This is a genomic window from Varibaculum cambriense DSM 15806 (genome assembly GCF_000420065.1).
GTDB lineage: Bacteria > Actinomycetota > Actinomycetes > Actinomycetales > Actinomycetaceae > Varibaculum > Varibaculum cambriense.
In genome coordinates this window covers 55,822-113,492 of sequence record NZ_ATUF01000002.1, presented here as the reverse complement: position 1 = coordinate 113,492, position 57,671 = coordinate 55,822, and the positions used below count along the sequence as shown (strand labels likewise).

The following is a 57,671-nucleotide window of genomic DNA, read 5'->3' as shown; positions in this document are numbered from 1 at the left end:
ACGGTCAGGCAGAAACTGTTGGGAAACCAGGGAGGCGGAAACCGAGGCAAACACGATGAAAACAAAGTCCTCGGCGCTGAGGGTACCGAGTATTACTTCGAGCGCAAAACAAGCACCAGCCAGGGGAGCATTAAAGGTAGCGGCAATCCCGGCAGCAGCTCCGCAAGCACACAGGAACATCAGCCGTTGTTTACTTAAGCCCAACCGGGTTCCGATCCCAGAAGAAATCGCGGCACCAATCATCACAATCGGTCCTTCTCTGCCCGCATTTCCCCCTCCTCCCAAGGTCAGAGAAGCGGCAAAAAGTTTCACTAGGGCGGTACGTCCGGGAATCCTCCCGCCTTTGCGGCGGACGGCGAACATAACTTCCGGAACGGCATGCCCGCGACTGTCAGGGGTGAAATATTCCACTACCGGTCCATACAGCAGGGCAGAAAGCACGGGAACCGCAATGATAAACGCCGGTGCTAAACCGAGGAATCCGTGGGGAGCGCCTGCGTGGACAGGATAATCGCTATAACCGGTTACCAGGTAACTCCAACCTGCTATTAGGTAATAAAAACCTACTGCTACCAGCCCCACTATCGCTCCGATAATGATTGCTAGGACAGTTAATCCCGCGCGAGAGGTCGCAAAAGAATTGGCACGTCCGGAAGGTTTTTTACCCATGGTTTCAGTTTGGCGCGCGGAGCAGGGTTGGCGCAAGTAACTAGCCGATAAATCCATCTCGCCCTTAAAAACTCAAAATATGACTAAACTGGCTGGGTGGCAAAAATAATCGATCGGATAAACAACCCGGCAGATTTACAGAAGCTCTCTAGTCTGGAGCTGGCGGATCTGGCCGGTGAGATTCGGTCATTCCTGGTCGAGAACGTGGCAAAAACCGGGGGGCATATGGGGCCCAATCTGGGGGTAGTGGAACTAACTATCGCCCTGCACCGTATGTTTTCTTCCCCTACTGACACCATTATTTTTGATACCGGGCATCAGGCCTATGTTCATAAGATCCTGACGGGACGCAAAAATTTTGCGAATCTTCGTACGGCGCAGGGACTCTCCGGTTATCCTTCCCGCGCAGAATCAGTACACGATGTGGTAGAAAACTCCCATGCTTCGACCGCGTTATCTTGGGCGCAGGGGGTAGCGGAAGCTAAAGCTTTAAAAGGAGATCGTTCCTATACGGTAGCAGTCATCGGAGATGGTGCCATGACCGGGGGAATGACTTGGGAAGCTTTAAATAACATCTCTGAACGTCCCGATCTGCGCCTCATTATTGTGGTTAACGACAACGGGCGTTCCTATGAGCCCACTATCGGGGGATTAGCCCATCACTTGGATGCACTGCGTACTTCTCCTACCTATGAACGGGCATTACGTTGGGGAAAGCAGCATCTGAAGTCTCGTGGTAAACCCGGTGAGCTCACCTATGATGCGCTGCATGGGATAAAACGGGGGGTGGCCGATATGGTTTCTCCCGAACAAGTAATGTTTTCCGACCTCGGAATTAAATACACTGGACCAGTCGACGGGCATGACATTGTAGCTACCGAGTTCCAGCTTGCCCGAGCGAAAGAATTCACCGGCCCCATCATTGTGCATGTCATCACCGAGAAGGGACGCGGATATACGCCTGCGGAAGAAAATGATGCGGATCATTTCCATACCGTAGGTCCGATTCATCCCGAAACTGGTTTGCCGGTAAAGAAGGAACGCTTCGGCTGGACATCCGTTTTTGCGGAAGAGATTGTGCAACTGGCAAAGCGTAACTCCAAGATTGTGGGAATATCGGCGGCGATGATGGAGCCAGTCGGGTTAAAGCCGTTGCGCGCTCAGTTCCCACAGCGAGTATTTGATGTGGGAATCGCGGAACAACACGCGATGACTATGGCTGCCGGTCTTTCCTATGCCGGGTGTCACCCGGTTATTGCTCTTTACGCTACCTTCCTAAACCGCGCTTTCGATCAGCTGTTAATGGATGCTGCCCTACATCAACAGGGGATAACCGTGGTTCTAGATCGCGCTGGTATCACCGGAGCTGATGGAGCCAGTCATAACGGGATGTGGGATCTGGCAATCGCGTCCATGATTCCCGGAATTCGAGTGGCCGCGCCGCGGGACGCTAGCACCTTACGCAAGTTATTAGGGCAGGCAGTTTCGATCGAAGACGGTCCCACTATCGTGCGCTATCCCAAAGGCAGCGTGCCCCCCGATATTAAGGCAGAAACAACCGCAGACGGCCTCGAGGTTTTATTCCACAGTTCCGGGAAAGGCAAAAATGTTCTGATAGTGGCGGTGGGAGCCATGGCCGGGCAGGCGATCGCCCTGTCTAAAGAACTTGCCGCGCGCGGGAAGGCAGTCAAATGTGTTGATCCCGGATGGGTAATACCGATTTCTCCCGCGCTTCTAGCGCAGGTAGCCGCCGCAGATTTAGTAGTCACTATTGAGGACGGGGAAGTAACCAATGGGGTAGGATCATTGCTGCGTACCACTTGCGCGGCAAAAAATTGTTTCACCCCGATTAAATCTTTTGGTATTCCTCAGGCGTTTTTACCCACGGATTCGCGCGATAACTTGCTGGAAAGCTCGCATATGACGCCTACGACGATGCTGAAGGAACTAGCGGACCTGCTTGACTAAAAGGTCGCTCTCTTGAGCAGCGTTTTGCTAACAATGTTCAAGGTTGTAACTAACCTGCACTTTTGTTGCAAAAATATTCTTTTTCTGAATCTTCACAGGACAACAACTTAGGCTGAAAATAGCGAGGAATAGAAAAGGGAGGGGACATGAGCGGCGAAGACTATCGAGTAGATCTGCTGGTGGAAGCAGCACGCATGTATTACGAGAATTCTTTGACGCATGCTCAGATTGGTAAAAAGCTTGGTTTTAGCCGCTGGACAGCCTCGCGTTTAATTCAAGAAGCCCGTGACCGGGGAATAGTGCGGATAACTATCGAGGCTCCTCGCGCTGAACACTACCAGCTGGAGCAGGGCTTAAAAGAATATTTTGATATAGATAAAGTGATAGTGGTTCCGCAAGAAACCGGGGAAAACGCTACTTTTCGGGCAGTGGCGCGAGCTGCAGCCCGGCATTTGCAGTCCTTGCGTCCGCAGCCGCGCACCCTGGCGGTTTCCTGGGGGAAGACGATTGCCCGGGTAGCGCGGGAACTACCTGACCAGTGGGCAAGTGGCACTACCGTGATTCAAACCAACGGCGGACCTAGCTACACTCAAGATAATTTTGTATCCGAATCTATCCGTACCATCGCCGAAAAAGCCGGAGGGTTTGGACGGGTACTACCAGCGCCAGCTCTGGTAGGAGACAGCCGAATTGCCTCTGCTTTGCGGCGGGATTTTTCTATCAAGGCCACTTTGGAAGCAGCGGCAAATGCAGATGTAATCTGTTTTTCGCCGGGAAAATTAGAGGCAGATTCAGTTTTGGTGCGCTCCGGTTATGTTTCTGAGGACGACCTACAAAAACTTTTCGACCGCGGGGTAGTGGGGGATTTGCTGTGCCGATTTGTAAACGAGCAAGGTCAACCGGCAGATACGGAACTAGATAAATGCACCATAGGTATTAGCCTAAAATCCCTTCGGAACGCGCGCATGAAAGTGGCAGTATCCTCCGGTGTTGGGAAAACCGCTACCACTATGGCCGCTCTCAGAGGTGGATATGTTGACACCCTAATAGTGGATTCTGGTCTGGCACAGTCACTATTGAAACCAGCTGAAACACCAACCGAAAAATGATGCAGGAATATCTTATTTCCAACACCTTGGGGAGAAACAAAATGGCAAAAATTGTAATGCTGGGATCGGGAATCATGGCAACTGCTCTTTCCTTTCCCTCCAGCGAAAACGGTCATGAGGTACGCCTGGTAGGCACCCATTTGGATCGGGATATTATCGACTCGATTAAAGCCAAGGGCATCCATCCTGACCTGGGGTTAAAGGTTAACGATGGGGTTAAGGTGTATCAGTTAGAGGACGCGGAAGAAGCCTTCGCAGATGCAGATGTAGTCATGTGCGGGGTTAACAGCTTTGGGATCGAATGGGCCGGGGAGCAGCTGGCCGGATTGCTGAAACCGGGGCAAGACGTGCTGTGTATTACCAAAGGGATGCGCGCCGACGAAGACGGCACCATGCATGTATTGCCGGAGGTGCTCAAGAAAGCGGTAGGCCCGGAGCTCGCCTCGCAAGTTTCCTGGTCAGCCATTGTAGGGCCTTCTATCGCTGGAGAACTCGCGGTGCATCACGACACCTGCGTGGTCTTCTGCGGAGAAGATCAAGAAGTATTAACCAAACTGGCCGATATGTTCCGCACTGATTATTACCATGTATGGACTTCCACCGACTTCATTGGACATGAAACTGGAGCGGCAACCAAGAATATTTATGCGTTTGCTGCCGGATTCGGTGATGGCTTGTTGGATAAAGAAGGTAAAACCGATGCTAAATATGTGCGCTTCAACTATGGAGCTGCCGTATTTGCGCAAGGCCAAAAGGAGCTACGCCAATTTGTACAGCTGCTCGGAGGAGAGGCAGTAACCGCTGATGGCCTGGGCGGAGTTGGCGATATGTTCGTAACCTCTATGGGGGGACGCAACGTAAAAGCCGGCCGCTACGTCGGCTCGGGAGTGCCCTTCTCCGAAGTGCGCGATTCCCTAATGAAAGGGGTTACCCTGGAGGGCGTGGCCGCGATCCAGGTAATCGGGGCAGCACTCAAGCCGCTGACGGAGCGGGGAGTAATCAAAGAGGACGACTTCCCTCTGTGCCGCTACCTGTACTCGGTAGTAGCTGAAGATGCGCCCCTAGAAATGCCCTGGTCGCTCTTCTTTGGAGGAGAACGCTAAGGGAAATCGTTGACTAGTTTTCTGGCTGGTGAAGACGGCTTTAGGCGGTTTTCGCCAGCCAGAACTATGTAGTAAAGAATAACTGGCTATACAAACGAACCCCTATTGTTCGCCTAGCGAGAGCGGGTGAAATAGTGAGGATAGACAACCTTTTAGATGCAGCTTTGCGACCCTATTTACGCTTAGAATAGAAGGAAGTCGACTAATGAAATAGTGAAAGATAAGGATCTAGAGTTGAGTAATTTTAATCAGCAAAGTGGCGGACGCGAACCCCAATGGCGCAAGCGGCGTTCACAAGCCGGCGGCGGGCAAGGTTCCGGTAATCAACGCAACTACTCAGATTCTTCAGGGGAGCGGCAGGGTGATCGTGACGGTTACCGCCGGCGCTCAAACTCCGAGGGCGGCTACCGTAAGGACAACCGTCGGGGCGGTAGATGGCAAGATCGACGCGGGCGTAATCCTCGAAATGATCGTAATGATCGTCGTGGCTCTTACCGGGGTGAGGACGGCTCCTACCGGGCAGACCGAGACGATAACCGGGGAGGACGCCGCAACTATCGTGATGACCGCGGGGAATCTCGCGGGTTTGGCGAGCGTTCCGGGCGCTCCTCCTATCGCGGGGGAGAGCGAAATGAGGCAGGTTCCCGCCGCGGCTTCAACCGGGGTGGCAAGCGCTTTGATCGTGATAACCGTCGGGATAATCGCCGAGATGAACGCCGGGAGCGGCAAGCGCAGGCACCTCGCTCAGGAAAGCATTCTTTCGGGGTGCGTGATTCCCGCTACCGTGCCAAAGAATGGCGCCATGATAACGAACCGCAGATTCCTCCGGCAGTAAAAGCTTCTGACCTTGATAGAGAATCTCGGACAGCCTTATCTTCGCTAGATCCGGACAATGCCGAAAAAGTAGCGCGCCATCTGGTGATGGCAGGGTCACTGCTAGATGTAGATGCTGAAGAAGCCTATTTGCATGCCAAGGCGGCAGTTAGCCGGGCAGGTCGCATCGGAACGGTGCGGGAAGCCTGCGCGCTGGCGGCCTATGCCAGTGGCAAGTACAGTGAAGCGCTACGGGAAGTACGTGCGGCGCGCCGCTTAGATGGGACTGACAGTTTGCGGGCTATTGAAGCAGATTGCGAACGCGGACTGGGTAAACCCGAGAAAGCTCTAGAGATTATTTCCGAAACCGACACATCAGCTTATAGTCTTTCTGACCTGGTAGAACTAGTGATAGTGCAGGCGGGAGCGCGTCACGACCTAGGGGAGTCCGATGCAGCCCTCCTGGTGCTTAACCGGTTCTTAGAAAAACAACAACTGGAAGAGCCAGTACTGCTGGCACGAATTCTTTCCTACAAGGCCGATCTTTTGCGCGAGATGGGAAGAGAAGAAGAAGCCGAGGAAGTTGCCGAGCAAACCCCAGAGGTTCCCGATACGGTGGCCATTGTAGATCTGGAAGAAGTGCTCGAGGCTGATAACCCCTACGTGCCCTCTGACCTACACGGTAGTCGTAAACCTCTAGTGGAGACCGCCGATGTGCTCCTCATCGATTTAGATGGGGTTTGCTATGCCGGCACCCGCGATATTCCCAATGCGGCTGCCGGTTTAGCAGCCGCTCGGGAAACCGGTATAAAGTTCCAGTTCGTAACCAATAACGCCTCCCGTACCCCGCAGCAGGTGGCGGAAAAGCTGCAGGGGCATCAGATTGCTGCCGCCGCGGAAGAAGTAATGACGGCGGCCATGGATGCGGTAGAGATTCTCACCCAGAAAATCGAACCCGCCTCCAAAGTGTTGGTGATCGGCACGCAGGCACTGCGCGATACCGTGGCGGAAGCCGGATTTGAGGTAGTTAGCAATGCCAGCGACCAGCCGGTAGCGGTAATCCAAGGCTATGGAGCTGAGGTGGGCTGGGCGCAGCTTTCCGAGGCTGCCTACGCGATTAACGCGGGAGCTCTGTTTATGGCTACCAACCTGGATGCCACTTTGCCCACCGAAAAGGGTTTCGCGCTAGGAAACGGTTCCTTGGTGGCAGCAGTAGAACATGCCACGGGACAAAAACCGTTCGCCGGTGGAAAACCTTTTGCCGGGATTTATCGGAAAGCCGCGTCTCATGCGGGCGGCAGTAAACCATTGGTGGTAGGAGATCGTCTTGATACTGATATTGCGGGAGCAGTTGCGGCCGATATGCTCAGTTTCCACGTTCTCACCGGGGTTTCTGATGCCAAAGCCGTGGCATTAGCCTATCCCGACCGCCGTCCCTCCTATCTAGGCTTGGATCTTACTGACCTAAACCGAGTGCATCCCGGGCCTGTGCATCAACCCACCGGGGCTTGGACTAGCGGAGAATCTGCCGGTTTTATGGTGGCCGAAGACGGGCGGGTAATGCGAGAAGAGGAACCGGTTGATAACGGCGCCGTCCTCAGCTTGGAGGATTATCGGGCATTAGTAGCTGCCGTGTGGGATGCGCGTGACCAGGGAGTTTTCGTCCATTTGCCTGATATCGAGGTAGTGCGCGAGGTCGAAACCTCGGAACCTAATGCCTCTGAAGAGGACGATCCTTCGGTAGCGGAAGAACCTGTAACTTCTCCCGAAGCGGACACCGAAAATTCGGGTTCCTCCTCCGCGGAAGCTGAAGCTGATCCGCAGGAAGAAGTAGCACCAGAATCTGCGGAGCAAGCAACGGAAGCGGACACAGCTGCGAGCGAACCGGCACCGGCAGCAGTGGAGGAAACTGCGGAAGTAGCTGAGGCAGCAGCGGTAGCTAGCAGCGATGAGGAAGCGGACGGGGAAGACCTGCAGCTAGAGCTACTGCTGCCTGGTGAGGTTGACAGTGAGCATGAACAGTAGCCTTTCTAACGCTCCCGAGGATCTGGAGCTGGCAGCTCGCAAATCCGATATCGACCAACTTTTAAACAGTTGGCCGACTGAAGGCACGAATATCTATCCGCAGGTTACCTTAAGTGATCTGGAGACGGTGGCTAATAAGTTATCTGCCGCTTTGGATTCTCTAAACGCCCAGATAGAAAGAAAATAATCGTGGGCAGGCTGCGGCGACTAGATCGCGAACTGGTACGTCGACACTTGGCAACTTCCCGTGCCCACGCGGCTCGGCTCATCACTGCTGGCCGAGTGAGCGTGGATGGGCGGATCATGCCTAAGCCGGCTTCCCAGATTGATCCTGCCCAAGCGGTGGTAGTAGCTGACAGCCCGGATGAGGAATATGCTTCTCGCGGTGGCTACAAGCTGGCCGGCGCCCTCGATATTTTGGGAAAGGACGCCCCGGTTATTAAAGGTAAACGTTGTCTGGATGCCGGGGCATCTACCGGCGGGTTCACCGATGTGTTACTGCGGCGGGGAGCGCAAAGCGTAATCGCGGTAGATGTGGGTTATGGGCAGCTGCGTTGGAGCCTGCAGCAAGACCCGCGGGTGGAAGTGCATGATCGTACCAATATCCGTTATCTGGATCCGCAAGAAATTGGGGAACCCGCGCAGTTAATAGTGGGGGATTTGTCTTTTATCTCCCTAAAGCTAGTGATACCGGCCCTGGTTAGAGCCTCTACCGCAGATGCGGAATACCTGCTGATGGTCAAACCTCAATTTGAAATCGGTCGAGAAGACTTGGGAGCCGGAGGGGTGGTTCGTGACCCTGCGGATCATTTCCACACGGTCCTCGCAGTGATCGCGGCAGCGAAGGAAAACGGGTTAGGATTAAAACAGGTGGCGGCTTCGCCGTTACCCGGGCCGGCAGGAAATGTAGAGTACTTTGTATACCTGGGGCGGGGAGCAGCTATGCCCCCCGACGAAGAAACACGGGAGTTGGTACGCTGCGCGATTGCGAACGGTCCCGCGGGGCAAGAAAAAACGGAAAAGTAGACCAAAAAGAGGGAGAAGCACATGGGTGAGCGGCACGTGATGGTAATCCGGCACCTTTCGCGCCCTGATCTGGAAAAAACCGCTGATAATATTGCCCAAGAGTTACGCAGTCACGGGATAACCCCGGTAGATGAAACTTATTCCGGCGCCGTGGAAATCGTAATCGCCCTGGGCGGAGACGGCACCTTACTAGGAGCGGCTCGCTACGCCCGTGCCCAAGCGGTACCGCTAATCGGAATTAATCTGGGGCATACCGGGTTTTTGACCGAGGTAGAGCCCGATCGAATTTCCGAAGTTATTGATCATATTGTGGCCGGTTCCTATACCGTACAGTCACGAATGACCGTGGATGTGACGGTTACTTTGCCAGATGGCAGGGAAATAACCGATTGGGCACTTAACGAGGCGGCAATTTTATCTACTGATCGCGCCCACCCTTCTCACCTAGGTTTAGGGATTGATCAACGCGGCATTACCACCTATGGTGCCGATGGCTTGATTGTGGCTACTCCCTCCGGTTCTACCGCCTACAGCTTTTCCGCAGGCGGTCCCATTGTTTGGCCAGACGTAGAGGCAGTAGTGGTTTCTCCCCTAGGGGCGCACGGTTTATTTACCCGTCCCTTGGTAGTATCCCCCGAATCCACTATGGAAATCTCAGTACTGCCGGATCAGCGCACGCCCATGCAGCTTTGGCTGGATGGTTTGCGTTGTCATGAAGTACCGCCAGCATCCTCCATGCGTGCTACCAAAGGCAAAGCTCCAGTAATGTTGGCTCAGATTTTGGATACGCCTTTCTCCGGACGCCTGGTTCATAAATTCCAATTGCCAGTTAAAGGCTGGCGTTCGCTGGGATAAATAATGATTGACCAGCTTACTATCAATAATTTGGGGGTAATTCCGCAAGCGGAACTTAACTTTTCCCCCGGTTTTACGGCGCTTACCGGGGAGACCGGAGCGGGTAAGACCATGGTTTTATCTTCTATTGGTTTGCTGCTCGGCAAAAAGGCTGACCCTGCCCTGGTGCGTTATGGAGAAAAAGAACTGGCGGTAGAGGGAATTTTTGTTTCCGATAGCTCCTCGACGGCAGCGCTGGTACTTACCGAGGCCGGCGGGTTAGTGGAGGACGGAGAGATTATTTTAGCTCGCAAGGTTCCTGCCCGCGGACGTTCGCGGTGTCACGGCGGCGGACGCACTATTCCCAGCGGAGTGCTATCTCAGATCGGAAGCGAACTGGTTACAGTACATGGACAGGCTGAACAGCTCAGATTACGTAGCGGGGCACGGCAGCTAGCTTTACTAGATTCTTATGGGGATGCGGCGCATCAAGAAATGGTTAGTGAATTTGGAGCCACTTATGCGGCGTGGCGGGATTTACAAACCCAGTTAGAACAGTGGGAAAACCAGCGACAAACCCGAGAAATAGAAGTGTCTCGCCTAAAAGAAGGCGTGGAGCTGCAGGAAAAACTGCAACCGGAGCCGGGAGAAGAAGACGAACTGCTCCGTAAAATTGAGCGACTGGGGAATGTAGAAGAACTCCGGGAAGCGGCTCAGGCTGCCTATAACTATCTCGGTGGGGATAGCGTTGACACTGCCGGCGGGGCAGCCTCCCTAGTGAGTGCGGCTATCCAAGCTTTAGAAAAGGGTGCCCAAAGCGATGAAGAACTATCCGAGTTAGCTCGCGGCCTCCGGGATGCCTCCTCAATCATTCTAGATATCTCCGCTGAGGCCGGAGCCTATCTTTCTACTTTGGAGGCGGATCCTGCGCAGTTAGATCAGTCCCAGAGTCGTCTGGCAGAGTTACGGCATGCCTATCGTCCTTGGGCTAAAGATTTAGATAGCTGGTTAACCTGGGCAGATACGGCGAGAGCAAGAATTATTAAGCTGTCCGGGCCGCAAAACCAGGGTACTTTGCTGGAAGAAGAACTGATCAAAACCGCCTCTCAGCTACAAACGTTGGGAAAGAAAATATCTCGTGCGCGTCTCGCCCTCGCAAAAAGTTTGCAAAAGGAAGTTTCGGGAGAGCTCGCTGCCCTACAGATGCCGGATGCCGGATTCGATATTGAGTTAGCAGCGCTACCTGAACCCAACTCTCATGGCTTTGACCAGGTGACTTTTGGATTGCGGGCGGGCAGGAAAGCGAAAATTCGTCCCTTGGGGCAAGGAGCTTCCGGGGGGGAACTCTCCCGGATCATGTTGGCTTTGGAAGTCACCTTGGCTGCAAAGTCTCTAGCTAAAGGGACTCCAACTTTTATTTTTGATGAAGTTGACGCCGGGATTGGTGGGGCGACTGCGCTTGCGGTGGGGCAACGCCTGGCTAGGTTGGCAAAACATGCGCAAGTGATAGTGGTAACGCATCTCCCACAAGTAGCGGCTTGGGCAGATAAACAACTGGTAGTGTCGAAAAACCATGATACTGCCCAGGTCAGAGAAGTCGCAGGTAGTGAGCGAGAACGTGAAATTGCGCGGATGCTGGCCGGTAAAGCGGACTCGAAATCTGCCCTAGACCACGCTCGGGAGCTGATTAACGCCTGTAGCGTGGGGTAATGTTAACCCGTGGGACTTTTTAGACGGAGCAAAACGAAAGCAGCAGAACCAGCCTCCAGCTGCCGGGTGCGGGTAGATAAGAAGACCAAGCATCTGACCCAGCGGCTCCAAGCCGGTGAAATCGCGGTTATTAATCATGCGGATATTGACCGGATTGCCGCAGAGACCCTGGTAGCAGCGGCACCTAGCGCGGTGCTTAACGCCGCTAAGTCAACTACTGGGCGTTACCCCAATATGGGGCCTTCTATTATTGTCGATGCCGGGATTACCTTGATCGATGATCTGGGTAGCGGGATTATGAACCTGAAAGAAGGTAGCACCGTCACTATAGAAGGCAACGCGGTCTACCAAAAGGGCGAGTTGCTGGCCGAGGGAGTGTTGCAGACTCCGGGAACTATCGCTATCGACCTAGAAGAGGCACGCAAAGGAGTCTCCACCCAGATAGAAGCTTTCGCCGCTAATACCATGGAGTATTTGCGCCGGGAACGCGATCTCCTTCTCGATGGGGTAGGGGTTCCTAAAGTTAAAACAAAGTTCGCAGGTAAACATGCCTTGATCGTGGTGCGCGGCTACCATTATCAAGAAGACTTACGTTCTTTGCGACCCTATATTCGTGAATATAAACCGGTGCTAGTGGGGGTAGATGGAGGAGCCGACGCCATCCTGGAACAGGGATATACCCCAGATATGATTATTGGAGATATGGATTCTGTCTCTGACCAGGCACTACGATGTGGAGCGGAAATTGTGGTGCATGCCTATCGCAATGGTAAAGCTCCCGGCACGGAACGGTTGAAAAAGGAGGGAATCCCTCACGTACTTTTCCCCGCGACCGGCACCTCCGAGGACGTCGCCATGCTGCTGGCCGACGATAAAGGTGCGGAAATGATCGTGGCGTTGGGAACCCATGCGACTTTGGTGGAATTCTTGGATAAAGGACGTTCCGGAATGGCCTCTACTTTCCTAACCCGCTTGCGAGTGGGGTCAAAACTGGTAGATGCGAAAGGAGTGTCGCAGCTCTACCAGCCGCGGGTATCTACTTGGCAGACTGTACTGCTCGCCCTAGTCGGGGTGGGGGCAGTAGCAATTTCGCTAGCAGTTACCCCCGTGGGGCAGACTTTCTATGGGATTGCCGGTATTTATTTGAATGATCTGATTGACTTTTTCCGTCAACTATTCGGGGTTGCTCCCTCACTAAAGGGCTAACCAAGGCAGGAGAGAAATGATTGATTTTCGCTATCACTTAGTATCGTTGATGGCCGTGCTGGTCGCGCTCACTATGGGGGTGGTGCTGGGGGCTGGACCCTTACAGGGCAAAATCTCCGATACCCTATCTGGGCAAGTCACGGCGCTATCGAAGCAGCAAGCGGAGCTGCGGGAAGCCAATGAAGATTTGGTCAAACAGGCAAATAACTCCAATGAATATATCGGGGTTTTAGCTCGCAAGGTAACTCCGGGCACTATGACTGGCAAGAAGGTAGCGGTAGTGAGAATGCCCGGGGTAACGGATGAGGCCGTGAACGGCATAAACGGGCAGCTAAAGATCGCGGGTGCCGCTGTCACCAACACGGTTACCTTGAAGGATTCGTGGTTCAATGAAGATTCCCAATCCTATCGGGATAACTTAGCCTCAACTCTAGCCAGCAAACTGGGAGATAAAGTCGACGCGAAAGTTTCTAGCCAACAAGTATTAGCAACCGCTTTAGGGACGGGTCTGACCAGTACTGATAAAGAAATGCAATCTCTGGTAACAAACCTTTCGGCGGGAGATACCCCCTTAGTTTCCGCTTCTGCAGTTACTGATCCGGCGCAATTGATAGTGGTCGTTACTCCGGTTAGTAATGAAAAAGAGGGGCAGGCTCCAGTACTTAAACCAGATTTAGAGTTCGTGAAGGGGATCAATCTGGCTCTGCCTAAAGGGACGGCTGTGGTCGGCAGCGCCAAGAACGAAGGTGACTATTTAGCGCAGATTCGTGCCGAAAAGCTCGAGATGACCACCGTTGATGCCATCGGGTCAGTGATGAGTAATGTGTCCACCCCCTTTGCTCTGTTAGCTGATGAAGCTGGAAATAATCAGGCCTACGGTACCGAGCATTACGCTACCCAGCTTATTCCCCCAATTCCACAGGCTTCTCCGGAGGGACAGTAGTGGCACGCGCAATCGGGGGAGTTCTATCTGCCGGAGCCGGATTTTTCTTAGCAAGAAAATACTTGCTGCACCACCTGTCCCCCCAGGTTTCCCGGCGCTATCAACGGCAAAATTTCCAGGGGCGAACGGTCTCGCTTACGGGAGGGATAAAAGTTGCCGCTGCCTGCTTGGCAAGTGGAGCTTCGCTAGCGGGTGATCGCGCCGCGCGAGTAGGAACGGTGCTCCCGGTAGCTGCCGGAGCTGTCCTAGGCTATTTGGATGATACTCGCGCGGAACTTCCCGTTCAGGACGCGGACACTGCGGTTGCGTCGCAGTCAACCGTTTCGGGATCTTCCCCCGAAACCACGGAAACAAAAAAGGAAAAACCGACGGTACCCAAGGGTTTCCATGGGCACTTACACGCGCTTTCGCAAGGAAAAGTTACTACCGGAGCCCTGAAAATAGTGGGGATCGGAACCGGTGCCGCCCTGGGAGCGCTGGGAATCGGGCGTTCACGGGGAACCGGGCTAGGAACCTGGGTACTGGACACCATGCTGATTGCTGGCAGCGCTAACTTGGCGAACCTATTCGACCTGCGCCCGGGACGCTGCTTGAAAGTGGGAGCCTTGGCAGCTTTACCATTGATTCCCGGAAATGGGACGGCGACTCCTTTAGCGGGCGGAGCCCTAGCCGCCAGTGCGCTAGCTTTACCTGCTGACTTAGGGGAGCGAGAAATGCTGGGGGATACCGGTGCCAATGCCCTGGGGGCATTGCTGGGCTCAGCTTGGGCGCAAAAGACTGGCACCGGCGGGAAGATTATCGGCGTCCTTGGGATAGTAACCCTTACTGCCGCTAGTGAAAAGATCTCATTTTCGCAGGTAATTGCGGATACTCCGGGCCTGCGCACTGTTGACCAACTAGGACGTCGGCGGTGAAGAAGCCCCGGGCAAAGAAGCAGCTACCCGCTCTAGCTTCGGCAGTGGGGCTGATCTCCGTCCTCACCTTACTGTCGCGAATTTTTGGTTTTGGTCGCTGGCTCACCCAGTCAGCTTGGGTGGGTACCGGCGCCTTCGCGAACGCCTACTCCACCGCCAACCAGTTACCGACCGTTTTGTTTGAAGTGGTTGCCGGGGGAGCGCTCGCAGGCGTCACCATCCCCATCTTGGCCGGCCCCATAGCAGACCGGATGCATAAAGATGTACAGCGGGTATCGTCAGCCCTGATTACTTGGGCTTTAGTATTGCTTACTCCGGTAGGGTTGGCGGTGTTTTTACTGGCACCTTGGATAGGGCAGGTAATGCCGTGTCCCCAGGGGGTTGACCCGCAGCTGCAAGCCCATTTGATCAGCGTGTTTTTGCAAATGTTCGCGCTACAAGTGCCGCTTTATGGATTGTGCGTCGTGGGTACGGGTATTTTGCAGGCGCACGAAAAGTTTTTATTGCCCGCCCTAGGGCCGCTGCTTAACTCCCTGGTAGTTATCAGTACCTATGCAGTTTTTGGTTATCTGACTCCCTCGGTTTCTGATCCTGCGAAAGTGGCTCATAACGCTATCTTGGTCCTGGGCTGGGGGACTACCGCGGGGGTAGCGGCTATGAGCCTGCCCCTGTTCATCCCTATCTACCGCCTGGGTATTCGCTGGCGTCCCACTTTGCATTTAGGGCAGGGACGAGGACGAAAAGCGATGCGGCTAGCGGGCGCGGGAGTAGGCTCTCTAATCGCCCAGCAGATCTCCGTGCTGGTGATTATTTTGGTGACTCGTACCTATGGTGCGGAAGGGTCTTTGCCGATTTATCAATATTCCCAATCGGTCTATATGCTTCCCTACGCGGTATTAGCGGTACCGATCGCGACCGCGATGTTTCCGCGGCTATCTTCACTTTTACATCAGGGTGGAAAAGCAGCTTTCAATCCCGAATGTGCTGCGTCTACCCGTTTAGTCACTATCGTGGGGTTGTTCGGATCAGCGTTGCTGGTCACCCTGGCGCGCCCGGTGACCGACATTTTCACCCGCATCAATCCGGTGCCAGGGATGATATGGGCGCTAGTAGCGATGGCGCCGGGAATCGTGGGCTATGGGCTGGTCTATCACGTTTCCCGGGTGCTTTATGCCCTGGGAGGGGCGCGTCAAGCGGTGGTGGCCTCCTCTGCCGGTTGGCTAACGGTGGCGGTACTTTCCTGGGGATTGGGAGCCACCCTCCCCGAAATAGTTTCTAACCGGGCAAATGGAATCTTGCTAGCTCTGGGGTTGGCGCAATCGGTTGGTATGACTCTGGGAGCTGTAGGGCTAATAATCGGTTTGCGGCAGTTAGCAGGCAGGCAAGCAGTTAGCGGCGTGGGGGCGGCAGCTTTGAAAGCCTTCCTAATGGCACTGCTGGCGGCGGCTGCCGGTTGGTGGCTATCCGGATGGTTGATGACGCTATGGCCGGGGGTCATAGGAACTTTTGTGGCCGCCGCGATTGCGACGCTGAGCAGCGCGCTAATAATGAGTCCGCTGCTGATCCCGCAGCTACAAAAACGAAAACAAGGTTCTGCCCTGGGAACGGGATCTTCAGATTTTGAGGACGGAGCTAACTCAGATAATTCAAGCGGGGAATAGCTAGGATCTAGATTGTGAGCAAGGGGACCAGCATGGAATTGCGCGATGAGGCTTTTAACTACCCAGTAGAAGATCATCAATTGATCTACCAGGGAAATGTTTTTGATTTTGTAACCGATAAGGTGCAGCTGCACGCCGATGAGCCTGCTGCCAAGCGTGACTATCTCGCCCACCCCGGAGCAGTGGCGATTGCGGCGGTGCGTCCGGTAGTCGGCGCGGATCCGTCCTCACGAGAGATCGCCGATTGGGAGATTTTATTAGTTCGTCAATACCGGCATCCGGTGCGCGCTTTCCTCTGGGAAGTTCCGGCGGGTCTGTTGGATCATGCCGGGGAAGATCGGGTGAGCGCAGCTAAACGCGAACTCTGGGAAGAGGCCAATCTTAAGGCGGAAAATTGGCGGGTACTAGTAGATTTTTTCACTTCCCCGGGGGGAAGTAGTGAGCATCTGCGGGTATTCCTGGCAAGAGGGATTTGTGAGGCCACCGGTAAGCCTTTTGAAGCCTGCGAGGAAGAACGGGATATGAAAACTGCCTGGTTTTCTTTGGAACAGGCGCGGGAAGCCCTATTTTCCGGCAGCTTGCACAACCCGTCAGCAATGGCCTCTATCTTGGCGGTGATCGCGGCGTTGCGTCAGGGGTGGGGAGGCTTGCGAGAAGCAGACGCGCCCTTCCACCCAGATCCCCTAAATATCCCCGGCTAACCGGAGAAATCCGCTAAACGCGAACAAGCGGAAAACTGCTAACTTTCCTGGGCAAGACGCATTATTTCTCGCGTTTACATCTAGCTTGCTTGTTTCCCATGCCACACTTGTCTAACACTAGTTATTTTTGCAAGACACGTGTTTCTAAAATGCGTTAAACTGTTTAAAGTCTATTGGCAAGGAGGGAAGCGTGAGCGAAACGGAACCGACCCGGCAAACAGTTTTAGACTTAATTGTCGAAAAAGGGCCGGTCACCGCAGCCCATCTGGCAAAGATTTTAGATCTGACAACTGCAGCGGTGCGTCGTCACATTACCGCTTTAGAGTCTGCGCAGATGATCGCAGTTTATGAGACCTGCGGCCACACCAAGCGGGGGCGAGGCAGGCCGGCTCGGCACTATGTGGCGACCGGAAAAGGACGCGAAGGGCTCAGCGAAGACTACTCCAAACTGGCCAGTCGCGCCTTAGGGTTCATAGAACAGTTGGCGGGGTCAGATGGGATTGATACTTTCGCCGCGGCCCATTCTCGCGATATTGAAAGGCGCTATGCTCCCTTGATTAAAGAGGCTGGGGTAGATCCGCGGGCTCGGGCGCGCGCGCTCGCCGATGCTTTAACTGCCGATGGATATGCCGCTACTGTGCGAGAGGTGGGCAATGGCGGTTTTGCAGTACAGCTTTGCCAGGGAAATTGCCCGGTACAGGAAGTAGCCGGCGAATTCCCGCAACTTTGTGAAGCGGAAACTCAAGCTTTTTCACGTCTTCTTGACGTGCATGTCCAACGGTTGGCGACTTTGGCGGATGGGGAGCATGTGTGCACCACCTCGGTGCCGGTAGCGTTACCTACCCCCCAAATTCTCCGTAAACCGGTGAACGTGGCAGACTAGGGCAGGAAGAAACAACAAAAGAGGGATAAAAACACAAATGACATCATCACCGCCGGTGATTGCCACAAAAGAGGAAAAAGAGGCTGCTGACCAGCAGGTAATCGACTCGATTGGCACTCAGTATGAGTATGGATGGCACGACTCGGATGCAGCGGGGCAAAGCGCTCGGCGAGGCCTTGATGAGGGCGTAGTGCGCTTTATTTCTGCAGAGAAGAACGAGCCCGAATGGATGCTAAAGCGTCGCTTGAAGGCACTGCAGATTTTCGAGCGCAAACCGATGCCCAACTGGGGGCCGGATTTATCAGATCTGGATATGGATCAGATTAAATATTTCGTGCGTTCCACCGACCGGGTGGCTGACTCTTGGGAAGACCTGCCTGAGGACATCAAGAAAACCTATGACCGGCTGGGGATTCCCGAGGCCGAACGCGAAAGCCTAGTTTCCGGGGTGGCCGCGCAATATGAATCGGAAGTGGTCTACAACCAAATCCGGGGTGACTTGGAAAAACAAGGGGTGGTGTTTTTAGATACTGACACCGCGCTGCGCAAACACGAGGACCTGTTTAAACGTTTCTTCGGTAAAGCAGTCCCTGCCGGCGATAACAAGTTTGCTGCTCTCAATACCGCCGTGTGGTCGGGGGGATCTTTCATTTACGTACCCAAAGGGGTGCACGTAGAGATTCCCCTACAAGCCTATTTCCGGATCAATACCGAGAACATGGGACAGTTTGAACGCACCCTAATCATCGCTGACGAGGGCTCTTACGTTCACTATGTAGAAGGTTGCACCGCGCCGATTTATAAATCGGATTCTCTACACTCGGCAATTGTGGAGATTTTCTGCCTCAAAGATGCGCGGGTGCGCTACACCACTATTCAGAACTGGTCTACTAACGTCTATAACCTGGTAACCCAGCGCGCGATCTGTGAAGAGGGCGCCACTATGGAATGGGTCGATGGCAATATGGGGTCAAAAACTAATATGAAGTACCCCTCGGTTTACTTGACCGGTAAAAACGCTCGGGGGGAAGCACTGTCAGTGGCTTTCTCGGGAGAAGGGCAAAACCAGGACACCGGGGCGAAAATGCTGCACCTGGCGCCTAATACCTCCTCCTCGATCGTTTCTAAGTCCATTTCGCGTAATGGGGGTCGTTCCTCCTACCGCGGTCTGGTACAGATCGCGCCGGAGGCTAAACACTCCAAAGCCTCGGTGGTGTGCGATGCGCTGCTAGTCGACCAGATTTCCCGTACGGATACCTATCCTTACGTCGACATTCAGACCGATGATGTAGAGATGGGGCATGAGGCTACGGTTTCTAAAGTTAGTGCCGACCAACTCTTTTATCTGATGAGTCGGGGACTTAGCGAAACGGAAGCCATGGCGATGATTGTGCGCGGCTTTATCGAGCCGATCGCACGGGAGCTGCCGATGGAATACGCTCTCGAACTTAATCGCCTGATTGAACTACAAATGGAAGGATCGGTGGGGTAATGGCCGAAATGGAAAAGCAGACAGGCCATAAAGTAGTCGCGGCTCCCTCAAGGGCGGATCGTCCCACCTCGTTCCACCTCGCCGATATCCCTCTGCCTACCGGACGCGAGGAAGATTGGCGATTCACCCCCCTCGAACGGATCAAAATGCTGCTCGCGGATACTTTAGAGGGGGAGGCTCCCCGAGTTGAAGTTGCCGGGCAGGTGGTGAGCGGAACTAAGCGGGTAGAGCTGGGCGCGTCCTCCTATGTGGAAATAGCTGCTGACAGTGATATCCACGGAAAAGTGGGAGCGCCCGGAGACCGCGCTGCCGTGGTGGAGTGGAACAATCACCGCGACCTGGTAAACGTAGTAATCTCGGAAGAATTGACCGAGCCGGTACGGATTAAAGTGATCGGGGAAAACCAGCAGCCGGCAGCTCAACATATCTGCATCGATGTGAAACCGGATGCGAAAGCCCTGGTTATCCTGGAGCACACTGGGGAGGCCCAGCTGAATCAGGGGATAGAGATTGATGTCGAATCCGGAGCGCAGCTAGAATTTGTTTCTATTCAAGAATGGGATAGAACGGCAGTTCACGCCAGTAACCACCGCATGAGCGTCGAAAAAGATGCCAAGCTAAAGCATATTGCGATTACCCTGGGCGGCGACCTGGTGCGGATTTGCCCCGATATCGAACTAGATAAACCAGGCGGGGAAGTTGAACTCTTCGGTGTCTACTTCACTGACACTGAACAGCATCAAGAACATCGTCTATTCGTCAACCACAGCGCCGAAAACTGCCGCTCTGATGTGCACTATAAAGGAGCATTGCAAGGTCAGCAGGCACACGCGGTTTGGATTGGGGACGTGCTGATTGGTAAGAAAGCCTTCAACACTGATTCCTATGAACAAAACCGCAACCTGGTGTTAAACCAGGGCGCCAAAGCCGATTCGGTACCTAACCTAGAGATTGAAAACGGTGAGATTGCGGGGGCAGGACATGCTTCGGCAACCGGACGTTTTGACGAAGAGCAACTGTTCTACCTGCTATCTCGAGGGATTCCGGAAGATATTGCCCGCAAAATGGTGGTGCATGGATTCTTCGCGGAAGTCATTCGCCAAATTGGAATCGAGAAGATTGAAGAGCGTCTCTTAGAGGCGGTTGACTCCCGGTTAGAAAAAGGGCCGGATCCGCTATGAGCCTCGAAAAAGTTTGCGACCTCAGCGCTCTCGGTCCCGCGCAGGCTCTGCGCGCCGAAGTAACTGACGCGCGGGGAAAAAAGATCCCGATCGCAGTGGTGCGCGATGAAGATGGCGGCTGGCATGCCATCGATGCCCTCTGCACTCACGGAGACGTAGCTTTAGACGAGGGCGACGTAGAAGGATGCGCGATCGAATGCTGGGGTCACGGTGCCCAGTTTGATCTCAACACCGGACAGCCGACTATGCCGGCCACCGAGCCAGTTAACTGTTATCAGCTTGAAATTAAAGGACAGGCGGTTTATGTTGACGCCTGCAGCCGCAGTAAAGGAAAAGAATAAATGGGGAAACTAGAAGTTAAAGACCTGAAAGTTTCGGTAGAAACTCCCGAAGGGATAAAACATATTCTTAAGGGTGCTTCCCTAACGGTGAATTCGGGGGAAAAGCACGCGATCATGGGACCGAATGGTTCGGGTAAATCTACTCTGTCCTATTCGATCGCCGGTCACCCCGGTTACCATATCGAGGGCGGAGAAGTTCTCCTGGACGGGGTAAATATCCTGGAATCTTCCCCGGATGATCGGGCGCGTGCCGGCTTGTTCCTGGCGATGCAATACCCGGTAGAGGTTCCCGGCGTCACCGTCTCTAACTTCTTGCGTACTGCCCGCACCGCGGTTGATGGTCAAGCTCCGCCGGTGCGCACCTGGGTAAAAGAGCTTAAAGAAGCCATGGAAGACCTGCGGGTAGACCCCCAGTTCGCTAACCGCGACCTCAACGCGGGATTTTCGGGCGGGGAAAAGAAGCGGCTAGAGATCTTGCAGATGCAGATTTTGCACCCCAAGTTCGCCATTTTGGATGAAACTGACTCTGGCCTGGATATTGATGCTTTGCGCACCGTGTCTGCCGGAGTTAATCATGCCCATGAAAAACTAGGTTGCGGCCTGCTGGTAATCACCCACTATTCGCGGATCTTGAACTACATTAAACCGGACTTCGTACACGTATTCGCCGATGGAAAGATTGTAGATTCCGGAGGCAGCGAACTGGCTGACAAACTGGAAGTGGAAGGGTACGACTCCTACCTGTAATCTCCCTTTTTTGTAGCAATACCTGCTGGTTTCTGAGAGGAAAAAGCTAATGGATTCGCCATTTACCGATAGGGAACTGACGCGCCTGCGCGCCGATTTTCCGATTCTTTCTCGCCGGGGGCGAGGAGGAAAACCGATCGTGTATTTAGATGCGGCGGCGACCTCGCAAAAACCGCGTTCCGTTATTCAGGCCGAAAGCTCTTTCTACGAAAACTCGAATGGGGCAGTCCATCGCGGTACCCATCTGCTGGCCGATGAATCTAGCCAGTATTTCGAGGACGCGCGCTTAAAACTGGCTGGTTTTGTGGGGGCTTCCCCGGATGAAATCGTGTGGACCAAGAATGCCACCGAAGCGCTAAATCTGCTGGCCTACGCCCTGTCTAATCCCGGGATCACCGGCGGGGCACCCCTGGTGGGTGAGGGCGATCGGGTAGTTACTACCCGGGCGGAACATCACGCCAACCTGGTGCCCTGGCAATTGCTGAGCCAACGCACCGGATGCGAGTTCGCCTATCTGGATTTAGATCCGCAAGGGCGGATTGATCTGGAGACTCTGGACGCGATTACTGCCAATACCAAGGTGGTGGCGGTAACTCATGCCTCAAACGTTTCAGGAGCGATCACAGATATAACGCCGATTATCCAGGCAGCTCACGCGGTGGGGGCGTGGGTAGTGTTAGATACCTGTCAGTCCAGTGCCCATATGCCACTAGATGTTAAAGCCCTAGAAGTGGATTTCGCTTGCTTTTCCGGGCATAAAATGGCGGGGCCTACCGGTATTGGTGCCCTCTATGGTCGCCGAGAATTGCTAGACCAATTGCCGCCTTTCTTGGCAGGCGGTTCCATGATCGCTGACGTGACCATGGACAAAACCACTTTCCAACCTGTCCCGGAGCGTTTCGAGGCGGGCTCGCAACCGGTAGCCCAGATTCATGCCTGGGCGGTGGCGCTCGATTACTTACAGGAAGTGGGAATGGAGCGGATTCGTAGCCACGAATTGGCTTTGACCCAGTACCTCCTGGAAGGGTTAGCCACCGTAAAAGGTCTGCGGCTTTTAGGGCCGGCTGATTACCGGGAACGGGTCGGGCTGGCGGCTTTCGATTTCGCGGGGATTCATCCCCATGACGTAGGTCAAGTCCTAGATGCCGAGGACGTAGCAATTCGGGTGGGTCATCATTGCGCCCTCCCGTTGCACGCCCACTATGGTTTGCGAGCCTCTTGTCGAGCCTCGCTATCCCTGACTTCTTCCCGCGAAGATATTGACCGCTTAATCGCGGGTCTAGAAGTAGTGCGTAGTTTCTTTTTAAGGGGGAAGTAATGGTTTCGGCTCTTGACCAGCTTTATCAGCAGGTGATTATGGATCACGCCGCCGAAAAGCACGGCAGTGGTCAGGTAGAACCTTCGGATACCTCGTCCCACCAAGTTAATCCTACTTGCGGGGATGAGGTGACTTTAGAGGTGGCTTTAGAGGGGGATACTTTATCCGGTCTTGCCTGGCAGGGGCAGGGCTGTTCGATCTCTCAAGCCTCCCTGTCAATGATGAATGACCTAGTGGCAGGGAAATCTCTTGCTGAAATCGAGCAGCTTTGGAAAGACTTTGATCAAATGATGCATTCGCGCGGGCAAGAAGTGCCTGACGAAATACTAGATCCTCTGGAAGATGCTGCCAGCCTACAGGGAACCTCAAAGTTTCCGAACCGGGTCAAATGCGCCCTTTTAGGCTGGATGGCACTGAGAGAATCAATAGCCAAAACGCAAGCGAGGCAAGAAAATGAGTGAAGAACGTCCTTGGGAAAATACCGCTGAGGTGCCGCAGCGCTTTCAAGAAGTGGCAGCCGGTAATGAAAATGCCGGCCCCTATCAGCCATCTAAAGTACATCAGCACGCCGAACACGGGGGTGCAGACAATCTGCCAGCAGCTAACCGCGCAGACCAGTCTGCAGAATCTACTCCTGTGAATCCAAGTGAAAATCCGAGGTCTGGCGGAGAGTCTGTCGCGGTTCCTCCTGCGGGGGCGCTGCCCACTGAAGAGGACGTACTGGAAGCCTTAAAAGATGTAATCGACCCGGAACTCGGGATTAATATTGTAGATTTGGGATTGATTTACGGGGTAGAGATTCAAACCGACGGGACAGTAATCGTCGAGATGACACTGACTTCCGCAGCCTGTCCGCTTACCGATATGTTGGAAGAACAAACCCAATGGGTTTTGGGCTCAATGGCTAGCCGCGTCCAAATTAACTGGGTGTGGATGCCCCCGTGGGGACCGGATCGGATTACCGAGGAAGGACGCGAGCAGCTGCGCGCTCTCGGCTTCAACGTTTAATGGGATAAAATAGGCTTGCAGATAATCTAGCAAGGGGAAATCCATGGTGCGTGGAGTCTGGTCTGAGGTCGGGAAACTAGAAAAAGTATTGGTACACCGCCCCGGGAGAGAAATTGACCGCCTGACTCCCTCTAATCGCGAGGAACTACTCTTCGACGATATTTTGTGGCTAGAAAAAGCTCACGAAGATCACGATACCTTTAGCGCTACGCTTGCTTCCCAAGGTGCCGAGGTCGTGTATCTGCAAGATCTCTTAGCCCAGACTTTAGACTTGGAGCCAGCACGAAAATCGCTATTGGAACAGACTATTGATGATCGGTATTTTGGGGTGGCGCTTAGCGAGCCGCTCAGAGAATATCTGGCCGCGCAGGATAGTCAAAAGCTAGCTCAAATCTTGATTAGCGGGCTGACTCGCGCAGAAATCGAGGCCGAACTAGGGTCATTATTTTCCGCAGTCTTGGCGCGAGTCGACCGGGAAGATTTTGTTTTGGGGCCGCTCCCTAATCACCTGTTCACTCGGGATACTTCTGCCTGGATCGGCAAGGGAGTCATGCTCTCGGCCATGAAAAAAACTGCCCGCCGCCGCGAAACCCTAAATCTACAGGCCGTCTATCATTTCCACCCAGATTTTAGCGATAATCTCACCCAGTATGGCGCGGGGATAGCCGATAGCCCAGCCTCCAGCGAAGGTGGGGATGTGGAAATCCTGTCTCCCACCTCGGTGCTGGTCGGAATGGGCGAGCGCACCAGTCCCGCAGGCTTCGAGCGTTTAGCTTCCCGGCTATTGCTGGATCCGTCCTCGTCAATAGAAATGGTTACCGGGCTGCTAATGCCGATGGAACGCGCGCAAATGCACCTGGACACGGTGCTAACTATGGTTAATCGAGATACTTTTTATAAGTACAAGAAACTGGGGATGTTGCCGAGCGTTATTGCCCGTCGCGGACAGGGCGAGAAAATCTCCTGGCGGGAATATCCCGCAGAGGAGATGCATCAGGTCTTAGCCCAGGCCAGTGGAGTATCATCGGTAAATATTTTGCAGACTCCCCAATCTGATAGTGGAGCTGAACGCGGACAATGGAACGATGCCTGTAATCTGCTGTCATTGAGCGAGAATGTGGTCACTTCCTATGATCGCAACTGGCAAACTATAGAGTATTTGCGTTCACAAGGGATAAAGGTATTGGAAGTGCCCAGTGCGGAGCTCGGACGCGGACGCGGGGGACCGCGGTGCATGACTTGTCCCCTCGAGCGTCAAGCCATTGATAATTAGCTTTAACCCCCAGTAAGGCAGGGGAAAGAAATAAATAGAAAGGTTAAACTGTGGCATTACTATCTGGTCGCCATTTTCTAAAAGAACTTGATTTTACCGCCGAGGAGTGGCGGTACTTGCTGGATTTGGCGGCGGAGCTAAAAGCAGCCAAACATGCAGGAAGCGAGCAGCCTTATCTAAAAGGGAAAAATATCGCCCTGATTTTTGAAAAAACTTCTACTCGCACGCGGTGCTCTTTTGAAGTAGCTGCTTACGACCAGGGCGCGCATGTAACTTTCCTAGACCCGGTGGCTTCCCAAATTGGGCATAAGGAATCTATGGCAGACACCGCGCAAGTACTGGGACGTTTCTATGACGGGATTGAGTTTCGAGGACGCCGCCAGGAGGACGTAGAAACTTTGGCGCGCCTATCGGGGGTGCCGGTTTGGAACGGTCTCACTGATGAGTGGCATCCTACCCAAATGCTTTGTGACCAGCTCACTATGATGGAGCATTCCGGGCGAGACTTGCGTGATATTTCTTTTGCCTACCTGGGGGATGCCCGCAATAATATGTCGAATTCGCTGCTGATTTCCGGGGCGATGATGGGCATGGACGTGCGGATTATCGGGCCTAAGCCGCTGTGGAATGAACAGTGCTGGATAGATAAAGCCCATGAAATTGCGGCTCAAACCGGCGCTAAAATCACCCATACCGATGATCCGGCAGCCGGGGTTAAAGATGCCGACTTCTTGTATACCGATGTTTGGGTTTCGATGGGAGAGCCGAAAGAAGTCTGGGATGAGCGGATTAAGCTGCTATTGCCCTATCAGGTGAATGCGCAGCTAATGGAGGCGGCGGGGCCGCAGGCAAAATTCTTGCACTGCCTACCCGCTTTCCATGACCGTGCCACCACCGTGGGGGAAGACATCTACCAAAAAACAGGTCTTGAGGCTCTGGAAGTTACCGATGAGGTTTTCTGTGGGGAACGTTCAGTAGTGTTTGACCAAGCAGAAAACCGGATGCACACCATTAAAGCCGTGATGGTAGCTACTTTGGGAACGCTGACTGATTAGGATTGCAACCTGCTAAATAGCAGGAGGCTCCCGGCCATTAGCCGGGAGCCTCCCAGCATATATAGCCCGAATTCTCGGTGCGAAACTGGCTATCCGAGAAGGGGCAATAGGTCACCGATCCCGTCGAAAACGGCTTTCGGCCTAAACGGGAACTTCTGGATATCTTCCCGGGCAGTAGAACCCGAAAGTACCAAATAAGAATCCATGCCGCTTTCTACCCCGGCGTGAATATCGGTATCCATCCGGTCACCGACCATGGCCGCATCTTCGGAGTGGGCTCCCAGCTTATTAAGACCAGCTCGGAACATTATCGGATTCGGTTTGCCCACGAAATAGGGTTTACGACCGGTAGCCTTGGTAATCATGGCCGCTACGGATCCTACTGCAGGGAGCGTGCCATCCTCAGAAGGGCCGGTAGTATCCGGGTTGGTACAAATAAACTTGGCACCCTTTTCAATCAGGCGGATAGCTTTAGTAATATTGACGAAATCGTAGAAGCGGGTTTCCCCCAGGACTACATATTCCGGATCGCTTTCGGTCATTACATAACCTGCCTCGTGGATTGCGGTGGTCAATCCGGCTTCCCCAATAACGAATGCGGTCGACTTGGGGGACTGGCTATTTAAGAATTCGGCAGTAGCGTTAGCCGAAGTCCAGATGCGGTCTTCGGGAACCTCTAACCCTGATGATGCCAGCCGTGCCGAGAGATCGCGGTTGGTAAAAATAGAGTTATTGGTCAATACCAGGAAGGGAATATTCTTTTCCTTGAGAGTTTCGATAAACTCATTCGCGCCCGGCAAAGCTAGCGATTCGTGTACCAGCACGCCATCCATATCGCTCATCCAAGCTTTGGGTTTACGCAAGTTACTAATATCAGTCATACCCTCATCCTAGCGGGGGAGTAGCGACATTGCTTATCTCTAAAGTCCTGTTAGCCGCATATTTCACACCGCGCAGCCCTTATTGCTTGACTGGGCATGCAGGTTTGTGTTTGTTCCGTCAGATGCTGGCTCTCGATCAGCATAGAGTTCCGCTCGCCGGGTACTAGCTAGTTTGCGCGCATGTCTAATACTTGCGCGGCGGTAGCGGCGTCAATTACTAGGCGATTAGCGTAACCGTGTTCCAGGGCGACCCGGATAATCGCGACTTTGGCGCCCCCTCCGGCAACCATTATTTTTTCGGGAATCCGCCGCAGATGCGCCAGGGTAATCGCCATTGTACGGTCATTTAGCTCCGACAAACACACCCGGCCGTGAGTGTCGATGAAGCGGGAGCAAATATCGCCGACTGCTTTCTGCTCTAAAATCAGTTTCACATCCCGCGAGAGGGTAGGCAGGGACAAAAGATAAGAACTTTTGGCCGCATCCCCCACGGTGAAGACGGCTATCCGAGATTCTCGTCCGCGTTTTAAAGCCGCCGCTACCTGCTGCTCTTTCATCATCGCCTGTTTGGCTTCGGCGCTTTGAAACACGGTGGGTGCTCCCAATAGGTGCGCCTGAGCGTTAAAAGCTTCAGCAAAACGATTGACGGCCTCGATCTCGCTTTGTCCGCGCGCAAACCCGCCCACTCCTCCGCGCAGCTGCACGATCTGAACCTTCTTGCGCGGCTGGGCGGTGAGATTCTTAGAGATCTCTTCAATGGTGCGTGACCAGGAAACCCCCACGGTGTCACCATCCTTAACCACCTTTTCCACCATTCGGGCGCCGGCTTCCCCCAGGGCTTTGCGAACTTCGCTATCGGCGGGAGCGCTGGGAAAAACCACCACCGCTTCCTCCAGGCCAAAACGCGTCATTAAAGCTTTAGCGGTTGAAGAATCCGCTAGGCGGGGGTCATTAACGGTGATTTTTACGTATCCTTTGGCGCGGGCATAACGCAGCAGCTTAGAAACCGTAGGGCGCGAAACCCCCAGCCGCGCCGCCACCTCATTTTGGGGAAGACCCCCATAGTAGGCTTTGGCGGCATCAATAGCCTGAATATCTTTGCGGCTCAGATTTACGGGCATGACTTTTCCCTTTTGTTACAGCACCTTTGCTAAAGAACCATTGTAATCATCCCAGTTGTCCTAGCGAAGTAGCTTCGCCGAGATCGCGGTATGTTTACTGCACTTTAGGGTTAGTAATGAAAATATGCTGCGATTAAGACCTGAAAGCAACCGACTTTCCGCACTGTCAGGGTACTAGGATTTAGCTAGGAGTCAGCACCGGAGGATAAGGGATCTAATGCAATGGAAATAGTAAGCTTTTCTTGAATCTTCGGGGCATAGCTAGCAACTAGCGCCGCCAAGAGCCAAGAAATACTGATGGAATCCCACCCCGGAATAAGTGCCCGGTAACGATCCTCAGGTATTTTCGCGCTGCCGTCTTGCGTAAGGGTAAAATCGCGCGGGCTATCAGAGGTTACGGAAATTCCGCAGGAGTTAATGAAGGCTTTCGCTTCCCTAGTAGCTTGCGAAGCTGACCGGGTATCTGCGGTGACGGATAAAATAGCGGTGGTGGTCGCAGGAATGAATTCGCACTCCATCCATTGAGCAGCTGCCTGGTAGCTGCTGAAATTCGGAGCCAGCTGGGAGAAATCTGCGCTGGTAGTGGGATCAAACTGAAAAATAACTTCTGAAATCTGGAGGTGGTAAAGCTTTTCAGTAGCTTTCCAAAATGCCTCCAGCATCTGAGATATAGCAGCTGGTGAATCCGTAAAGCTGGGAGCAATAAAATATGCGGTCGCTGCAATATGCTGCTGTCCGGGTTTTACAGTAGCTTCTGCAACCTGCCAGATTTCTCCATGGTCATATCGGAGTGGAAAGTCCGCGATGAAAGTGTGCTGCCAGGCGTAGATAGCATTAACTAGCGGTTCGCTATCCTCTCTAATCTCCGGTAGGGGGCTATCTGGCTTTCCCAGTAGGGAAATATAGAAGCCACAAAACATGGTTATTCTTCACCTCCACCTACTCTGCCGGAGCTGCAACCCGCTCCGACCTACTCCTATCCTCGAAAATACGGGAAAGCGCCGGGGCAGGGAATAGCCGTATCGGTTTTAACTACTGGCAGCACCTGGGTAGAATCCACACCGTGATTAATGCGCAAGATATGGAAGTGCGGATCGGGCAGCGGCTCTTGGTCTCCCGCACCAATTTGCGGATTGATAAAGGAATGCGCATTGGCCTAGTCGGGCGCAATGGTGCTGGTAAAACCACTACTATGCGCCTAATCGCGGCGCTAGTTGCTCTCGGTAAACATCGCTCCAGCGGCTCTCTTAGCGAGGACGAAGCTCAAGAACTAATCGACAATATCGATTTTCAAGGCAAAGTTACTTCCTCCGGGTCAGTAGGGTATCTGTCACAGGACCCGGCGGTCGGGGTAAAGCAAAAGGACGGGATTTCCCGGATCATGGCGGTGCGGGATTTGGATCGCACGTTGCGGGCAATCGAGAACGCTCAAGAAAAAATGTCTACCACCAGTGGGGAAACCCAGGCCAAGGCGATAGAAAGATACGCCCGCCTAGATGAAGAGTTCACTCGGCTAGGCGGGTATGCTGCCCGCTCGGAAGCTATGCAGATCGCTCATAACTTAGGGCTTGACCAAGACGCACTAACTCAGCCACTCGCCACGCTTTCGGGAGGGCAGCGCCGCCGGGTAGAACTGGCGCGGGTACTGTTTTCCCAGCCAGACGTACTGCTTTTAGATGAGCCCACCAACCACTTAGATCATGATTCCATTATTTGGCTCCGCGATTTCCTGCGCACCTATGCCGGCGGCTTCGTAATGGTTACCCACTCCACGGCGCTGCTACAAGACACTGTAAACCAGGTTTGGTACCTGGATGCCTCCCGGGCAGTGATTGACCAATACAAACTGGGTTGGGATGCCTACCTGAAGCAACGCGCCCAAGATGAGGCGCGGCGGCGTAGGGAGCGTCAAAACGCTTTAGCGAAAGCACAGGCATTGCGCGAGCAAGGTGAAAAAATGCGAGCGAAAGCCACTAAGGCAGTCGCGGCGCAACAAATGCTACGCCGAGCCGAAGAACTGGTAAAAGAGGCCGGGAGTGAAACCAAGGCCGAAAAAGTTGCCCGCCTGCGTTTTCCCACTCCGCTAGCTTGCGGCAAAGTGCCACTGAACGCGCGCGGCCTCGCGAAATCTTATGGCAGCCTAGAGGTATTTTCCGGCCTTGATTTATCAATCGATCGCGGCAGCAAAGTGGTGGTTTTAGGGGAAAACGGTGCCGGGAAGACTACGCTGCTGCGGCTACTAAACGGGATCGAGGAGCTAGATGCGGGGGAAGTCGTTCCCGGTCACGGCCTGAAACTGGGCTATTACGCGCAAGAACACGAAACCCTAGATCCTGCCCGCACGGTTTATGAAAATATGACCGCGGCGGCTCCCGACCTAGATGAAACCCACGTACGTAACATTTTGGGACAGTTCTTATTTTCGGGTGAGGACGCTTTCAAACCCGCCAGCGTGCTGTCGGGGGGAGAAAAAACCCGGCTAGCACTGGCCACCCTGGTGGTAAGCGGCGCCAATGTGCTGCTGCTAGATGAGCCTACTAATAACCTAGATCCGGCCTCTCGGGAAGAAATCTTGCACGCCCTCGACCAGTACGAGGGGGCAGTAGTGTTGGTAACCCACGATCCGGGGGCTGTGCAGGCGCTCAATCCGCAGCGGGTACTGTTGCTGCCGGATGGGGATGAAGATTTATGGAGCGATGACTACCTAGATTTAGTCGAGCTGACGTAGCTAGGTGCCGGTCTTGTTCAGTGCTTTGCTGTCGGTAGTGGGTAATCCGGGGCTAATCAAAAGTAGCGCTATCTACCTCGCTAAAAGGCACTACTTTAGTGGGGAAAGAGCGATAAGCCAGGTACTGCTGCAAAAAGTCGGTATGTTCATCGCAGGTCAGCCAGGTTTTATGTACGGGGCGGGGAATCTTAGGGTTACGCCATAGCACCGCTTTGGTTGCCGGGTTCTCGCATCCGCGCGCCGAACAAATATTGTCTTCTGGTCCTTTAGCTAAAGCCATACCTCTCCTTGTCCTTAGTTTTCATTCTAGAGGCATAGCTAGGATAGAGCTATGAACTACGTATTAACGCTGGTGCGGCATGCCCAGGCTGGTTACGGTCGAGGGGACCACGGCCGTCCTTTGACCCCGGCCGGGGTGCAGCAGGCGCGGGAGTTAGGCGCGCTTCTGGTAAAAGAAGGCGTTGAAGTAACGCTGATTTTGCATTCTACGGCGGATCGCGCCACTCAAACTGCTCAGCAGCTTGGGCGGGCTTACCCGGATGCGCAGCTACTGGCAGAGGACGAGCTGTATCATTGCTCTCCGGAACGGTTACTGCGGCTAGTAAGCGAGTACGCTCCTGCCGGCGGTAAAGCCATTTTGGTGGTGGGGCATGAGCCGATTATTTCTATGACTGCCCAGCTTTTGGCTCCGGAAAACGCTGGCGTGCCTTATGGGGTGTCCACCGCTACCGCTATTGCTTTTAAAGTTCCAGGTTTTAATGCTCTTAGCGGTGGTAGTGGGGAGCTAACCGGGGTTTTCCATGCCTCGCTGCGCGTTTAGGTGCGACGCATCCCCGTTTGCTTTCACTTTGCTATTGCGGTTTTACGCGCTCTTTTAGATACAGCGCGGGGAGCACTTCAAAGGAAATGCTCCCCGGCAAATTAGCTAGTAATAGCTTAATGATCCACAATGGTTCCCTTGGGTACTACGGTGATCCCGCCCTCGGAAACTGTAAAGCCCCGTTCGCGGTCTTTGTCGTGATCGACCCCGATCTGAACTCCTTCGGCAACTCGTACATTCTTATCCAAGATGGCATTGTGGATCACCGCGGAGCGTTCCACATCGACCCCGTTCATCAGTACCGAACCATCTACAGAAGCGAAAGAATGTAGATGCACCATGGGAGAGAGCATGGAGCGCTCCGCACGCGCCCCGGAAATGATTACCCCCGGAGAAACAATCGAATCTAGCGCCATGCCCCGGCGAGTCTCATCGTTAAAGGTACTCTTAGCGGGGGGTAGCCAGGCGTCTAACTTCGTGTAGGTTGGCCAGTCAAAGTTATAGAGGTTGAAAACCGGAGATACTGACAGCAAGTCCAGGTGCGCCTCATAGAAGGCATCAATGGTGCCCACGTCGCGCCAATAATCGCGGTCGCGATCGGTAGCGCCCGGAACTTCGTTTTCGATGAAGTCATAGCAGTTTACTCCGCCATGTTTCACAAAATAGGGCACCAAATCCCCGCCCATATCGTGCTTTGACTCTTCATTCTTGGCATCTTCTTCCAAAGCTGCCACTAAGTCTTTGGTCGTGAACACATAGTTGCCCATCGAAGCCAAGAACTTAGTGGGATCATCAGGCAGACCCTCGCAGGTATCGGGTTTTTCGATGAAGCGATTAATCGTTCCATTCGTTTGATCAATTACCCCAAAAGCGCTGGAAAGCTCAATCGGTTGCCGAATCCCGGCCACCGTACAAGGTAGACCGGATTTAATATGGTCATCGACCATTTGAGAAAAGTCCATGCGATAGATATTGTCCGCCCCGATAATCAGGATGTAGTCCGGATTCTCATCGCGCACAATGTTTAGCGACTGGTAGACCGCATCTGCACTGCCCAGGTACCAGTGTTTGCCACGTCGCTGCTGGGCAGGCACGGGGGCTACATAGTTGCTTAGCAAATCTGACATCCGCCAAGTGGTAGCTAAGTGGCGGTCCAGCGAGTGCGATTTATATTGGGTGAGTACCACCGAGCGTAAATACCCGGAGTTCACCACATTGGAAAGCGCGAAATCAATCAAGCGATAAGTACCGCCAAAGGGAACCGCCGGTTTCGCTCTATCTAAAGTAAGGGGCATCAGGCGCTTGCCTTCACCGCCAGCCAGAATCATTGCTAAAACATTTTTTTTACCCATGACGTCAGCATATGCCAAGCCATAGGTGCTGCGAGGGGATTTGGGCTCGATTAATTAAACGGTAATAGTCCGCTTACGAAGAATTTAAAAAATATTTGTTTTCCTTCTTAGCCACATCTCCAAAGTCAGAGCAGATTGCCTCTTTGGGATGGGATTTTTAATATTGGGATGGAACGCGGGATTTCCCGTTTCTGCCCCGTGCCTGCCCGATTCCACTAATCTAGTAGATAGCGGCAAAATTAAAGGTCACCTAGGAAAGGATCCCCAAAATGCGTGTCGATTTATTGAGCCGAGAATATCCCCCTCATGTTTATGGTGGCGCTGGCGTCCACGTCACTGAGCTGGCAAAGGTTCTGGCAGAAAGAATTGAGGTGGGGGTACATTGCTTCGATGGTCCGCGCCCCGACGATGGCGGGAAAATCCAGGTTACCGGATATGACTATTGCCGCAAGCAGGACGGGGATAACGCTGCCCTTCGTACCCTGGGAATCGACTTACAGATGGCGCAGCACTGCGAGCAAGCCGACTTGGTGCATTCCCATACCTGGTATGCCAATATGGCGGGTCACTGGGCAAAGAAACTCTACGAAGTCCCGCATGTGGTGACCGCTCATTCCCTAGAACCGCTGCGTCCTTGGAAACGCGAACAACTCGGGGGCGGTTATAACCTGTCTTCCTGGGCTGAAGAAACTGCCTATTTGGCAGCCGATGCGGTGGTGGGGGTCTCCCACGGGATGAGGGAAGATATTTTACGGGCTTACCCACAGATAGATCCGGATAAAGTCCACGTTATCCATAATGGTTTGGATCTAACCGATTGGGCGCTACCCACCGACCAGGAAGCGGTTGCCCAAACCCTGGCTAATCACGGGATTAACCCCGAGATACCGACTGTGGTTTTCGTAGGCCGGATAACTAGGCAAAAAGGGCTACCGCACTTCTTGCAGGCTATCGAGCAGATTCCGGCAGATTCACAAGTAGTGCTGTGTGCGGGGGCACCAGATACCCCGGAGATTGAAAAAGAAGTCCGCGGATTGGTAGAGGGGCTATCAGCTCGGCGCAGTGGCATCATCTGGATTGAAGAAATGCTGCCGCATGACCAGCTAGTAAATATTTTGTCTGCGGCTCAGGTGTTTGTTACTCCTTCAATTTACGAACCAATGGGGATTGTGAACCTCGAGGCCGCGGCGATGGAGCTGCCGGTGGTGGGCACCGCTACCGGGGGAATTCCCGATTGCATTGCCGAGGGCGAAACTGGCTATCTAGTGCCAATCGAACAATTAACTGACGGCAGCGGTACCCCCACGAATCCCGAGAAATTCCACCGGGACATGGCCGAGCGGATCACAAAACTGCTTGCAGATCCCGAGCTGGCCAAAAAAATGGGCAAAGCCGGACGTAAACGGGTGGAAGAAAAATTCTCCTGGCAGACCGTTGCCGATAAAACTGTGGAACTATACCGCTCCCTATTGTAAGAGAAACTCGCAGTTAGAAACGTAATAGCTGTGGCGGGGGCGAGCACTTTGGGGAAGATGCTCGCCCCCGCCACTTATCTGCCAGCACACTGGTTAAGATGGGAGATATGGATACTCTGCTCCGATTAAAACACGTCAGTTTTACGCGTGGAGGAAACCAGATCCTTCAGGACATTTCCTTCAAAACTAAACTGGGCGAGAACTGGGTAATCCTGGGGCCCAATGGGGCAGGGAAAACCACTCTAGTATCGATCCTGGCTGCGCGAAGCTACCCCTCCAGTGGGAAAGCCAAAATTTTAGGGCAACGGCTAGGGGCAGTACCGGTACAAGAATTGCATGAACGGGTGGGGCTGTGTTCCACGGCGGCGCTGCGGGTAATCCCGCGCTCGCAAACCGTCAAGGCGCTGATTCTGTCGGCTGCTTATGGCACTATGGTGCGCGGACGGGATCAAGATTTTGAAGATATCGACTATCAGCGCCGCGAAAACCTAATGGAATTATTCGGGGTGGCAGCTCTACAAGACCGCAGCTTAGCTACGATCTCCGATGGGGAACGCCAGCGGGTACTGATTGCCCGTGCCCTGATGGCTGACCCGGAAATCTTGCTTTTGGATGAACCGGTAGCGGGGGTAGATCTGCAGGCGCGGGAACTTTTGCTGTCTGCCCTCGATGAACTCAGCTCGGATCCGAAGTCACCACAAATCGTGATGGTTACCCACCATTTAGAAGAAATACCGGCATCTTTTAATCGCGCCGCTCTGATGAAGGAAGGTAAAATCATGGTTAGCGGCGAAATTGATCAGGTGTTGACCAGTGAAAACCTCTCAGAGGCATTCAGCTTGCCGCTCAAGTGTGGACGCAGCGGCGATGGACGTTGGTGGGCACATGCCCGGTAGCGTCCGGTAACTAGCCAATCTGGAACAAATAGCTTAAACCCTTAATACCGGCAGACAGTAAGGAATATCGTGGACTCAGCGCAAGAGGATGTACTACAAAAGATTGCAGAACTAGGGGTACAGTTTATTCGCCTCTGGTTTACCGATGTGTCTGGTTCTCTAAAATCAGTAGCGATTGACCCCGCAGAACTTGAGGATGCTTTTAACGAGGGGATCGGGTTCGATGGTTCCGCAATTGAAGGCTTTACTCGCGTCTACGAATCTGACATGTTGCTGCGTCCTGATGCCTCCACTTTTCAAATATTGCCGTGGCGGGGCGAGGATGCCGAAGTCGGGCGGATGTTTTGCGATGTCTATACCCCGGATCTCCAGCCCGCCCGTTCCGATCCCCGCCGGGTACTAGAGCGGCAGCTAGAACGTGCCGCCAATCTGGGTTTTACCTTTAATATTCACCCCGAAATCGAGTTCTACTTGCTGCAGCCGCCAACTTCCTTAGATGCACCGCTGCGTCCTATTGACAATGCCTCCTATTTCGATCATGTGCCTAACGGGGGAGACAATTCTTTCCGCCGCCGGGCAGTGGCAATGCTGGAAGAAATGGGAATCTCGGTCGAGTTTTCGCATCACGAAAACGGGCCGGGGCAAAACGAGATCGACCTACGCGCCTCCGATGCCCTGACTGGATCCGATAACATTATGACTTTCCGGATCCTGATTGAAGAGATCGCGATGCAAGACGATATGGTGGCCACCTTTATGCCGAAGCCCATGGCGGGCGAGGCCGGCAGCGGAATGCACACCCATATGTCACTTTTCGAGGGCGAACATAACGCTTTTTACGATGGTGCCAGCGATATTTATCAGCTCTCTGCCACCGGACAGGCTTTTACCGCCGGACTGCTTGCCCACGCCCGGGAATACTCGGCAGTAGTAAACCAGCATGTCAACTCCTATAAACGGCTTTGGGGAGGCTCGGAGGCTCCCTCCTATATTTGTTGGGGACACAACAACCGTTCCGCGTTGGTGCGGGTGCCACTTTATAAACCAGAAAAAGCCGGCGATGCCCGCATCGAATATCGGGGCACGGATCCGGCAGCTAATCCCTATTTAGCCTATGCCGCGTTGCTGGCTGCGGGGCTGGACGGGATTGAGAAAGAGATGAAGCTCCCCCTGGAAACCGAGGATGATGTCTGGCGCCTGTCGGATAAGGAGCGGCGCGCCCAAGGAATCCCCGCTCTCCCGCTGACTTTGGAAGAAGCCCTGTCGGAGCTGCGCCAATCCGAGTTCATGGCCAAGGTATTGGGGGAGGAAGTCTTCTCCTATGTATTGCGCAATAAAGAGCGGGAATGGCGCGAATACTCTGCGCAAATTACCCGGGGAGAACTAGCGAAGTTTTTGCGAGTATAGCTATGGCTAGACCAGTTACTCTCGCTTCGCGCCTGCGCTCTAGTGGGGTTACCGAAGTTGCGCGCGCCGAAAGCTGGGTAAATAGCCCGGTCTTTGCCCCGCTAGTAGAAAATGAAGATTTTTGGCGGGAACTATCGGCTTCTGCCCACCCCGATCAAGTGTTACTGTGTTTAACCAACCTTTTAGAAGCAGGGCAAAATACCGGGAAATATTTGGCGGAAAATCCTCGTCAGCGAGCCCTAGTGATAGCTATTTGCGGAGTTTCTCGTTTTGCCGGTGATTACCTGGTCTCTCACCCCCAGATCCTCTCCAATCTGCAGGCCGGAGAGCAAGATGCCTACTGGGATGGCAGCCGCTACCTAGTTACGCAAGAGCTCGACCTAGTGAACCGTTACCGCCAGCGAGTACGCCAGGAAATATTACAGACTCTGGGTGCCCAACAAATCCGGGCAGACACCTGGGTAGCGGCTCAGCGCGACCTCAATGACCTGCGCCGCGCCTACCGCTCCCAGCTACTGCAAATAGTTGCCGAGGACGCCTCCCACCCCGATCCCTTAGCTTTCTTTTCCGTGGTAGCCGGCAAACTCAGCGCCCTCACCGATGCCACTTTAGAAGGCGCCCTCGCCTTGGCACGCGCAAAATATGATCCGGCAGGCGAGGTAGATTTTGCGGTGATTGCCCTGGGGAAAACGGGAGCCGAAGAACTTAACTATCACAGTGACATTGACCTGATCTACGTGGCCGAGCCCGCCGAAAATAGCACTCTTAGCGAGGACGAGGCTCTGGAAGTGGCTTCCCGCTTAGCAATCGGGATATCGGCGGCCTGCTGTGGGCCGGGAATCGAGATGCCGCTGTGGCCTATCGATCTAGCGCTGCGCCCGGAGGGACAAGATGGAGCCACCTGTCGCACCGTAGCTGCGCATGCCAAGTACTACCAAAAATGGGCGAAAACCTGGGAGTTTCAGGCGCTGTTAAAAGCTCGTCCCACAGCCGGGTCTCCCCGGGTGGCAGATGCCTATATGCAGGCAGTATGGCCGCTAGTGTGGACAGCAGTCGAGCGGGAAGGCTTCTTCAATGACACTCGAGCAATGCGGATTCGGGTAGAAGAATCTATCCCTAGCCCTACAGCTGGTCGGGAACTAAAACTGGGGCCCGGGGGACTGCGCGATATAGAGTTCTCGGTGCAACTGCTACAAATGGTGCATGGACGTACCGATGAAAGCTTACGAGTGCGTCCCACGCTGCAAGCGCTAGACGCGCTTGCTCAGGGTGGCTATATCGGCCGGGACTCTGCTCGGCAACTGGCAGATGCCTACCGGTTCTTGCGGGTTGTCGAACACCGGATGCAAATGCAGCGGATGTCACGTACCCATCTGTTCCCGCAGAACCGCGAGGATGAGCGCCGAGTGGGCAGGTCTTTGCGTCAAGAACGCTTTGGGAAGAGCGGGGAACTCACCAGCTATTGGGAAAAGCTAAAACTCCAAATCCGCGCCCTGCAACAAGATATTTTCTATCGTCCCTTGCTGCCGGCCACTGCGGGGCTATCTAAAGCCGAGGCCGCCCTCAACCCACAGGCGGCAGCCGATCGCCTCCGGTTGGCCGGATACCGGGATACGCGCGGAGCCCTGGGACATATTGCGGCTTTGACCTCCGGGGTTTCTCGACGTAGCCAAATTCAGAGTCATATTCTGCCGGTATTGCTGGGCTGGTTGGCGGAAGGACCTTCCCCCGATGCTGGCTTGCTGCGTTTTCGTCGTCTCTCGGAGTCGATCGGGAAATCCCATTGGTATATGGGACTGTTGCGGGATTCCTCCCGGGTGGCTCATCGTCTGTGTAGCATTTTGTCGCTCAGCCCCTATATAGCTCAGCGTCTGGAACATGTACCCGAAGCGGTACAGTGGTTAGATGACGATGAAAAGCTAGCTACCCGCAGTTATGCTCAGTTATATGCCGAGATGGAGGCCTTATCGCGACGTCACCAGGACAGTTCAGCTGCGATAGATTTGATTCGCCAAACCCGGGGTCGAGAACTGCTGCGTTGTGCTTTGCGAGACGTGGTTAACCATTTAGATCCCATCTCTACCCAGGCAGCCATTACCGTTATTAATGATGCGACCATTGCTGCTGCCAGCCAAGTAATCCTGCGCGAGCTATCGGCTAAAGAGAAAAATATTCCCCGGATTGCCCTAGTGGCGATGGGGCGCGGGGGAGGACGGGAATCTGCCTATGCCTCCGATGCCGACCTGTTAGTAGTGCATTCGGCCTTAATAGATCCGCATTGGAGCGAGCCCGGGGTGGTAGCCAGTATACCGGCGCCCCACCTGGGGGATACTTCTACACATGCTACTTTGTTAGCGAACGCTAAACTACCTGCCCCGGAGGCTTCCCGGATTGCGGTCCTCTTTGCGATGCGACTGCAAGAAGAAATGAATCGGCCCGCAGCCGCCCCCAGTTTGAAAATAGACTACGGGCTGCGTCCCGAGGGGGAGGACGGGGTGCTGTCCCGCTCCTTAACAGCTCTGCGTGACTACTATGAACGTTGGGCCGAGCCTTGGGAGATACAGGCGTTGCTGCGGGCGCGCGCCTTTGGTGGTGACCAGGCGCTAATAGCGCGTTTCACTGAAACTATTGATCCGATTCGTTATGAACGCCCGCTTGACGAGGGTGCTACCCGGCAAATACGCCTGCTGAAAGCCCGGATGGAAAATGAGCGAATTCCCGGAGGACAGGACGCGTCGCTGCACGTAAAACTGGGGCCAGGAGGACTTAGTGATGTGGAGTGGGTTTCCCAATTGCTGCAGCTGCAGGGAGCAATTTCCTGTCCCCAGCTGCGGGTAACGGGGACTTTGGAAGCCTTAAAGGTGGCAGCCGAGCAAAGAATGCTATCGGATGCCGACCTAACAGCCTTAACCGAGGCCTGGAAGTTGGCGTGCCGAATCCGCTGTGGAAATGTCTTGGTCACGAATCGAATGAGCGGCAATAAATTGGATTACCTGCCTACTGCTACCGCTCCTGCCTATGCCCTGGCACGGCTGCTGGGGTATGCTCCCGGCAAAGAGAATGATTTACGGGAAGACTATTTACGCCTGGCTCGCCGCGCTCGGGCAGTGATGGAGAGAGTCTTTTACAATTCTTAAAAATGGAATGGGAAGAAAGGGGAAAAGATGAAACTGGTATTGATGCGGCACGGGCAAACTAGCGCTAATATTACTGGAGCCCTGGATACCGCGGAGCCGGGTTCTCCGCTCAATGCCGAGGGGGAGCGGCAGGTAGAAGCGGCGGTACAAACTTGGCAGGAGCTGTCCCTGCCGGCTCCACAGCTGATTGTGACCTCGAATTTGATCCGCACCCACCAGACTGCCCAACCTTTAGAAGAACGATTCGGCCTCACCCGGATACAAAATGGGGATGCCAATGAAATACAGGCGGGAAAGTTAGAAATGGCCAGTGACCTGGTCTCGGTAGAGCAATATGTGCGCACTATCGGATCCTGGATGCAGGGAGATACCCAGCTGAAGATGGAGGGCGGGGAGAGCGGAGCGGAAACCTTGGCGCGTTTTAACCGCGTGGTGAGGGCGGCCTGCGATCAGGTGGGGCCCGATGGCTGCGCGGTGATTGTGGCTCATGGCGCGATTATCCGCTATTGGTCTTATATGAATAGTCCCGAGATTACTTTTGCGCTGGCAGCGACGAAACCGGTTACCAATGCTTCGCTATCGGTTTTCGAGGGCGAGCCCGGGAAATTTTCTGCTCGCATCTGGTCCTCGCGTCCGGTAGAGGATTGGGAAGTCGACGAGAGTGTAACTGAACTACGCCCCTCGAAAGCACTACTAGATAAAGTGCTCGGCACTCCTAAAAAAGCATAGAAAGCCCCCGATAAATTGCTGAACTAGCTTTACCAGCGTTCGGCGAGAACCGCTATCCCAGGTTTTGCGGCACTTACTTTCCGCGCAGCATCCGACGGTTAATTTTTGCCTTGTTGGGATCGACTCCCCCCGGCAGACGATAGGTTTTATTTTGTAAAGATTGCAGGCGCTGTCCCACAATCGGAACCTCGTCCTTACTGATCTCTTTCTTTAAGCGGTTAATAGTTTTAAGGAGTTTGGAGATCGGAACCTGGTTTTTCTCTTGTCCTACCTGAATCTTATGGATAGGTACCGAGGGGGCCACCCGATGACATTTGCGTTCTTGCTCATTTAGCAATTCACCAGCCCGTGAGGAGGGGCCTTCGGAGATGAGGACGATTCCCGGCCGACCCACCAGACGGTACACCAGGTCTTGTTTGCGGTTAAACGCTACTGGTTCTTCTTCTACGATCCAGCCACGTTTAATGGAACGCAAGATTGCGTACACATTGCCTTTAACCCCCTCTAGCTGCTTATACATAGCTTTATTAGCCAGACGAGTAAGCAGGGTAGTAGCTAGCAGCATTCCTACCGAGGACGCAATTATGATGTAGAAGATGGTGCGTCCTACGCTAATCGAGGCGAGTAGACAGAGTATTAGCACTATCAGGGGAACTGCCAAGACGATAGCGAGCATCGCCCAACCGATCCACGAATAGGTACGTTTGGTTACGCGGTAGACATCCGCGAAGTTGTTCCACCAGTGCTTCTTTTTCTGCGGGTTATTTTGTATAGCCATGATGATCTAAGCCTATCGAAAAAATGCGCAAATCGTATATTACGCGGTTATCCCCAAGGTAAAGCGGAGAAAAATGGCGCTGGCAGCTGTGGATAAAGGAGTGACAAAGAAACGGGAAAACACTTTAGTGGATACATGGAAACGAAACATGCCCTAAAAATTCCGGCTGGCTCCCGGCGAAGCCAGCAAAAAAATATTGTGGACGCCGCCGGTAGCAACTGGATAGCACTGGCGGTAGACGCGCAGCAAACAGCGTTATTAAAGCTGATAGTACCGCAGGGAAAAATTACTTTTCCCTGCCCTCACTTGATAGCAGATGAACAGGGGAAAAACTGGCTCCTGCGTCCCGACAACCCGCAAAGTAGTTTAGGGGGTAAAAAATATCTTTGCCCCGGAAAACTAGTGAGCGGCAGGGGAGATGATGTACTCTCTCCGCCGGGTAAGCTGATAAAAAATACCGGACTTAGGGTCGCGAATCCTCCCCGAAAACAAGGCGTGAAAAATGCCAACAGTCCGGGGAAGATCGGGGTTTCCGCGCTGAAGGCGGGGAAAATGTTAGCGCCGCAGCTAGATATGACTGCGGTGCGCATCCCCGGGGCCAACTCCCAGCTCAAAAGACCATTGCTTAAGCCGGCAGCTAATCCTCCAACAGCTGACCTAACCGGGATGACTGATTCACACCGGAAAGCTCCGTTTGCAGAAATTCGGGCGGCAGCTCCGCCCTCAGTGTTTGCGCCAAAGTTAGAGTCGGGGAAAGCAGTCTCTTCCTCTCGGCCGGAGTGCTCGGCTCCCGCGCCCCCAGCTGACTCCCCCTCTGCTAGCGAAACCTATCTAGTTAAGCCCGTTTGGGCCCGGTTGAAAGCAAGGGCGAGCAATAGGGCAGAGGCTAGCGAGCAGCACGATCTAGAAGATATTGAGATTCTCACCGAGCCTGCCCCAGCCTGGAAACTGTGGTTGCGTCGTATGCTCCCCGCAGCTTCCGTCGCCTTACTCGCGCTAGGTTCTTGGCAACTAGCGGTTGGCTATTAACCCCGGCATGCGGAACACTTATTTTAGATCGTGACGCTGGTAGCTCCCTCCCGTGATAAGGATGGCACTACCAGCGTCGCTGACAAGCAATACGCCGGGGTCATTCCGTGCAGGTTTTAAGATTTTCGCTACTTATTACCATCGGGAGCCGCCTCGGTAGTGGCGCTCTCCTGGGCAGGGGCAGCGTCCGCGGTCTCGGTTTCCTGATCGGGAGAGGTATCTTCCACACTGTCCAAAGGAACTGGGTTCCCCTCATCATCCTTATAGGTTTCTTCCTTCTCGTCCCAATAAACGGGGTTGCCCTGCTTATCTAGATATGTCTGGGAGGAATAGTCATAGTCGATGGGATTACCTTCGGTGTCGGTGCGCCGATACCATTCAGTCAGTTCGGGGGAAGTGGAATCAAAATCTGCGCCCGCACCCTCTCCTTCTTTCGTGGGAACCACTACGATCTTGAAATCGTCACCGTAGCTCTTTAGCCCGCCCACTACTGCTTTAGATAGAGCAGAACGTTCAAAATTGCGTCTAATGGTGAAAGGATCTCGTGACAGATCTCGTAAGAGGGCGATGATCATAGTCGCCACAATAATCGCGAACGGCAAGGAGGTTACGATAATCAAGTTTTGCATTCCTTGCAGGGCATCTTGGCCGCCAACTAGCATCCCGACTACCGCGATACCGGACAGGCATAGCCCCCAGAAAACCGTGATTTTACGATCTGGAACCGGTTTACCCTGCTGAGAAAGTGAACCCATTACCACCGAAGCAGAATCGGCAGAGGTAACAAAGAAAATAGCTAAGCAGAACATCGCGATTAACGAAGTTATCTTAGTGAGTGGCAAATTCCCGAGGAGGGCAAATAACATCACTTCTGCCCCGTCTTCTAGTGGCATTTCTGTTCCCTGAATCTGCATATACATGGTGGTTCCCCCGTAAATACAGAAGGAAATCAAACATACCAGGGTGGGGGCAATTAATACTCCGGTTACAAACTGGCGCAAAGTCCGGCCACGGGAGATTCGCGCAATGAACAGCCCCACGAAAGGCGACCAAGAAATCCACCATGCCCAGTAGAACACCGTCCAGGTAGAAACGAACTGACCGGCCTCCGGCCCATAAGAGGGAGAAGTGGAGAGTAATCCAAATAAATCGGATAGATAGTTCATCAAAGTGGAAGGCACCAGGTTTAAGATGAACACGGTCGGGCCAGCGAAGAAGATAAACGCCATGAGGCAAAAGGCTAGCCCCATGTTGATATTGGAAAGCAGTCGAATTCCGCGCGAGATTCCCGATACCGCCGATGCGATGAAGGCCGCAGTTAGCACGGAAATAATTGCGAACAGACCGGCATTACCGATTCTTCCGATTCCGGTTACTAACTCGGTGCCGCGGGCAATCTGCAATGCTCCCATCCCTAAGGAAGCGCAGGTGCCAAACAGGGTGGTGGTAATCGCCAACATATCGATTACTTTTCCAATTCCACCTTCAGCAAATTTGTGTCCCAGGAGAGGCACAAAAATAGAAGAAATCAAAGGAACCCGTCCCCGTCGGTAGGTTCCGTAGGCGATTGCGCAACCTACCAGGGCATAGATAGCCCAAGCGTTTAGTCCCCAATGCAGCATGGTTTGCGACATGGCGTCATTTAACGCCTGATAGCTACCTGGTTTAGCGCTGGAATGAGGGGCGGGGTTCGTAAAATAAATCATCGGCTCATAGGGACCGAAGAACAGCAGCCCGATCCCCATGCCGGCGCTAAACATCATGGCAATCCAAGAGCCATAGGAATATTCAGGTTCTTCGTTATCACGTCCCAAAGGGATGTTGCCATAGCGCGAAAGCCCTATGAACAGCATAAATAATAAAATTATGGCGGCTAGGATAGAGAATAACCAGCCGGTATTATCTACCACCCACTGCAAAACCACTTCAGATACGCTGCGGAGGGAATCGGTAGAAATAAGCCCCCACAGAATAAACCCCAGCACTAAGGTGCCGGTGCACAAAAACACCACTTTGTCGGTGCGGTATTTGATGATCTGCTCATCAATTGCGATCCCGCGAACTAGTCCCGGGTGCATACCGTGAGGATAGGGAACCTTGTGCCATAGATTTTGGGTCTGCTCCCGGGCGATCTGGGTTCCGCGTTTCCAAGCACTGGGGTGCGATTCACTGGGAGTTTGTGCGGGAGCAACGTTTGCCGGCTCCGCTGGGGTAGTAGTAGCTACTTTCTTTGAAACCGGGTGATGACCAAGGGTGTTGCGTAAACGCTCGGTTCTGGATGCCAATCGGCGAACGCGTTCACGGTCGGATTGTTCTAACTGGGAAATCCGGCGATCATATTTTTCCAGTAACTGGCGCAGTTCTTCACCCCGGCCGGGATGTTTTCCCTGCGGATGTCGCAGGCGATGCGGTTGTTTTTCCTGGGGCTGTCTTACGTTATCTTGATTATTCTTCGTCATACTTAGCTATATTCGTTATCTGGATTTAAATCGCTGCTGTTGCTACCGCATCATGCGGTTAATTTGCTTATTTAGTGTGCTGGCCGGCAGCTTTTAAGCCCGCCACCAAAGATGTACGGATCTCCTCCATCGTGTTGGTGACCCCGGTGGGATTAGCAGGTAACATCAGGGTCTGCGTGTTTGAATATTTTGCCACCTCGGCCAGGGTATCAAAATACTGGGTCATCAAGAGAATCTGTTGTGCCTGGTCACCAATACCGGCATCCCGCAAAGATTCGTATTGCTCTACTAGCCCTTGCACAATGGCCCGCCTTTGTAGAGCAATGCCTTCACCCTGAAGACGTTTGGATTCAGCGTCCGCTTCCGCCTGTTTAACTAGTTTAATCTTATCGGCTTCTGCTAGCTGGATAGCCGCTTCCCGTTCACGCTGAGCAGCGTTAATAGAGTTCATCGATTCTCGGACCCGCTTGTCTGGGTTAATATCGGTTACCAGCGAGTTCACGATCCGGAAACCGTAGCGCGCCATCTGCTCTCCCAAAGAAATCTCAATCTCTTGGGCAATAGTGTCTTTTGAAGAGAAAGCTTCATCCAGGTTCAACTGGGATAAGGAAGAGCGGACTCGGTCGAACACATAGGAAGTGATCTGCTGGGCGGGGTTAGACAGGGAATAGAAAGAGGCTGCCGAATCCTGCACCTGGAATTGCACCGAAACTGGAATGGCCACGAACACATTGTCTTTAGTTTTGGTTTCTACTACCAGATCCAGCTGTTGAATCCGCCGCTCCACGATTTTCGCAATCCGGTCAATAACTGGAATCTTAATGTTAAGACCGGGGGTACATACGCGGCGATACTTGCCGAAGCGTTCGATGATCGCTTCGGTCTGCTGCTTTACGATAAAAATAGCGGAGAACAAGAAATAGCCGATCAGTACTAGCAAAAGTAAAAGTGTCAGCATGCTGCTACCTAAAATCCCGGTCATTGTTAACTCCTCCTAGAGATAATCCTGATTTAGTAGGTATTTAGAGAATATCAACCCTGTTTGCAGTGCGCGCTTTGAACAACTTGCTAAGAGACTATCCCGTGCAGGTACTCCCGGTAGCTAGTAGGGTCCGCAGCCTAAAATACGAGGTCTAGGCAGTTGTGAGCAGCCCCACTTACAGCCAGTTTGGTAAAACCTAGGTCTTTATAGATATACTTTCATACGCAACGCGGATGTAGCTCAGTTGGTAGAGCATCACCTTGCCAAGGTGAGGGTCGCGAGTTCGAGTCTCGTCATCCGCTCGATTTGAAGGGCGTCGCCAAGCGCGGCGCTCTTTGATTATGGTGGGTTGGTCGAGTGGTTAGGCAGCGGCCTGCAAAGCCGTGTACACGGGTTCGAATCCCGTACCCACCTCGGGCGATTGGCGCAGCTGGTTAGCGCGTTTCCTTGACACGGAAGAGGTCGCTGGTTCGAGTCCAGTATCGCCCACCATTAGAGTGGCTCAGTAAGAGTCGCTGTTTCGTTAGTTTGTTTTACTTCTTCCTATTACAGGAATATAATCCTACTGTACTGATTTGTACTGGGACATCTCTCTGTTCCCTATCCGATGGATCTGTGTCCATAGAACCTTGCCCTAAACAGTTTGAAGGTGAAATTCGTGACTAGTTGGAGATCTGCAAGTCTGAAACAAGGGCTCGCGCTCGGGTTTAGCATGTTGTTGTCTATTGTCCTTGTGGTCTTTATAACGATCCCCCCCTCCTCTCCAGCGCGGGCAGCTGAAAGACCATTTCCCGACTATGACCTGAGCTATGAGTGGATCCACGGGCAGGTTGACAAAAACTGGAAGCCGGGCGACCCGGGAGATGGCTGCCTAAAGTCCGCCGCGAAGGAAGTCACGCCACTTTCTCACTTTGCTTTTAGCGCGAAGATTAATCCTTGTGATGGTGTGCGTACCACCATGAAGTTCAAGTACAACACCGTTGATCCTGAAATGGCTCCGACGCTGAATTTTCGCCTCGGCGTGACGTGGCAGTACACCAAAAGAAGTGATGACAAGCCGTACACTTGGAAGCCGGTTGAGAACTTTACGATGGATGGCAAACCGGTACCCGCCGAAAAGTATGACCCGTCCAGTCAAGATAGCGTAGTTGTGAAGAATAGCGACGGGTCATGGAGACACCTGGGTAACAATAACCCGCGCGATTTCTTCGAACCAGTACACATCGTGTTCGACGACGAGTTTCATAACGATGAGGAACACACGTTCCAGTGGGATGCTTACCTGCCCGCCGATGGAGATCAAGCGGGGATGTCAATTGGTACCGGTTCAACCGGTGACACTCAAGGGGGTTCGATTGGTACCAAGGCAAACGGTTTGTACGTGAGCATTCCCGCCTCTGCCGACTATCGCTACGTTCTCGATTCAGAGTACCGGGCAGCACAGAAGGTCGAGGACAAGGTAAAGATTCCGAATCGGCCCCTGGCATTTTGGGGCGGCAAGCTTGAAGGCTCTACTTACACCACTATCGCATGTCTGGAAAAGCAACTATTGGCGCCGGTTATGGCGCAGCAGAGCATCACCGACATCTACCCCGAGCTCGCCCAGGTCGTGAAGAATCCAGGGGAGGTTAAGTTCCAAGATGGCTCTGGGAATTTTGCACTAGCACGTTACCCGTACGAGTTTTACGTAGGGCAGCCAGGAAACTGGACGTCACTTTCCGGTTTGAGAATGATGAATTGGGATGACAAGTCAAAAAAGTTCCTACCCTACGGGGATAAGAATCTTCCTTACAAACCTACTTTCGAATCGGTAGAGAAGGAGATTCCTGGCTATACGAAGGTTGATAACGATCTACCTGTACTCAAAGACGGGCGCATGGGTATGCCTGGTTATGTTAAATCAAAGGCTCCGAACTTCAAGCTGTCCTATCACAAGACCCCGGGCGTAGATACGCAGCACATGTATTTCACCTACAAGAAGAATCCCGGCACGTTTAAGCTCTCTAAGCAGGCCGAGGACGGCACGGCGCTGGCGGGGGCAAAGTTTGAGCTATATCAGCTTGTCAACGAGGAGCCAACCCCATGTGGTGTTGAACCAGATCTGACCAATACGGAAGAAATCAAGGTTTGCCCAGTGCGCACCCCATCCTCACAGGATCAACTACGGGACATGCTTAACGCCGCACCAACCAATTGTGAGACCAAGCGGGTTCGTAAGGTTGTGCTAGAAGGTTTCAACGCAGATGGTTCGTTCGCTACTGGTACCGACGGCACGTTCGCCCCAGCGGGTAAGCCCGCCCTGGAGCCAGGCGATTACCTTCTTCGCGAAGTTAGTGCCCCTAAGGACTATAAGATCTTGAACGAATATATCCCGTTCGAGGTTCCCATTCAGGCGAAGGAGGACGCGGAAGGCAAGATGGCGTCTGCCCAAGTTCCTGCAAATGTTGACGTCAGGAACTACAAGACTCCGCCTCCTCCAACTACGGTGCCCCCCACACAGCCGCCAACTCCGCCAACTCCGCCAACTCCGCCTATTTCAAAGACCGGCGTAGCGCCTCTGTGGATAGCTGCAGTGATTCTATTAGCAGCAGGAGCAGTCCTCATCGTCGTTCGGAAGAAGAACGTGCAGTAACGGCAAGTGTGTGCCGTTACTAGCTGCGCAAATTAATCGGGTGCCTGACAAATGACAGGCACCCGATTTCGTTGCTAAATCTATCCAAAAAATAAGGGTTAATTCCTAAAATAATCCACATCCCCATTGGAGTATTAACCCCTAAACCTCACGCAACTTGGATTGGAGCTCCGGAGGTAGATTTTTTAGGACTTCTTGCGGCATTGCCGCAGAAAACGGGTGTTCTTCCTGGTAGCGGCAGAGCTTACACAGCTGGCCTTCACTAGCCGGATGCGGGTTGCGGCAGCGTTTGCATTCCTTAGTTTCCTGGGTGCTCTGTCGGGTTTTGAGGGCGGTGAAAATCTCCAGGGAACGCTGGCTGGCTATCTCCGAGTCAGAATGTTCGGGGCAGTACCGGACTGCCATCCGGCAAGTAGGGCAGAGTTGATGCCAATTGCCGCCGGCTGCCGATAGATCGAAACCTATGTTGTCGGGGCACAGACGAATCTGAGAGCGGCAAGCGTTGCAGCGCAGCACGTGGATGGCATCCACGCGGTCTAACCAGGGTAGGAGCGCTTCGCTGTCAGTAGTTTCCGCCGGGGATTCCGGTGATAGGGAAGGGGTGTTATTATCCGCGGCCGCAACCGTACAGGTAACTACTCTATTTTCGATGCGTTGCCCCTGAGCTAGCAGATGGTAGGCCTGGAAGGTGCGAACCGCGTGAGAGACACCGAGATCCAAAGGAGAACCATTTGAGACCGGCAGCAAGAGGCGGCGGGGTAAGGGAACCGAATCTAAGTTAACTTCCCGGGGATGGCGGGCAGCTTTTTTGGGCGGGTGATAGCCAGCTATTAAGGTACCGAGGCGGGTCCTGGCCGCTGCCAACTTTATATCTAGGCTGCCAGCGCACTGGGTGCACCCTAAAATCTGCAGGCTTTGGATATCACTAGCTAGCAGTTGCGCCGCCAAATCAGCGTTGAAACTTTCACCTAAACATCCCTGCCAGGTAAGGAGGGCGTCCTTCTTACTAACTTTGACGTCCGGGAGAGACTCACACCTGATAACTAGGGTGTTTATGGGGTCTTGCGCGCTAACCCAACGGAGCAAGGCCGAAAAGTTACGAGGAAGCAAACTAACTTTCCTCAACTTGCGGACGACGAGTTAGGGGTACGGAAACGGGGCCAGAAAAATCCTCTTTCTGGGCAGGACGCAGTTTAGGGGCGATCTGCAGCTCATACCCGGCAGTAAGGAGCTCCTGTTTCCATTGCGAAAGCGTCTGTCCGGTAAGAATCAGGATGGTGCGGAGCCATTGGGTTTTTGCTAGTTTTTCACCCTCGAGGCAGAAGTCAGGTGCCCAAGTCAGCAGGTGTTCTCCACTAAATTCACACAGCACTCCCAGAGTTTGGCGCCCTCGTTCCTGATTCCCCTCCGCAAAATCATCAGCGGCTTTTAATAGGCATTTGCTTACAAAATCCATCTCCAGCCCGATATGGTCATCAGGTTCTTGTCCTAGATGGGGAGCCTGAAAACCCATGGCACCATAGTAACGGCGAACCTCCACGGTTTCTTGGTCAAATACCAAAGCATCATCACAGCGATGTACCGATTCAAAGGGAGGTAGCTGGGCGCTACCGGTAATTCCATACAGACTATTCTGATCTGACCAAAGCGTATAAATATCCTCTTCACTAAGGTCGCAGGGTAGCTCGGTACCTAGGTCTGCCAGAGCTTGAGAGCCCTTCGGGGTCAGCGGCAGGGGCCACTGGTCGGTCATGGATAGAAAATCTTTGACCACGTCCTCATCGGGAGGGTTTAGGTGTAGGGCACCCAGGACACAAAAAGCAGCTGCGTAAGAATCTAGTACCTTTGGCTCCATAGCTTTAATGCTATCCCAATAAGGTATTGATGCCCGCGCGAACCAATCCTTCGTAGTGGAGACCCCGCCCTATCATCTCGGTCACAAAGGCCAGGAGGAAGGTTACCCACAGAGTGATCACCAAGGAACGCTTGGGGTAAGCAGCATCCGAAATATAGCTGCGCAGTACCAGAGCTACCAGCACAATCGTGATCACCAGTAGCAACAACCGGATCAAAAGATACCCATGCGCAGTCATGTTTTGTGCCACTTGCCGTTCTATCGGGCTACCTAGACCCAATTGGGCCATAAAGAACGCGTAGGACATCAAGATAATTAGGCCAGCAGAGGCGGCAATCCCGGTGGTAATCCGTATAGACCGCTTGGTTAGGTCGATTAAACCCTCTGGTAGTTTTCCGGGAGGGAAGAGGCCGCGACGCAAAGCAGCTTTTAAGCCTTTGCTATCTGTATCCGAGCTTTTATCACTGGATCCGCGTTGTTTCATCCGCCAGGTGGTTAGCAGAGCTATCGCCACTGCTAGAGAGCCCGTGAAGAAAGCGGAACAGAAGAAGCTGACCCAAACAAACCAGGTGTTCCAGGCCGGAACGGTTCCGGTAAAGTAGTAAACCCCGCACATCGATATCACTAGACACAGCCCCGCTAGTGCAGTAAGTGCTGCGAAAATGTCCCTTGTGGTGCGGCTGAAACGGTTAAACCATTGGGTTAGCGCGAAAATCAGTCCGAACAGGGCATAGAGCACCCCGGAGATTAGTTCGCGTGAAAGCCAGGATGATCCCAGATGCAGCAGGGTGAACGGTGCGTGGAAGGGATCGTTTAGATGGAAAAACGCGGCAAAGAATCCCAGAATTAGCAGCGGCCCGGCTGCATACAACCCCGCGTTGGTCAGGCTGTCGATGGCAGACTGTTTAACGCCTGCCCGCCGACCAATCAGCTGGATGATTCCTAGAATCCAAAATGCCCCTACTGACATTTGAGCGACAGTAGTAAAGATAATCATGGGCAGTTCGCCGATATGCATGATGCTCCTTAACCTAGCGGGTGAATAAGATGTTCAGTGTTTAAATCTCTTTGGGACTTTGGATGATTCCGCTGCCTTTATCCCAGTCTTGGGCATCACGGTGCGGTTTGATTACCAGGTGCGGCTGGGTAATGGAAGGATCCGGGAGCGGGGCAATTCCGGCCTCTTCCCCGAATTCCTTACGCAGTTCCTCGATGGGGCCCCAACCAAGCGCGCGAGTAGGACAAGCATCAACACATGCCGGATTCTGTCCTTGGCTGCGATAGTCATAGCACAAATCGCATTTAGACATGTGACCACTGCGGGCGTCCAGTTGCGGAGCTCCGTAGGGACAAGCCCACTGACAGTAGCGGCATCCCACGCATTTAGATTGGTCTACATAGACAGTGCCATCTTCGCGCTGCGTCATTGCAGTAGTCGGGCATACCTGCACGCAAATCGGGTTCTCACAGTGGTTACACGCTACAGAAGTGTAGTAACTAAAAACATTGTGACGGAAAGTTCCATCGGTTTCGTTTACTTTCCAAGAGCCACCGGTATATTCGATTACCCGTCTCCAGGTCATGCCTACCGGCAAATCATGCTTATCTTTACAAGCGATTTGGCAGGCCTTACAACCGTTACAAAGGTTCTGATTAAAAACAAACCCATACTTGGCACCTTTTTTCGTTAAAGGTTCCGTTAAAGTGTTGTTCCTGCTGGGAGTAGGAATCGCATCGTCGGCCATCGCGTCCTCCTTGCAAAGACTGTGGTAAATACGTGGGGCAGGCTTATCTGCTGCCTATTTAATGCTATGTTGATTTTATTTTTTTATGGATTGTATGAATAGGTCTAATAATTTTCTATAAACATCTATTTCTATTTAGGCTGCGAATAAAAAATATTTTTCCTAATTAATTTTAGTTATTTACTTTTGTGTATTCCGCATCTAAGGAGCCGGCATTTTTTAACACCTCCCCGGATTGGGTAGCTGACTGTGCCCAGGCTTCTATTTCTTCTTGAATGGTCTCGCGGATCATCTGCTTGGGGCTATAGCTGGAAAGGTTCAGATTCCGTAAAACTTTTAGGTTTTCTAGGTCTTCAGGAGTAAGCCCCGCAAAATCCCCGGAAGTTTCTTGTCGCAGCTTTGCTGACCAACCTCGGAAACTGGTAAGGACTTTGCGAAGCGCAGTTAACCCCTGCGCCACGTTCTTCGGACCCAAAACCAGGGCAGCAATCACCGCCAGCACTAAGAATTCGCTGCCACTGATTCCGAACATTGGGTCTTACCTCTTACCTATAAATATTCCCGATAACTATGCCTTAACTACCTGAGCCAAAATGGTATGAACCCCCATACCTTTAGCGATCGGAGTCGGATGCAGAGAGGTCAAAGTGTTTACTGAACCTGCCACGTCCACCGGTTTCTTGGGATTGGCTCCCGCGGGGGGAGTAACCTCCGATGCCGGCTTGGGATCGTACCAGGCGCCCTGGGGCACGGAAATGGTCCCCGGAACAATCCTGGTAGTTACTTTGGCGGGCAGGCGCAAAGTACCACGTTCGTTGTAGATGAACACTAAATCATCGTTCTTAATCCCGCGTTCCTCGGCATCTTTCGGATTCATCCACACAGTTTGGATATGGGCTTCCTTGAGCCAATCCACGTTGCCGTAACTGGAGTGGGTACGGGCCTTGAAGTGATGCCCGATTACCTGCAGCGGATACTTCTTGTTCTTGGCGGCGTCCTCGGCTCCCTCCCAAGTTGCTAGGTGGGCGGGAATGGGGCAGAGTTCGTCACCAGCTAGGCGCGGACGGAAATCTCCGAAGGTCCACTTCTTTGCCATATTTTCCAGGCGTTGGGAGTAAATCTCGATCTTGCCGCTGGGAGTACTAAGCGGATTCGCTGCCGGGTCTTTCCGGAAATCTTCCAGGGGAATATCGGATCCAGCGTTGCGGCGTACGATCCCCACTTTCTTCCACTCTTCGTAGGTGGGCAGGGTGGGGTCTTCCTCGCGACCAGTTTCGACGATCTCTTTAAGCCACTGTTCGCGAGTTTTGCCCCCGGTGAACTTGTCTTTAACTCCCAGGCGATCAGCCAGTTCGGTGCAAATATCAAAAATAGATTTGCACTCGTAAAGCGGTTTGATAGCTTGCTGGGAAACAATTCCATAAGCCATCGGGGTAGCGCTCTCGCCGTGATGGTAGTCAGATTCTTCCGAAGTGGAAGTGCCCGGCAGTAGATAATCAGAGTAGCGCGCGCTGACCGTATGCATAATGTCGCAGGTGACAATCAGTTCGCATTTGGTATCATCCTGCAGGATTTCTACCGACTTATTGTTGTCGCCGGTTTGGTTCACGGTCGAGTTTGAGCCGTAGGCAAAGACCGCTTTGATAGGCACCTCCAACTTGGTGTTGGTGGGATTGCCGTTGTCATCTACCGGCACTTTCAGGGCGCGCACGCCCGGTTCCGGTTTGACTCCCACCCCGGCGTTGAAAGTATCCATCTTGGGGCCGTGATCAATAGCATCTAGCCAGCTGAATACGGAGATAATTTTTTCGGAAGGATTCGCGACCTCGGTATTAAAAGTCTGGGTGATCGGCAGGGATTTTCCGCCCTCTCGCCCGCCGGTGCCGCCGCCCTTAATTCCAACATTCCCGGTTACGCAGGCCAGCAGGAAAACCGCGCGGGCGATACCTTCCCCGTTCGCGTGACGCTGTGGTCCCCATCCTTGGTTAATAGTGCAGGGCTTGGCGGTAGCGATCTCGCGGGCAAGACGCCGAATATCCGCGGCCGGCACCCCGGTAATCCGAGCGGCCCATTCTGGGGTTTTAACCGTTTTATCTTTGCCTTTGCCCTGTAGATAGGACAGGTAGGAAGCGTCCTTAGGTGCGCCCTCGGGCATATGTGCCTCATCGAACCCTACACAGTATTTATCTAAGAAAGCTTGATCGTGGAGATTTTCTTCTACCATTACGTAAATCATGCCCGCGATGAGGGCGGCATCGGTGCCGGGGCGCAGCGCCACCCACTCGTCCCCGAGCGCTACTGAGGTTTCGGAATAGCGCGGATCGATCACGATGGTTTTAACGCCAGATTTACGTTTAGTGGCTTGAGTTACGAAAGTTTGTCCCCCGCCTGACATCCGGGTCTCTAAGGGGTTATTGCCAAACATTACCTGCAACTTGGAGTTTGCAGCGTCGTCAAAGCTATTGCCGGCTACCCATTCGCCATAAAAGTAGGGGTAAGCCTGGGTGATATTAGTCGTGGAATAGTCAGAGTAGTGATCGAGGTAGCCCCCGTACAGGGATAGCATTCGCGCCATCGGGCTGGCTTCGGGCGGCCAAGAACAAGCCATAGTGGAACCGAGAACCCCGGTGCCATATTGAATATAGAAGCACTCATTTCCGTATTTGGCTTTGAGTGCCTTCATCTTTTCGGCGATCTCATCAAGGGCTTGCTTCCAGGAGATTTCCACCCACTGTCCATCGCCGCGCTTGGTGCCTGGCTTGCGCTTCATGGGTTTCTTTAACCGATCAGGATTGTAAATCCGGTGCCTAATAGCGCGACCACGCGGACAGGCTCGCACCTGCTGGCTGCCAAGCTCATCGTTACCGGTGTTATCGGGTAGTACCCGTACTACGCGGCCATCTTTTACCTGCAGGCGCACCGGGCAACGCGAACCGCAGTTCACAGTGCAAGCTGACCAGACGGTCTTATCTACGTCCGTGCGTCCGGTGCCGTTAGCCACCAGCTTTCCGTTCTTATCGGGGGAATAGGGCGAGGGGGTAGAACAGGCTACCAATCCGGTAGTACTGCCAGCGATTGCTGACCACTTTAAGAAGGTACGTCGAGAAGGACGGATATTCGCCGGTTGCTTCGCTGCCATCATTTTCTCCTTGCCGCATAACCATTCCACCTAGACTGGTGAACTCGCACTCATTGTAAGTCCGGAAAGTTGAAAAAATTGGGAATCTGTATTTGCAAAATATTTATCCTAATGTTCGACGATAAACGGCAGGAAGTTCCGCATGTTAGGAGCTAAAGGCCTTCCGGGGACGTAAGTCCTAGAGGGAAATTTTCGGGATATACGCAAGGGGTGGCTTCCTTTATTGCTAAAGGTATATGCGGGGGCGTTCAACTGGGTAGCTGTTTTAGGGTTCTGGGAAATTCTTCAGGAGGGTGCCTGCGGGCAGAGTAGGCTGCTGGTGAAAAGTATATTGATACCGCAGGAAACCGGGTAGGAAATAGAAAAGGAACACGTAATAGCCAGAAAAGCTAAAGACAAAACGGACGGTGCGCGGGAAGGGACTTGAACCCTCACGGCCGTTAAGTTGGCCACTAGCACCTCAAGCTAGCGCGTCTACCGATTCCGCCACCCGCGCTCGAGGACAACAGAGAGATTAGCACATCTTGGTGCTGGTAGAAAAAGTGAAGAGAAAACCGGCGGCAAAACTGCCTCGATTTACCAGGAAAGAAAGTTGCCTACAATAAGGACAGGGTGTGGTGCCCTAAAGAAATGAAAAGCTAGAGAGCGGAAACGGAATGTTTGTGGGGCAGCGTTATTTTGACACCGTGATTTTCGACATGGATGGCACCTTGACCGATTCGGTTCCCTTAATTACCGAGGCGGTTGCGGAAGTTATTTCCCACTATCACTTGCCCGAACAAACTCCCCAGCAGCTTAAACGTTTCGTAGGGCCACCGCTGCGCATCGGGTTTAAACAGTATTTAGATTTACCTGAAGAGCTATTAGATGAGGCAGTGGAAGTTTACCGCCGCTATTATCGTCCCCGGATGACCCAGGTGCCGCTATTTGCGGGGGTGGAGGATCTACTGCGACGCTTACGCAGCGAAGGTTTGAAAACTGCCGTCGCCTCTTCCAAATTGGAAGATTTGGTGCGCGATATCGCTGAGGCCACCGGGTTAAGCCCCTATCTGGATTGGGTGGCAGGAACCCAAGAAAAAGCGGGAACTAGTGCCGAGAATCCCGCTGATGTGGCTAATCCTCAGCTGAGGCGGGGGAAAGAGGGAGTTATTCGCTACGCCCTCCAACAGTTATCTCCCTCTGGTGCGCTGAGGCGGGCTGTCATGGTGGGTGATCGCGTGGACGATTACCAGGCGGCTTGTAACATCGGTATAGACGTCATCGGGGTTTCTTGGGGAGCGGGCAGCCGGGAGGAATTCCCTGGCGCTCCCTGGGTAACTTCAATGTTGCAACTGCAGAGCGCGTTACTTGCAACTTCTAAGTAGGAAAGGAAAAATTTAATGAACGAGGTCGAGGAAGCCCAACAAAAAAATAACCTGAAATCCGAACATCAGATTCCGGATCCGCACCGTCCCGAAGATTTAGTGCGTCAGTTTCATCAGGTCTACGGGCTGCCGATTAAACACGATCAGCCAGAGGTAGATCGAGAACGGATACATATGCGGATGCGCCTAATCTACGAGGAAGTTAGCGAGCTTACCGGTGCAGTTTATGGAGATGAGGCGCGCCGCCTCTTGGAAAAAACTATTTCTTCTTTACCCGACGACGGTACCCGCGACACCGTAGAAACTGCTGACGCGCTCGCGGATTTGATTTACGTGATTTATGGAATGGCGTTGGAATGCGGGATATCTTTGCCGGCAGTACTGCGAGAAGTGCAGGCCTCAAACCTCTCTAAACTGGATGGCGAGGGTAAACCGATTTACCGCGAAGATGGGAAAGTTCTTAAAGGAGAAAATTTTTTTCCTCCCAATATTAAAAGGGCGCTAAAAACCCGTATTCCCGAGTAGGATAGTTACTAAAGAGTTATTCTTTTTGATACCGTAAGATACACTAGAACTGAAGAAATGAACGTTAGGTTGGTAGGTCTTCATCTCGTCGCTCTAGCGGGTGACCGATGGCAGCTGCCGGTCTGATTTAGCTCGCGTCTGTTTTGGGTACCAACCAGAACGGATAAAAGGGGAGGTAGCGTGGCTAAAGTAGTTGTCATTGGCGGCGGTTACGGTGGCATAACCGTGGCAGGTGGCCTGGATGACGTGGCTGATGTCACGCTGGTCGAACAAAAAGACCAGTTCGTACATCACGCGGCAGCGCTGAGGGCGGCAGTAGATTCCGTGTGGGGACATACCGTGTTTATGCCCTACAGTCGGCTGTTAGATCGTGGCAAAGTCGTCCATGGAACTTGTATGCGGGTAGATGGTCGCACCGTTTATGTTGCCGGCCACGATCCCATCGAGGCAGATTTCCTCGTGTTAGCAACGGGAACCACCTACCCATTCCCCGCAAAACACATGGTTTCTCAAGCCTCGGTAGCAAAAGCCCGTTTAGATCAAACTCGCGACAACTTGGCACGCGCAAAACGAGTAATGCTGGTTGGCGCCGGCACCGTCGGCGTAGAATTCGCCGGTGAGTTAACCTCCACTTACC

50 protein-coding genes and 4 tRNA genes (2 of these 54 only partly in view) are annotated in these 57,671 nt (G+C 53.3%); 38 read left to right on the top strand and 16 right to left on the bottom strand.

The genetic code is table 11. The features are described 5' to 3' along the window. Positions 1-669, bottom strand: partial view of a chloride channel protein gene (locus tag F605_RS0100640; protein WP_027723472.1) — the 5' end (the start) only. Its footprint begins 1,131 nt before the window's first position; the window shows 669 of its 1,800 coding nt (coding positions 1-669); the start codon lies at positions 667-669; the stop codon falls past the left edge of the window. 96 nt (positions 670-765) lie between these two features. Between F605_RS0100640 and dxs the strand changes: the two genes are divergently transcribed. The 23 genes from dxs to argF all read left to right on the top strand — a co-directional run bounded on the left by dxs (position 766) and on the right by argF (position 25,980). Continuing rightward, on the top strand, positions 766-2,637 hold the full coding sequence (dxs, locus tag F605_RS09010) for a 1-deoxy-D-xylulose-5-phosphate synthase (protein WP_022863981.1): 1,872 nt from the start codon (positions 766-768) through the stop codon (positions 2,635-2,637). 146 nt (positions 2,638-2,783) lie between these two features. Then, positions 2,784-3,746, top strand: coding sequence for a sugar-binding transcriptional regulator (locus F605_RS0100630; protein WP_022863980.1), 963 nt, complete (start codon positions 2,784-2,786; stop codon positions 3,744-3,746). A gap of 41 nt (positions 3,747-3,787) precedes the next feature. Beyond that, positions 3,788-4,849, top strand: a complete 1,062-nt coding sequence (locus F605_RS0100625) for an NAD(P)H-dependent glycerol-3-phosphate dehydrogenase (RefSeq protein WP_027723471.1) — start codon at positions 3,788-3,790, stop codon at positions 4,847-4,849. 234 nt (positions 4,850-5,083) lie between these two features. Further along, entirely contained in the window at positions 5,084-7,687 is a 2,604-nt protein-coding gene (locus tag F605_RS09005) for an HAD-IIA family hydrolase (RefSeq protein WP_244865144.1), read from the top strand. After that, positions 7,677-7,874, top strand: a complete 198-nt coding sequence (locus F605_RS0100615; protein WP_022863977.1) for a hypothetical protein — start codon at positions 7,677-7,679, stop codon at positions 7,872-7,874. Before F605_RS09005 ends, F605_RS0100615 begins: the two co-directional genes overlap by 11 nt. 2 nt (positions 7,875-7,876) lie before the next feature. Then, entirely contained in the window at positions 7,877-8,713 is an 837-nt protein-coding gene (locus F605_RS0100610; RefSeq protein WP_022863976.1) for a TlyA family RNA methyltransferase, read from the top strand. Between the two features lie 21 nt (positions 8,714-8,734). Beyond that, positions 8,735-9,568, top strand: a complete 834-nt coding sequence (locus F605_RS0100605; protein WP_022863975.1) for an NAD kinase — start codon at positions 8,735-8,737, stop codon at positions 9,566-9,568. Between the two features lie 3 nt (positions 9,569-9,571). Beyond that, complete coding sequence (gene recN / locus F605_RS0100600; protein ID WP_022863974.1) at positions 9,572-11,257, top strand: DNA repair protein RecN; 1,686 nt, start codon at positions 9,572-9,574, stop codon at positions 11,255-11,257. Positions 11,258-11,266: 9 nt separating this feature from the next. Further along, a complete protein-coding gene (gene steA / locus F605_RS0100595; protein ID WP_027723470.1) occupies positions 11,267-12,463 on the top strand; it encodes a putative cytokinetic ring protein SteA in 1,197 nt (398 codons plus the stop codon). Positions 12,464-12,479: 16 nt separating this feature from the next. Next, positions 12,480-13,406 (top strand): copper transporter, encoded by a 927-nt coding sequence (locus F605_RS0100590; protein WP_022863972.1) that lies wholly within the window; start codon positions 12,480-12,482, stop codon positions 13,404-13,406. Then, complete coding sequence (locus F605_RS0100585) at positions 13,406-14,320, top strand: hypothetical protein (RefSeq protein ID WP_022863971.1); 915 nt, start codon at positions 13,406-13,408, stop codon at positions 14,318-14,320. The genes F605_RS0100590 and F605_RS0100585 overlap by 1 nt, the downstream gene beginning before the upstream one ends. Further along, the gene (murJ, locus tag F605_RS09000) at positions 14,317-15,981 is read left to right on the top strand and encodes a murein biosynthesis integral membrane protein MurJ (RefSeq protein WP_022863970.1); all 1,665 of its coding nucleotides are present in this window, start codon (positions 14,317-14,319) and stop codon (positions 15,979-15,981) included. The genes F605_RS0100585 and murJ overlap by 4 nt, the downstream gene beginning before the upstream one ends. A 32-nt stretch (positions 15,982-16,013) precedes the next feature. Then, positions 16,014-16,682: an NUDIX domain-containing protein gene (locus F605_RS0100575; protein WP_022863969.1), complete on the top strand. Its 669-nt coding sequence runs from the start codon at positions 16,014-16,016 to the stop codon at positions 16,680-16,682. A 190-nt stretch (positions 16,683-16,872) separates the two neighbouring features. Next, on the top strand, positions 16,873-17,565 hold the full coding sequence (locus F605_RS0100570; RefSeq protein WP_022863968.1) for a helix-turn-helix transcriptional regulator: 693 nt from the start codon (positions 16,873-16,875) through the stop codon (positions 17,563-17,565). Between the two features lie 37 nt (positions 17,566-17,602). Beyond that, complete coding sequence (gene sufB, locus F605_RS0100565) at positions 17,603-19,057, top strand: Fe-S cluster assembly protein SufB (RefSeq protein ID WP_022863967.1); 1,455 nt, start codon at positions 17,603-17,605, stop codon at positions 19,055-19,057. Then, positions 19,057-20,238: a Fe-S cluster assembly protein SufD gene (sufD, locus tag F605_RS0100560; protein WP_022863966.1), complete on the top strand. Its 1,182-nt coding sequence runs from the start codon at positions 19,057-19,059 to the stop codon at positions 20,236-20,238. The genes sufB and sufD overlap by 1 nt, the downstream gene beginning before the upstream one ends. Continuing rightward, entirely contained in the window at positions 20,235-20,579 is a 345-nt protein-coding gene (locus tag F605_RS11380; RefSeq protein WP_022863965.1) for a non-heme iron oxygenase ferredoxin subunit, read from the top strand. Before sufD ends, F605_RS11380 begins: the two co-directional genes overlap by 4 nt. Next, positions 20,580-21,326 (top strand): Fe-S cluster assembly ATPase SufC, encoded by a 747-nt coding sequence (gene sufC, locus F605_RS0100550; RefSeq protein ID WP_022863964.1) that lies wholly within the window; start codon positions 20,580-20,582, stop codon positions 21,324-21,326. A 49-nt stretch (positions 21,327-21,375) separates the two neighbouring features. Further along, positions 21,376-22,644, top strand: a complete 1,269-nt coding sequence (locus F605_RS0100545; protein ID WP_022863963.1) for a SufS family cysteine desulfurase — start codon at positions 21,376-21,378, stop codon at positions 22,642-22,644. Continuing rightward, positions 22,644-23,105: a Fe-S cluster assembly sulfur transfer protein SufU gene (gene sufU, locus F605_RS0100540; RefSeq protein ID WP_022863962.1), complete on the top strand. Its 462-nt coding sequence runs from the start codon at positions 22,644-22,646 to the stop codon at positions 23,103-23,105. Before F605_RS0100545 ends, sufU begins: the two co-directional genes overlap by 1 nt. A 130-nt stretch (positions 23,106-23,235) precedes the next feature. Then, entirely contained in the window at positions 23,236-23,652 is a 417-nt protein-coding gene (locus tag F605_RS11205) for a metal-sulfur cluster assembly factor (RefSeq protein ID WP_394356198.1), read from the top strand. A 43-nt stretch (positions 23,653-23,695) separates the two neighbouring features. Beyond that, the gene (locus tag F605_RS0100530) at positions 23,696-24,925 is read left to right on the top strand and encodes an arginine deiminase (protein ID WP_022863960.1); all 1,230 of its coding nucleotides are present in this window, start codon (positions 23,696-23,698) and stop codon (positions 24,923-24,925) included. 50 nt (positions 24,926-24,975) lie between these two features. Next, a complete protein-coding gene (gene argF, locus F605_RS0100525; RefSeq protein WP_022863959.1) occupies positions 24,976-25,980 on the top strand; it encodes an ornithine carbamoyltransferase in 1,005 nt (334 codons plus the stop codon). 89 nt (positions 25,981-26,069) lie between these two features. On the opposite strand, the gene F605_RS0100520 is transcribed toward argF, so the two are convergent. The 3 genes from F605_RS0100520 to F605_RS0100510 form a co-directional block, all read right to left on the bottom strand. Next, positions 26,070-26,861, bottom strand: a complete 792-nt coding sequence (locus tag F605_RS0100520) for an HAD-IIA family hydrolase (protein ID WP_022863958.1) — start codon at positions 26,859-26,861, stop codon at positions 26,070-26,072. Between the two features lie 167 nt (positions 26,862-27,028). Further along, the gene (locus tag F605_RS0100515) at positions 27,029-27,982 is read right to left on the bottom strand and encodes a sugar-binding transcriptional regulator (RefSeq protein WP_022863957.1); all 954 of its coding nucleotides are present in this window, start codon (positions 27,980-27,982) and stop codon (positions 27,029-27,031) included. 185 nt (positions 27,983-28,167) lie between these two features. Next, positions 28,168-28,902: a hypothetical protein gene (locus F605_RS0100510; protein WP_022863956.1), complete on the bottom strand. Its 735-nt coding sequence runs from the start codon at positions 28,900-28,902 to the stop codon at positions 28,168-28,170. Positions 28,903-29,045: 143 nt separating this feature from the next. Between F605_RS0100510 and F605_RS0100505 the strand changes: the two genes are divergently transcribed. Then, positions 29,046-30,710 carry an ABC-F family ATP-binding cassette domain-containing protein gene (locus tag F605_RS0100505; RefSeq protein ID WP_022863955.1) on the top strand — a complete coding sequence of 555 codons (1,665 nt, stop codon included), beginning with the start codon at positions 29,046-29,048 and terminating at the stop codon, positions 30,708-30,710. A 52-nt stretch (positions 30,711-30,762) separates the two neighbouring features. Here F605_RS0100505 and F605_RS0100500 read toward each other — a convergent pair whose 3' ends face one another. Next, positions 30,763-30,990 carry a hypothetical protein gene (locus F605_RS0100500; RefSeq protein WP_022863954.1) on the bottom strand — a complete coding sequence of 76 codons (228 nt, stop codon included), beginning with the start codon at positions 30,988-30,990 and terminating at the stop codon, positions 30,763-30,765. Between the two features lie 51 nt (positions 30,991-31,041). Between F605_RS0100500 and F605_RS08990 the strand changes: the two genes are divergently transcribed. Continuing rightward, positions 31,042-31,530, top strand: coding sequence for a SixA phosphatase family protein (locus tag F605_RS08990; protein ID WP_022863953.1), 489 nt, complete (start codon positions 31,042-31,044; stop codon positions 31,528-31,530). A gap of 116 nt (positions 31,531-31,646) precedes the next feature. On the opposite strand, the gene F605_RS0100490 is transcribed toward F605_RS08990, so the two are convergent. Next, entirely contained in the window at positions 31,647-32,882 is a 1,236-nt protein-coding gene (locus tag F605_RS0100490) for a glucose-1-phosphate adenylyltransferase (RefSeq protein ID WP_022863952.1), read from the bottom strand. Positions 32,883-33,151: 269 nt separating this feature from the next. Here F605_RS0100490 and glgA point away from each other — a divergent pair, with 269 nt between their 5' ends. The 5 genes from glgA to F605_RS08985 all read left to right on the top strand — a co-directional run bounded on the left by glgA (position 33,152) and on the right by F605_RS08985 (position 40,526). Then, positions 33,152-34,357, top strand: coding sequence for a glycogen synthase (gene glgA, locus F605_RS0100485; protein WP_022863951.1), 1,206 nt, complete (start codon positions 33,152-33,154; stop codon positions 34,355-34,357). A 107-nt stretch (positions 34,358-34,464) separates the two neighbouring features. Beyond that, positions 34,465-35,253: an ABC transporter ATP-binding protein gene (locus F605_RS0100480; protein ID WP_022863950.1), complete on the top strand. Its 789-nt coding sequence runs from the start codon at positions 34,465-34,467 to the stop codon at positions 35,251-35,253. Between the two features lie 69 nt (positions 35,254-35,322). Continuing rightward, the gene (locus F605_RS0100475; protein ID WP_022863949.1) at positions 35,323-36,660 is read left to right on the top strand and encodes a glutamine synthetase family protein; all 1,338 of its coding nucleotides are present in this window, start codon (positions 35,323-35,325) and stop codon (positions 36,658-36,660) included. A 2-nt stretch (positions 36,661-36,662) separates the two neighbouring features. Continuing rightward, a complete protein-coding gene (locus F605_RS0100470) occupies positions 36,663-39,797 on the top strand; it encodes a bifunctional [glutamine synthetase] adenylyltransferase/[glutamine synthetase]-adenylyl-L-tyrosine phosphorylase (RefSeq protein WP_022863948.1) in 3,135 nt (1,044 codons plus the stop codon). A gap of 27 nt (positions 39,798-39,824) precedes the next feature. Further along, positions 39,825-40,526 (top strand): histidine phosphatase family protein, encoded by a 702-nt coding sequence (locus tag F605_RS08985; RefSeq protein WP_022863947.1) that lies wholly within the window; start codon positions 39,825-39,827, stop codon positions 40,524-40,526. A gap of 73 nt (positions 40,527-40,599) precedes the next feature. On the opposite strand, the gene F605_RS0100460 is transcribed toward F605_RS08985, so the two are convergent. Further along, entirely contained in the window at positions 40,600-41,304 is a 705-nt protein-coding gene (locus F605_RS0100460; RefSeq protein ID WP_022863946.1) for a DUF4191 domain-containing protein, read from the bottom strand. Positions 41,305-41,439: 135 nt separating this feature from the next. Here F605_RS0100460 and F605_RS0100455 point away from each other — a divergent pair, with 135 nt between their 5' ends. Next, positions 41,440-42,333: a hypothetical protein gene (locus F605_RS0100455; RefSeq protein ID WP_022863945.1), complete on the top strand. Its 894-nt coding sequence runs from the start codon at positions 41,440-41,442 to the stop codon at positions 42,331-42,333. A 128-nt stretch (positions 42,334-42,461) separates the two neighbouring features. On the opposite strand, the gene F605_RS08980 is transcribed toward F605_RS0100455, so the two are convergent. Then, positions 42,462-44,792, bottom strand: a complete 2,331-nt coding sequence (locus F605_RS08980) for a BCCT family transporter (protein WP_022863944.1) — start codon at positions 44,790-44,792, stop codon at positions 42,462-42,464. Positions 44,793-44,859: 67 nt separating this feature from the next. Continuing rightward, positions 44,860-45,774, bottom strand: a complete 915-nt coding sequence (locus F605_RS0100445; RefSeq protein WP_022863943.1) for an SPFH domain-containing protein — start codon at positions 45,772-45,774, stop codon at positions 44,860-44,862. Positions 45,775-46,003: 229 nt separating this feature from the next. Here F605_RS0100445 and F605_RS0100440 point away from each other — a divergent pair. The 4 genes from F605_RS0100440 to F605_RS0100425 all read left to right on the top strand — a co-directional run bounded on the left by F605_RS0100440 (position 46,004) and on the right by F605_RS0100425 (position 48,406). Next, positions 46,004-46,076, top strand: a tRNA-Gly gene (locus F605_RS0100440). Between the two features lie 41 nt (positions 46,077-46,117). After that, positions 46,118-46,188 (top strand) — tRNA-Cys (locus F605_RS0100435). A gap of 1 nt (position 46,189) precedes the next feature. After that, positions 46,190-46,266 (top strand) — tRNA-Val (locus F605_RS0100430). Between the two features lie 226 nt (positions 46,267-46,492). Further along, entirely contained in the window at positions 46,493-48,406 is a 1,914-nt protein-coding gene (locus tag F605_RS0100425) for a prealbumin-like fold domain-containing protein (protein WP_162138263.1), read from the top strand. A 141-nt stretch (positions 48,407-48,547) separates the two neighbouring features. Here F605_RS0100425 and F605_RS0100420 read toward each other — a convergent pair whose 3' ends face one another. The 7 genes from F605_RS0100420 to F605_RS0100390 all read right to left on the bottom strand — a co-directional run bounded on the left by F605_RS0100420 (position 48,548) and on the right by F605_RS0100390 (position 55,641). Beyond that, positions 48,548-49,516 carry a hypothetical protein gene (locus tag F605_RS0100420; protein WP_022863941.1) on the bottom strand — a complete coding sequence of 323 codons (969 nt, stop codon included), beginning with the start codon at positions 49,514-49,516 and terminating at the stop codon, positions 48,548-48,550. 1 nt (position 49,517) lies between these two features. Beyond that, positions 49,518-50,261 carry a TorD/DmsD family molecular chaperone gene (locus tag F605_RS0100415; RefSeq protein ID WP_022863940.1) on the bottom strand — a complete coding sequence of 248 codons (744 nt, stop codon included), beginning with the start codon at positions 50,259-50,261 and terminating at the stop codon, positions 49,518-49,520. Positions 50,262-50,271: 10 nt separating this feature from the next. Further along, complete coding sequence (locus F605_RS0100410) at positions 50,272-51,279, bottom strand: dimethyl sulfoxide reductase anchor subunit family protein (RefSeq protein WP_022863939.1); 1,008 nt, start codon at positions 51,277-51,279, stop codon at positions 50,272-50,274. Between the two features lie 40 nt (positions 51,280-51,319). Then, a complete protein-coding gene (locus tag F605_RS0100405; RefSeq protein ID WP_022863938.1) occupies positions 51,320-52,006 on the bottom strand; it encodes a DMSO/selenate family reductase complex B subunit in 687 nt (228 codons plus the stop codon). A gap of 172 nt (positions 52,007-52,178) precedes the next feature. Next, positions 52,179-52,538: a twin-arginine translocase TatA/TatE family subunit gene (locus F605_RS0100400; RefSeq protein ID WP_022863937.1), complete on the bottom strand. Its 360-nt coding sequence runs from the start codon at positions 52,536-52,538 to the stop codon at positions 52,179-52,181. Between the two features lie 36 nt (positions 52,539-52,574). Continuing rightward, positions 52,575-55,145 carry a DMSO/selenate family reductase complex A subunit gene (locus tag F605_RS0100395; RefSeq protein ID WP_022863936.1) on the bottom strand — a complete coding sequence of 857 codons (2,571 nt, stop codon included), beginning with the start codon at positions 55,143-55,145 and terminating at the stop codon, positions 52,575-52,577. A gap of 408 nt (positions 55,146-55,553) precedes the next feature. After that, positions 55,554-55,641, bottom strand: a tRNA-Leu gene (locus F605_RS0100390). A gap of 160 nt (positions 55,642-55,801) precedes the next feature. Here F605_RS0100390 and F605_RS0100385 point away from each other — a divergent pair. The 3 genes from F605_RS0100385 to F605_RS0100375 all read left to right on the top strand — a co-directional run. Further along, entirely contained in the window at positions 55,802-56,509 is a 708-nt protein-coding gene (locus tag F605_RS0100385) for an HAD family hydrolase (protein ID WP_022863935.1), read from the top strand. 15 nt (positions 56,510-56,524) lie between these two features. Further along, positions 56,525-57,034 carry a pyrophosphohydrolase domain-containing protein gene (locus F605_RS0100380; RefSeq protein ID WP_022863934.1) on the top strand — a complete coding sequence of 170 codons (510 nt, stop codon included), beginning with the start codon at positions 56,525-56,527 and terminating at the stop codon, positions 57,032-57,034. A gap of 180 nt (positions 57,035-57,214) precedes the next feature. Further along, positions 57,215-57,671, top strand: the 5' end (the start) of a protein-coding gene (locus tag F605_RS0100375) for an FAD-dependent oxidoreductase (RefSeq protein ID WP_022863933.1). 638 nt of this gene lie beyond the right edge of the window; only the first 457 of its 1,095 coding nucleotides appear in the window; its start codon is at positions 57,215-57,217; its stop codon lies off the right edge, out of view.

Coding starts and splice junctions, on each gene's coding strand:
- F605_RS0100630 (WP_022863980.1), top strand. CDS start 2,784: ATGAGCGGCGAAGACTATCGAGTAGATCTGCTGGTGGAAGCAGCACGC.
- F605_RS0100625 (WP_027723471.1), top strand. CDS start 3,788: ATGGCAAAAATTGTAATGCTGGGATCGGGAATCATGGCAACTGCTCTT.
- F605_RS0100615 (WP_022863977.1), top strand. CDS start 7,677: ATGAACAGTAGCCTTTCTAACGCTCCCGAGGATCTGGAGCTGGCAGCT.
- F605_RS0100605 (WP_022863975.1), top strand. CDS start 8,735: ATGGGTGAGCGGCACGTGATGGTAATCCGGCACCTTTCGCGCCCTGAT.
- recN (WP_022863974.1), top strand. CDS start 9,572: ATGATTGACCAGCTTACTATCAATAATTTGGGGGTAATTCCGCAAGCG.
- F605_RS0100590 (WP_022863972.1), top strand. CDS start 12,480: ATGATTGATTTTCGCTATCACTTAGTATCGTTGATGGCCGTGCTGGTC.
- F605_RS0100575 (WP_022863969.1), top strand. CDS start 16,014: ATGGAATTGCGCGATGAGGCTTTTAACTACCCAGTAGAAGATCATCAA.
- sufB (WP_022863967.1), top strand. CDS start 17,603: ATGACATCATCACCGCCGGTGATTGCCACAAAAGAGGAAAAAGAGGCT.
- sufD (WP_022863966.1), top strand. CDS start 19,057: ATGGCCGAAATGGAAAAGCAGACAGGCCATAAAGTAGTCGCGGCTCCC.
- F605_RS11380 (WP_022863965.1), top strand. CDS start 20,235: ATGAGCCTCGAAAAAGTTTGCGACCTCAGCGCTCTCGGTCCCGCGCAG.
- sufC (WP_022863964.1), top strand. CDS start 20,580: ATGGGGAAACTAGAAGTTAAAGACCTGAAAGTTTCGGTAGAAACTCCC.
- F605_RS0100545 (WP_022863963.1), top strand. CDS start 21,376: ATGGATTCGCCATTTACCGATAGGGAACTGACGCGCCTGCGCGCCGAT.
- sufU (WP_022863962.1), top strand. CDS start 22,644: ATGGTTTCGGCTCTTGACCAGCTTTATCAGCAGGTGATTATGGATCAC.
- F605_RS0100530 (WP_022863960.1), top strand. CDS start 23,696: ATGGTGCGTGGAGTCTGGTCTGAGGTCGGGAAACTAGAAAAAGTATTG.
- F605_RS0100520 (WP_022863958.1), bottom strand. CDS start 26,861: ATGACTGATATTAGTAACTTGCGTAAACCCAAAGCTTGGATGAGCGAT.
- F605_RS0100515 (WP_022863957.1), bottom strand. CDS start 27,982: ATGCCCGTAAATCTGAGCCGCAAAGATATTCAGGCTATTGATGCCGCC.
- F605_RS0100510 (WP_022863956.1), bottom strand. CDS start 28,902: ATGTTTTGTGGCTTCTATATTTCCCTACTGGGAAAGCCAGATAGCCCC.
- F605_RS0100500 (WP_022863954.1), bottom strand. CDS start 30,990: ATGGCTTTAGCTAAAGGACCAGAAGACAATATTTGTTCGGCGCGCGGA.
- F605_RS08990 (WP_022863953.1), top strand. CDS start 31,042: ATGAACTACGTATTAACGCTGGTGCGGCATGCCCAGGCTGGTTACGGT.
- F605_RS0100490 (WP_022863952.1), bottom strand. CDS start 32,882: ATGGGTAAAAAAAATGTTTTAGCAATGATTCTGGCTGGCGGTGAAGGC.
- glgA (WP_022863951.1), top strand. CDS start 33,152: ATGCGTGTCGATTTATTGAGCCGAGAATATCCCCCTCATGTTTATGGT.
- F605_RS0100480 (WP_022863950.1), top strand. CDS start 34,465: ATGGATACTCTGCTCCGATTAAAACACGTCAGTTTTACGCGTGGAGGA.
- F605_RS0100470 (WP_022863948.1), top strand. CDS start 36,663: ATGGCTAGACCAGTTACTCTCGCTTCGCGCCTGCGCTCTAGTGGGGTT.
- F605_RS08985 (WP_022863947.1), top strand. CDS start 39,825: ATGAAACTGGTATTGATGCGGCACGGGCAAACTAGCGCTAATATTACT.
- F605_RS0100460 (WP_022863946.1), bottom strand. CDS start 41,304: ATGGCTATACAAAATAACCCGCAGAAAAAGAAGCACTGGTGGAACAAC.
- F605_RS0100455 (WP_022863945.1), top strand. CDS start 41,440: ATGGAAACGAAACATGCCCTAAAAATTCCGGCTGGCTCCCGGCGAAGC.
- F605_RS08980 (WP_022863944.1), bottom strand. CDS start 44,792: ATGACGAAGAATAATCAAGATAACGTAAGACAGCCCCAGGAAAAACAA.
- F605_RS0100445 (WP_022863943.1), bottom strand. CDS start 45,774: ATGACCGGGATTTTAGGTAGCAGCATGCTGACACTTTTACTTTTGCTA.
- F605_RS0100415 (WP_022863940.1), bottom strand. CDS start 50,261: ATGGAGCCAAAGGTACTAGATTCTTACGCAGCTGCTTTTTGTGTCCTG.
- F605_RS0100410 (WP_022863939.1), bottom strand. CDS start 51,279: ATGCATATCGGCGAACTGCCCATGATTATCTTTACTACTGTCGCTCAA.
- F605_RS0100405 (WP_022863938.1), bottom strand. CDS start 52,006: ATGGCCGACGATGCGATTCCTACTCCCAGCAGGAACAACACTTTAACG.
- F605_RS0100400 (WP_022863937.1), bottom strand. CDS start 52,538: ATGTTCGGAATCAGTGGCAGCGAATTCTTAGTGCTGGCGGTGATTGCT.
- F605_RS0100395 (WP_022863936.1), bottom strand. CDS start 55,145: ATGGCAGCGAAGCAACCGGCGAATATCCGTCCTTCTCGACGTACCTTC.
- F605_RS0100385 (WP_022863935.1), top strand. CDS start 55,802: ATGTTTGTGGGGCAGCGTTATTTTGACACCGTGATTTTCGACATGGAT.
- F605_RS0100380 (WP_022863934.1), top strand. CDS start 56,525: ATGAACGAGGTCGAGGAAGCCCAACAAAAAAATAACCTGAAATCCGAA.